This is a genomic window from Deinococcus detaillensis, from assembly GCF_007280555.1.
Lineage (GTDB): Bacteria > Deinococcota > Deinococci > Deinococcales > Deinococcaceae > Deinococcus > Deinococcus detaillensis.
On the sequence record NZ_VKDB01000006.1, the window covers coordinates 113,394 to 168,100 of the forward strand.

Annotated in this window: 58 protein-coding genes, 4 tRNA genes and 2 pseudogenes (2 of these 64 cut by a window edge); 29 read left to right on the forward strand and 35 right to left on the reverse strand. The window is 61.9% G+C overall.

Annotated features, from left to right (window positions below; translation table 11 throughout):
- Positions 1-666, forward strand: the 3' portion of a protein-coding gene (locus FNU79_RS08160; RefSeq protein WP_225429962.1) for an SDR family oxidoreductase. The gene continues 102 nt to the left of window position 1, outside the view; the window shows 666 of its 768 coding nt (coding positions 103-768); its start codon lies beyond the left edge, outside the window; it ends in the stop codon at positions 664-666.
- On the opposite strand, the gene FNU79_RS08165 is transcribed toward FNU79_RS08160, so the two are convergent.
- The 3 genes from FNU79_RS08165 to FNU79_RS08175 form a co-directional block, all read right to left on the reverse strand.
- Positions 647-1,564: a hypothetical protein gene (locus FNU79_RS08165; RefSeq protein WP_143720373.1), complete on the reverse strand. Its 918-nt coding sequence runs from the start codon at positions 1,562-1,564 to the stop codon at positions 647-649. The two genes, FNU79_RS08160 and FNU79_RS08165, sit on opposite strands and share 20 nt — an antisense overlap.
- Positions 1,557-2,750 (reverse strand): O-antigen ligase family protein, encoded by a 1,194-nt coding sequence (locus tag FNU79_RS08170; RefSeq protein ID WP_225429963.1) that lies wholly within the window; start codon positions 2,748-2,750, stop codon positions 1,557-1,559. The genes FNU79_RS08165 and FNU79_RS08170 overlap by 8 nt, the downstream gene beginning before the upstream one ends.
- Positions 2,751-2,853: 103 nt before the next feature.
- Positions 2,854-2,928, reverse strand: a tRNA-Glu gene (locus tag FNU79_RS08175).
- 382 nt (positions 2,929-3,310) lie between these two features.
- Here FNU79_RS08175 and FNU79_RS08180 point away from each other — a divergent pair.
- Positions 3,311-4,291: pseudogene (locus FNU79_RS08180) on the forward strand (phosphoglucomutase/phosphomannomutase family protein); the annotation flags it as partial.
- The gene (locus FNU79_RS19645; protein ID WP_263862367.1) at positions 4,268-4,609 is read left to right on the forward strand and encodes a phosphohexomutase domain-containing protein; all 342 of its coding nucleotides are present in this window, start codon (positions 4,268-4,270) and stop codon (positions 4,607-4,609) included. The pseudogene FNU79_RS08180 and the gene FNU79_RS19645, both read left to right, overlap by 24 nt.
- 153 nt (positions 4,610-4,762) lie before the next feature.
- Here FNU79_RS19645 and FNU79_RS08185 read toward each other — a convergent pair.
- From FNU79_RS08185 to FNU79_RS08205, 5 genes are all read right to left on the reverse strand, one after another.
- A tRNA-Ser gene (locus tag FNU79_RS08185) sits at positions 4,763-4,852 on the reverse strand.
- 58 nt (positions 4,853-4,910) lie between these two features.
- A complete protein-coding gene (locus tag FNU79_RS08190; protein ID WP_225429965.1) occupies positions 4,911-5,465 on the reverse strand; it encodes a DUF402 domain-containing protein in 555 nt (184 codons plus the stop codon).
- Entirely contained in the window at positions 5,459-6,055 is a 597-nt protein-coding gene (locus tag FNU79_RS08195) for a formyltransferase family protein (protein WP_143720374.1), read from the reverse strand. The genes FNU79_RS08190 and FNU79_RS08195 overlap by 7 nt, the downstream gene beginning before the upstream one ends.
- A 48-nt stretch (positions 6,056-6,103) precedes the next feature.
- Positions 6,104-7,468, reverse strand: a complete 1,365-nt coding sequence (locus FNU79_RS08200; RefSeq protein WP_143720375.1) for a dipeptidase — start codon at positions 7,466-7,468, stop codon at positions 6,104-6,106.
- Positions 7,469-7,501: 33 nt separating this feature from the next.
- Positions 7,502-7,738, reverse strand: a complete 237-nt coding sequence (locus FNU79_RS08205) for a hypothetical protein (protein ID WP_143720376.1) — start codon at positions 7,736-7,738, stop codon at positions 7,502-7,504.
- A 47-nt stretch (positions 7,739-7,785) separates the two neighbouring features.
- On the opposite strand from FNU79_RS08205, the gene FNU79_RS08210 reads away from it, so the two are divergent.
- From FNU79_RS08210 to FNU79_RS08220, 3 genes and pseudogenes are all read left to right on the forward strand, one after another.
- Positions 7,786-8,139: an inorganic pyrophosphatase gene (locus FNU79_RS08210; RefSeq protein WP_143720377.1), complete on the forward strand. Its 354-nt coding sequence runs from the start codon at positions 7,786-7,788 to the stop codon at positions 8,137-8,139.
- Positions 8,136-8,819: an SDR family oxidoreductase gene (locus tag FNU79_RS08215; protein WP_143720378.1), complete on the forward strand. Its 684-nt coding sequence runs from the start codon at positions 8,136-8,138 to the stop codon at positions 8,817-8,819. Before FNU79_RS08210 ends, FNU79_RS08215 begins: the two co-directional genes overlap by 4 nt.
- A gap of 14 nt (positions 8,820-8,833) precedes the next feature.
- Positions 8,834-9,466, forward strand: a pseudogene (locus FNU79_RS08220) (HAD family hydrolase).
- A gap of 57 nt (positions 9,467-9,523) precedes the next feature.
- On the opposite strand, the gene FNU79_RS08225 reads toward FNU79_RS08220, so the two are convergent.
- Positions 9,524-10,633 carry a peptidylprolyl isomerase gene (locus FNU79_RS08225; RefSeq protein WP_143720379.1) on the reverse strand — a complete coding sequence of 370 codons (1,110 nt, stop codon included), beginning with the start codon at positions 10,631-10,633 and terminating at the stop codon, positions 9,524-9,526.
- A gap of 139 nt (positions 10,634-10,772) precedes the next feature.
- Here FNU79_RS08225 and FNU79_RS08230 point away from each other — a divergent pair, with 139 nt between their 5' ends.
- Both FNU79_RS08230 and FNU79_RS08235 read left to right on the forward strand, forming a co-directional pair.
- Positions 10,773-11,846: a lipid II:glycine glycyltransferase FemX gene (locus FNU79_RS08230; protein WP_143720380.1), complete on the forward strand. Its 1,074-nt coding sequence runs from the start codon at positions 10,773-10,775 to the stop codon at positions 11,844-11,846.
- Positions 11,846-12,613: a shikimate dehydrogenase gene (locus FNU79_RS08235; protein WP_225429966.1), complete on the forward strand. Its 768-nt coding sequence runs from the start codon at positions 11,846-11,848 to the stop codon at positions 12,611-12,613. The genes FNU79_RS08230 and FNU79_RS08235 overlap by 1 nt, the downstream gene beginning before the upstream one ends.
- Positions 12,614-12,892: 279 nt before the next feature.
- Here FNU79_RS08235 and FNU79_RS08240 read toward each other — a convergent pair whose 3' ends face one another.
- The 4 genes from FNU79_RS08240 to FNU79_RS08255 form a co-directional block, all read right to left on the reverse strand.
- The gene (locus FNU79_RS08240) at positions 12,893-13,363 is read right to left on the reverse strand and encodes a transcription elongation factor GreA (RefSeq protein ID WP_143720381.1); all 471 of its coding nucleotides are present in this window, start codon (positions 13,361-13,363) and stop codon (positions 12,893-12,895) included.
- 239 nt (positions 13,364-13,602) lie between these two features.
- Positions 13,603-14,046, reverse strand: coding sequence for an NADH-quinone oxidoreductase subunit 15 (locus tag FNU79_RS08245; protein ID WP_143720382.1), 444 nt, complete (start codon positions 14,044-14,046; stop codon positions 13,603-13,605).
- A gap of 88 nt (positions 14,047-14,134) precedes the next feature.
- A complete protein-coding gene (locus FNU79_RS08250; protein ID WP_143720383.1) occupies positions 14,135-14,725 on the reverse strand; it encodes a hypothetical protein in 591 nt (196 codons plus the stop codon).
- Positions 14,726-14,776: 51 nt separating this feature from the next.
- On the reverse strand, positions 14,777-15,343 hold the full coding sequence (locus tag FNU79_RS08255; protein ID WP_225429967.1) for a hypothetical protein: 567 nt from the start codon (positions 15,341-15,343) through the stop codon (positions 14,777-14,779).
- 155 nt (positions 15,344-15,498) lie between these two features.
- Between FNU79_RS08255 and FNU79_RS08260 the strand changes: the two genes are divergently transcribed.
- The 6 genes from FNU79_RS08260 (at position 15,499) to FNU79_RS08285 (ending at position 19,679) form a co-directional block, all read left to right on the forward strand.
- Positions 15,499-16,095, forward strand: a complete 597-nt coding sequence (locus FNU79_RS08260) for a sulfite oxidase-like oxidoreductase (RefSeq protein ID WP_143720384.1) — start codon at positions 15,499-15,501, stop codon at positions 16,093-16,095.
- A complete protein-coding gene (locus FNU79_RS08265) occupies positions 16,073-16,666 on the forward strand; it encodes a mismatch-specific DNA-glycosylase (RefSeq protein WP_143720385.1) in 594 nt (197 codons plus the stop codon). The genes FNU79_RS08260 and FNU79_RS08265 overlap by 23 nt, the downstream gene beginning before the upstream one ends.
- A gap of 68 nt (positions 16,667-16,734) precedes the next feature.
- On the forward strand, positions 16,735-17,547 hold the full coding sequence (locus FNU79_RS08270; protein WP_143720386.1) for a hypothetical protein: 813 nt from the start codon (positions 16,735-16,737) through the stop codon (positions 17,545-17,547).
- A gap of 51 nt (positions 17,548-17,598) precedes the next feature.
- On the forward strand, positions 17,599-18,234 hold the full coding sequence (gene rdgB, locus FNU79_RS08275) for an RdgB/HAM1 family non-canonical purine NTP pyrophosphatase (RefSeq protein ID WP_143720387.1): 636 nt from the start codon (positions 17,599-17,601) through the stop codon (positions 18,232-18,234).
- Positions 18,235-18,957 carry a HepT-like ribonuclease domain-containing protein gene (locus FNU79_RS08280; RefSeq protein WP_143720388.1) on the forward strand — a complete coding sequence of 241 codons (723 nt, stop codon included), beginning with the start codon at positions 18,235-18,237 and terminating at the stop codon, positions 18,955-18,957.
- A gap of 47 nt (positions 18,958-19,004) precedes the next feature.
- The gene (locus FNU79_RS08285; RefSeq protein ID WP_143720389.1) at positions 19,005-19,679 is read left to right on the forward strand and encodes a YcjF family protein; all 675 of its coding nucleotides are present in this window, start codon (positions 19,005-19,007) and stop codon (positions 19,677-19,679) included.
- Positions 19,680-19,689: 10 nt separating this feature from the next.
- Here the strand turns inward: FNU79_RS08285 and FNU79_RS08290 are convergent, their stop codons facing one another.
- From FNU79_RS08290 to FNU79_RS08320, 7 genes are all read right to left on the reverse strand, one after another.
- Positions 19,690-20,481, reverse strand: coding sequence for a GNAT family N-acetyltransferase (locus FNU79_RS08290; RefSeq protein WP_225429968.1), 792 nt, complete (start codon positions 20,479-20,481; stop codon positions 19,690-19,692).
- The gene (gene menC, locus FNU79_RS08295) at positions 20,478-21,587 is read right to left on the reverse strand and encodes an o-succinylbenzoate synthase (protein ID WP_143720390.1); all 1,110 of its coding nucleotides are present in this window, start codon (positions 21,585-21,587) and stop codon (positions 20,478-20,480) included. Before menC ends, FNU79_RS08290 begins: the two co-directional genes overlap by 4 nt.
- Positions 21,588-21,676: 89 nt before the next feature.
- The gene (locus tag FNU79_RS08300; protein WP_143720391.1) at positions 21,677-22,978 is read right to left on the reverse strand and encodes an aspartate aminotransferase family protein; all 1,302 of its coding nucleotides are present in this window, start codon (positions 22,976-22,978) and stop codon (positions 21,677-21,679) included.
- Positions 22,979-23,089: 111 nt separating this feature from the next.
- Complete coding sequence (lpdA, locus tag FNU79_RS08305) at positions 23,090-24,496, reverse strand: dihydrolipoyl dehydrogenase (protein WP_143720392.1); 1,407 nt, start codon at positions 24,494-24,496, stop codon at positions 23,090-23,092.
- Positions 24,497-24,586: 90 nt separating this feature from the next.
- On the reverse strand, positions 24,587-25,243 hold the full coding sequence (locus FNU79_RS08310; protein WP_143720393.1) for an LrgB family protein: 657 nt from the start codon (positions 25,241-25,243) through the stop codon (positions 24,587-24,589).
- 46 nt (positions 25,244-25,289) lie between these two features.
- Positions 25,290-25,679 carry a CidA/LrgA family protein gene (locus FNU79_RS08315; protein WP_225429969.1) on the reverse strand — a complete coding sequence of 130 codons (390 nt, stop codon included), beginning with the start codon at positions 25,677-25,679 and terminating at the stop codon, positions 25,290-25,292.
- Positions 25,676-26,377 (reverse strand): 5'-methylthioadenosine/adenosylhomocysteine nucleosidase, encoded by a 702-nt coding sequence (locus FNU79_RS08320; RefSeq protein WP_143720394.1) that lies wholly within the window; start codon positions 26,375-26,377, stop codon positions 25,676-25,678. Before FNU79_RS08320 ends, FNU79_RS08315 begins: the two co-directional genes overlap by 4 nt.
- Positions 26,378-26,716: 339 nt before the next feature.
- Between FNU79_RS08320 and FNU79_RS08325 the strand changes: the two genes are divergently transcribed.
- Entirely contained in the window at positions 26,717-26,905 is a 189-nt protein-coding gene (locus FNU79_RS08325) for a hypothetical protein (protein ID WP_143720395.1), read from the forward strand.
- A gap of 153 nt (positions 26,906-27,058) precedes the next feature.
- Here FNU79_RS08325 and FNU79_RS08330 read toward each other — a convergent pair whose 3' ends face one another.
- The 3 genes from FNU79_RS08330 to FNU79_RS08340 form a co-directional block, all read right to left on the reverse strand.
- Positions 27,059-27,370 carry a hypothetical protein gene (locus FNU79_RS08330; RefSeq protein WP_143720396.1) on the reverse strand — a complete coding sequence of 104 codons (312 nt, stop codon included), beginning with the start codon at positions 27,368-27,370 and terminating at the stop codon, positions 27,059-27,061.
- A gap of 60 nt (positions 27,371-27,430) precedes the next feature.
- Positions 27,431-28,621, reverse strand: coding sequence for a branched-chain amino acid ABC transporter substrate-binding protein (locus FNU79_RS08335; protein ID WP_143720397.1), 1,191 nt, complete (start codon positions 28,619-28,621; stop codon positions 27,431-27,433).
- A gap of 234 nt (positions 28,622-28,855) precedes the next feature.
- A tRNA-Ala gene (locus FNU79_RS08340) sits at positions 28,856-28,930 on the reverse strand.
- Positions 28,931-29,009: 79 nt separating this feature from the next.
- Here FNU79_RS08340 and FNU79_RS08345 point away from each other — a divergent pair.
- Both FNU79_RS08345 and FNU79_RS08350 read left to right on the forward strand, forming a co-directional pair.
- Entirely contained in the window at positions 29,010-30,404 is a 1,395-nt protein-coding gene (locus tag FNU79_RS08345) for an HDIG domain-containing metalloprotein (RefSeq protein ID WP_143720398.1), read from the forward strand.
- Positions 30,405-30,414: 10 nt separating this feature from the next.
- A complete protein-coding gene (locus FNU79_RS08350; RefSeq protein WP_185974649.1) occupies positions 30,415-31,854 on the forward strand; it encodes a glycoside hydrolase family 13 protein in 1,440 nt (479 codons plus the stop codon).
- Positions 31,855-31,907: 53 nt separating this feature from the next.
- Here FNU79_RS08350 and FNU79_RS08355 read toward each other — a convergent pair whose 3' ends face one another.
- From FNU79_RS08355 to rho, 6 genes are all read right to left on the reverse strand, one after another.
- Complete coding sequence (locus tag FNU79_RS08355; RefSeq protein ID WP_143720399.1) at positions 31,908-32,690, reverse strand: alpha/beta fold hydrolase; 783 nt, start codon at positions 32,688-32,690, stop codon at positions 31,908-31,910.
- Positions 32,687-33,418 carry an alpha/beta fold hydrolase gene (locus FNU79_RS08360; RefSeq protein ID WP_225429970.1) on the reverse strand — a complete coding sequence of 244 codons (732 nt, stop codon included), beginning with the start codon at positions 33,416-33,418 and terminating at the stop codon, positions 32,687-32,689. Before FNU79_RS08360 ends, FNU79_RS08355 begins: the two co-directional genes overlap by 4 nt.
- A gap of 84 nt (positions 33,419-33,502) precedes the next feature.
- Positions 33,503-34,120, reverse strand: coding sequence for a pyridoxal 5'-phosphate synthase glutaminase subunit PdxT (gene pdxT, locus FNU79_RS08365; protein WP_143720400.1), 618 nt, complete (start codon positions 34,118-34,120; stop codon positions 33,503-33,505).
- 129 nt (positions 34,121-34,249) lie between these two features.
- Complete coding sequence (gene pdxS, locus FNU79_RS08370) at positions 34,250-35,167, reverse strand: pyridoxal 5'-phosphate synthase lyase subunit PdxS (RefSeq protein ID WP_143720401.1); 918 nt, start codon at positions 35,165-35,167, stop codon at positions 34,250-34,252.
- Between the two features lie 89 nt (positions 35,168-35,256).
- Positions 35,257-36,819, reverse strand: coding sequence for a peptidoglycan DD-metalloendopeptidase family protein (locus FNU79_RS08375; RefSeq protein ID WP_225429971.1), 1,563 nt, complete (start codon positions 36,817-36,819; stop codon positions 35,257-35,259).
- A gap of 85 nt (positions 36,820-36,904) precedes the next feature.
- A complete protein-coding gene (gene rho / locus FNU79_RS08380) occupies positions 36,905-38,185 on the reverse strand; it encodes a transcription termination factor Rho (protein WP_124868142.1) in 1,281 nt (426 codons plus the stop codon).
- Between the two features lie 286 nt (positions 38,186-38,471).
- Between rho and FNU79_RS08385 the strand changes: the two genes are divergently transcribed.
- The 5 genes from FNU79_RS08385 to FNU79_RS08405 all read left to right on the forward strand — a co-directional run bounded on the left by FNU79_RS08385 (position 38,472) and on the right by FNU79_RS08405 (position 41,032).
- Entirely contained in the window at positions 38,472-38,981 is a 510-nt protein-coding gene (locus tag FNU79_RS08385; RefSeq protein ID WP_143720402.1) for an HD domain-containing protein, read from the forward strand.
- A gap of 78 nt (positions 38,982-39,059) precedes the next feature.
- Entirely contained in the window at positions 39,060-39,536 is a 477-nt protein-coding gene (locus tag FNU79_RS08390; protein ID WP_143720403.1) for a universal stress protein, read from the forward strand.
- 78 nt (positions 39,537-39,614) lie between these two features.
- Positions 39,615-39,689: transfer RNA gene (locus FNU79_RS08395), tRNA-Glu, on the forward strand.
- A gap of 78 nt (positions 39,690-39,767) precedes the next feature.
- Positions 39,768-40,445, forward strand: coding sequence for a deoxyribose-phosphate aldolase (gene deoC / locus FNU79_RS08400; protein ID WP_143720404.1), 678 nt, complete (start codon positions 39,768-39,770; stop codon positions 40,443-40,445).
- A gap of 2 nt (positions 40,446-40,447) precedes the next feature.
- Positions 40,448-41,032 (forward strand): Maf family protein, encoded by a 585-nt coding sequence (locus FNU79_RS08405; RefSeq protein WP_225429972.1) that lies wholly within the window; start codon positions 40,448-40,450, stop codon positions 41,030-41,032.
- 185 nt (positions 41,033-41,217) lie between these two features.
- Here FNU79_RS08405 and rpmF read toward each other — a convergent pair whose 3' ends face one another.
- From rpmF to FNU79_RS08425, 4 genes are all read right to left on the reverse strand, one after another.
- Positions 41,218-41,400, reverse strand: coding sequence for a 50S ribosomal protein L32 (gene rpmF / locus FNU79_RS08410; RefSeq protein WP_124868134.1), 183 nt, complete (start codon positions 41,398-41,400; stop codon positions 41,218-41,220).
- Positions 41,401-41,785: 385 nt separating this feature from the next.
- Complete coding sequence (locus FNU79_RS08415; RefSeq protein WP_225429973.1) at positions 41,786-42,382, reverse strand: TetR/AcrR family transcriptional regulator; 597 nt, start codon at positions 42,380-42,382, stop codon at positions 41,786-41,788.
- Between the two features lie 258 nt (positions 42,383-42,640).
- Complete coding sequence (locus FNU79_RS08420; RefSeq protein WP_143720406.1) at positions 42,641-43,096, reverse strand: OsmC family protein; 456 nt, start codon at positions 43,094-43,096, stop codon at positions 42,641-42,643.
- A 28-nt stretch (positions 43,097-43,124) separates the two neighbouring features.
- Positions 43,125-44,444, reverse strand: coding sequence for a hybrid sensor histidine kinase/response regulator (locus FNU79_RS08425; RefSeq protein WP_143720407.1), 1,320 nt, complete (start codon positions 44,442-44,444; stop codon positions 43,125-43,127).
- A gap of 230 nt (positions 44,445-44,674) precedes the next feature.
- Between FNU79_RS08425 and FNU79_RS08430 the strand changes: the two genes are divergently transcribed.
- The 6 genes from FNU79_RS08430 to FNU79_RS08455 all read left to right on the forward strand — a co-directional run bounded on the left by FNU79_RS08430 (position 44,675) and on the right by FNU79_RS08455 (position 51,149).
- Positions 44,675-46,261 carry an ABC transporter substrate-binding protein gene (locus tag FNU79_RS08430; RefSeq protein ID WP_143720408.1) on the forward strand — a complete coding sequence of 529 codons (1,587 nt, stop codon included), beginning with the start codon at positions 44,675-44,677 and terminating at the stop codon, positions 46,259-46,261.
- 300 nt (positions 46,262-46,561) lie between these two features.
- On the forward strand, positions 46,562-47,569 hold the full coding sequence (locus FNU79_RS08435) for an ABC transporter permease (protein ID WP_143720409.1): 1,008 nt from the start codon (positions 46,562-46,564) through the stop codon (positions 47,567-47,569).
- Positions 47,566-48,423 carry a nickel transporter permease gene (gene nikC / locus FNU79_RS08440; RefSeq protein ID WP_143720410.1) on the forward strand — a complete coding sequence of 286 codons (858 nt, stop codon included), beginning with the start codon at positions 47,566-47,568 and terminating at the stop codon, positions 48,421-48,423. The genes FNU79_RS08435 and nikC overlap by 4 nt, the downstream gene beginning before the upstream one ends.
- 181 nt (positions 48,424-48,604) lie before the next feature.
- Entirely contained in the window at positions 48,605-49,114 is a 510-nt protein-coding gene (locus tag FNU79_RS08445) for an SHOCT domain-containing protein (RefSeq protein WP_143720411.1), read from the forward strand.
- Positions 49,115-49,185: 71 nt separating this feature from the next.
- Positions 49,186-49,857, forward strand: a complete 672-nt coding sequence (locus tag FNU79_RS08450) for a response regulator (RefSeq protein ID WP_143720412.1) — start codon at positions 49,186-49,188, stop codon at positions 49,855-49,857.
- A gap of 137 nt (positions 49,858-49,994) precedes the next feature.
- The gene (locus FNU79_RS08455) at positions 49,995-51,149 is read left to right on the forward strand and encodes a sensor histidine kinase (RefSeq protein ID WP_225429974.1); all 1,155 of its coding nucleotides are present in this window, start codon (positions 49,995-49,997) and stop codon (positions 51,147-51,149) included.
- Between the two features lie 12 nt (positions 51,150-51,161).
- On the opposite strand, the gene FNU79_RS08460 is transcribed toward FNU79_RS08455, so the two are convergent.
- Together FNU79_RS08460 and rocF are read right to left on the reverse strand one after the other, a co-directional pair.
- Positions 51,162-52,691: a B12-binding domain-containing radical SAM protein gene (locus FNU79_RS08460; RefSeq protein ID WP_143720414.1), complete on the reverse strand. Its 1,530-nt coding sequence runs from the start codon at positions 52,689-52,691 to the stop codon at positions 51,162-51,164.
- A gap of 453 nt (positions 52,692-53,144) precedes the next feature.
- Positions 53,145-54,029, reverse strand: coding sequence for an arginase (gene rocF / locus FNU79_RS08465; RefSeq protein WP_143720415.1), 885 nt, complete (start codon positions 54,027-54,029; stop codon positions 53,145-53,147).
- Positions 54,030-54,161: 132 nt separating this feature from the next.
- Here rocF and FNU79_RS08470 point away from each other — a divergent pair, with 132 nt between their 5' ends.
- A protein-coding gene (locus FNU79_RS08470; RefSeq protein WP_143720416.1) for a DUF177 domain-containing protein crosses the window boundary here: on the forward strand, positions 54,162-54,707 show its 5' portion. It continues 69 nt past the right edge of the window; only the first 546 of its 615 coding nucleotides appear in the window; its start codon is at positions 54,162-54,164; the stop codon falls past the right edge of the window.

Here is a 54,707-nt window from a genome sequence, read left to right on the forward strand (position 1 = left end):
TTGGTTGCGCCCAGCAGCGCCGAACTCAACTTGACTGACGCTCAGAGTGTGTTGGAAGTGGTTCGCCGCGAACAGCCGGACATCATTGTTCATACGGCGGCCTACACCAATGTGGGCGGCGCAGAGAAAGAGCGGGCCAAGTGCTGGGCGGTGAATGTGGAAGGAACGCGCCATATCGCTCAGGCGGCCAATGAAGTCGGCGCGAAGCTGGTTCATATCAGCACCGATTACGTGTTCGACGGCCAAACCGGGAATTACCAGGAAGACGACACGATGGGGCCAGTCGTCAACTATTATTCGCTGACCAAGCTGGTGGCCGAGGAAGCTGCCCGCGCCGCCGGGTCACACCTCATCATTCGCACCAGCTTCCGCCCCCGCGAGTTCGCTTATCCGGTGGCATTTAGCGACGTCTTTACCGGCCAAGATTACGTGGACATTATCGCCCCGGAGGTCGCCTTGGCCGTCCAGCACGCCCTAGTAATCTCAGATGAGGTGCTGCATATTGCCACCGAACGCAAAAGTGTTTATGAGCTGGCCCGCCGCCGCAAGCCGGATGTGCGTGAAGGAACGCGGGCCGAAGCAGGCGTGACCTTACCCGGAGACGTGAGCTTGAATACGGGGCGGTGGGAAGTCTTAAAAGCCGAGCTTACGAACGCCGAAGCCTGAACAGCAGCAGCCACAGCAAACCGATAAGTAGCGCCGTCACCAGACCGAGCAGCAGGACATTATTTTGAATGCTCGGCGCTGCATCTTTGATCTGTAATTGCTGGACGTAGAACTGGACATCAGGGCCGTCTTTGGCAGTCGTGGGGAATGGTTGGGCAGAAGGGGGAACGATGCTACTCACTCGCAAAACGTGGACCTGATAGCTGTTCAGTTCGAGCCTGGGCAGATTGAAGCTGCCGACCAGCAAGTTGCCTGGTTGCTGGCTCGGAAGTGTGTGTACGGATTTTCCGTCCACTGTGAACGTGAAACCCTGTTTTTCAAACCGGCGCAGCAGCTTGTAACTCACCGTCGATGGGCCGGACTCCGCGAAGATTCTCTCCAATCCCTGTGCGCCTGCCGAGCTGTAAGCGGTGCCGACCGAGCTGGAGGGCTGGGGACCATATAAAACCTGTGCTTGTGTTTGCAGCGGCTGAAAGGAAACCAAGTTTAAACTGATAGATATATCGCTGCTGTCATTCTTGGCGAAGGGTTGTCCCTCACCGCCTAAATTGCTTCGGTTAGTCAGGAATTCGAGTTGATTGGTTCCTTGCTTTGCGTCAATGAGTAACTGGGATTTGAACTCACCGGGCATCTTTGGACGATGCGTGGCACGAAAGATCACGTCGCCATTGAGTATTAACTTGATCCACTGGCCCTCGTAAGGCAACGAAAGTTTGACATCAAGCTCAACTTGCTGCTGGGTGGTCGAGCTGAAGATAAGCTTGGCTTGCTTGCCTAGCAGCCAGCGCCCCCACGGTTCCTGACCACGGAAGTTGATTTGCTTGACTGGGCTGAGTTGCAACGTGCTGTCAAAAGTCGGCACGGTGTTCGCTAGAGTTACGGGGGCAAGGTCAGCCATTGATCTTCACGACCTGCGTGCTGCGCCAAACGCTGATCCCCAGCACCACCCACCACAATTCGGCGAAATGCGGGCTCGGTACGGCGACCACCACGTCCACGAAATTCATGGCGGTGTAACCGAATAGCACGGCGATCAGCAGTGGGTCGCGGCTTTTGGCGGCGGCCCAGAGCCCATAACCGTATACCAGCAGCAAACCGCTCAGGCCGATTACGCCCGTTTCCATCAACCACTGGAGCCAAGCGTTGTGGGCAATCAGCCACATGCCGCTGAAACTGCTGAGCCATTCGGGGCACTGAATTTGATTGGCGGTCAAAATGGGGTTGAGTTGGCAACCGCCCTTGAACAAGTAGGTCAAGTAAGGCCCGCCCTGATAAGCGCCCACGCCGCCGATGGGGGAGGTCTGCCAAGCGGCGTAAGCGTCGTCCCAGACAAAATTGCGTCCGCTGGCTTGATCGTCAAGTAGGCGCAGAATCGGCGTGATCTTGAGTTTTAAGGTGCTGACCGCGAAGATAGCGGCGGCCACGACGCCCAGCGGAATGAGCACCCAGCGGCGCATTCCCCGCTCTCCGGCGAGGAGCAAGGCTGCCATGCTGCCGACCACCAAAGCCAGCGTCGGCCCCCTGCTACCGGCTGCCAGCAGGGTGGCAATGGCCAGCAACCCTGCCGCGACACGCCACCAGATTGCCCCGCCGCGCCAGAACATGATGAGCCACAGGGCGATGACGGCCAGCAAACCCAGCGACACGGTGTAATAGTAAGGATGACTCAGCCGGGCCATGATGCCCGCCACTCCCTGTGTATAAAGGCTGTAACCCCAAGCCGTCAGGAAAATGACCACTTCTCCCCACAGCAGCGGGCGCAGATGGCGGCTGTCTTGTAGATACACCCCCGCCGCGATCATCGCTAAAATTTCGAGGGTGCGGATGCCGGCGAAGCCGAGCGAGAGCAGTGGGTTGGGGGTAAAAAGGGCCGCGACAATTTGCGAGGCAGCAAAGTAAAACAAGATCCAGCGGGCAACAAGTGGCAGACGCCGCAGCGATCCCAGCGCCGCAAAGGCCACCAAGTAAAAGAACGGCACCACCGGAACGGCGGCGATCAGCCAAGGCAGCCAACGCGGAGGAGAAGTGGCCGTGCTGGAGGGAACAGGCCCGGAAGGCGTGGACGAGTGAGCGGGCAAAGACACACCTGACAGTATTTCACGAAGTCGGGAAAGGAGAGCGGCGCGGCGTGAATTCAGCAAGTAAAAAAAGCTCCGCCCTGCACGTGGCAAAGGGCGGAGGCAAAGGTGGTGACCCCAACGGGATTCGAACCCGTATCGCTACCTTGAAAGGGTAGTGTCCTAACCGTTAGACGATGGGGCCACACCTGTCGGATCTAAAAACGCACCTTTGGGAATCGTTTTTTTCGCCGCCCTTTCAAGGGGTGCTTTTCAGCACGGAAGGAATGATAGTGGGGAAAGTCGGTTCTGTCAACTGCGCTGGTTGTGCTTGACGACTTGGGGAGCGAGCTTTGGGCAGCAGCAGCGCGATTTGCTAGGCTATGGACGCGAGATTTGCAGCCGTGCCACTCAGGGTTTTTTGGCGGCGGCAGTGAGTCATCCAAAACAGCACTGGAGAAACAGCTATGTCCATCAAATTTGGAACCGACGGCTGGCGAGACATCATCGCCGAGGATTTTACCTACGCCAATCTGCGAACGGTAGCGCAGGCCCACGCCTAGGCGCTCAGAGCGGCGGGCGGCAGCTCGGTGGTGGTGGGCTTTGATCCGCGTTTTGGGGGCCGCGACTTTGCCCGCGTGGTGGCCGAAACGCTGTCGCAGCAGGGCTTAGGGGTCTGGCTGGCGAGCGAGTATCTGCCCACACCTGCCCTTTCATTCGCGGCGCTGCATTTGGGCGCGGCGGGCGGCGTCATGATTACGGCTTCTCACAACCCGCCGCAGTACAGCGGCTACAAGCTCAAGGGGTCTTACGGTGGCAGCGCCACGCCCGCGATGGTGGCCGAAGTGGAAGCCACCCTCGCGCAGCCTGAGCCTTACAACGGGCCAGCCGGTAACATTCAGCCGCTGGACATCCGTGAAGCGTACTTCGGGCAGCTTGACCGTCAGCTCGATTTGAGCGCTCTCCGGGCTTACCGAGGCGTGGTGTATCACGATGCGATGGGAGGCGCGGCGGCGGGCTGGCTGAGCGCTTACGTGCGGAGTCGGCGGTTTGGCTTTGAGTTGCGCGAGGTGCGTGGCGAGCCGGATCCGCTGTTCGGCGGCGTCAATCCTGAGCCGATTCCGCAGAACCTAACGGCGCTGATGGACACCCTCGGCCGTGAGACGGGCCGAACGTTCGCCGTCATCACCGATGGGGACGCCGACCGGGTGGGAGCGGTCACGGCGGGCGGGCAGTTTTTCAACAGCCACCAGATCTTCGCGGTGTTCATCCAGCACCTCTACGGGCGCGGTCTGCGGGGACGGGTCGTCAAAACGGTGTCGGGTAGCCGGATAATCGAGTTGCTGACCCACAAGCTGGGCCTTGAACTTCTGGAAACGCCAGTGGGATTCAAGTACATCACCGACGCCTTTTTGGAAGGGCAAGCCGACGAAACAAAAGCCGTAATGATCGGCGGCGAGGAGTCCGGCGGCTTGTCGTCACGCGGCCACATTCCTGAGCGTGACGGCCTGCTCAACAGCCTCCTGCTGATCGAAGCGGTGGCCATGAGCGGCAAGAGCCTCGGCGAGCTGTTCGCGGACATCGAAGCGGAAGTCGACTTCAAACACGTGTATGACCGCAACGACCTGCATCTAAGCGTCACCTTCGACAAAGCCCAATTGCTCAGCCGGGCGGCGGCGTACCGCGAAGTGGCGGGCCACGCCGTGGAGAGTGTCAACACCCGCGACGGCGTGAAGCTCACTCTCGCGGGCGGCGCGTCGGCAATGTTCCGGCCTTCCGGCACCGAGCCGGTGGTGCGCGTTTATGTGGAAGCCCAGAGCGCGGGCGACGTGAAAGCCATTTTGGACGAAGCTACGCGGCGGGTGCAGGCGCTGGATAACGGCTGAGCGGCGGCGGCGCAGGCTCGCCGTGTCGAGGGCTCAAAGCGGGCGCGGCTGGCTTCCTCAACCTGTTTGCCGCAGGCACGTTCTGTCAGCGCCAAACAGAAGTGGGCCGCCTTCAACTTGAGGCGGCCCACTTCATTTCCTGTATCTAGCTTTTGGCGGAACGGGAGGGATTCGAACCCTCGATAAGCTTGCACCTATACACGCTTTCCAGGCGTGCTCCTTCAACCACTCGGACACCGTTCCAGCGCCAAGCAAGTTAGCGCTTTATGGGGTGAAGATGCAAGTCCCTGCCTGGCCCGCGCTAGGTGTAAGGGTCTTGGAGGTAGCGGCGCAGCACGTCCAAAGGAGCGAACGTGTGGGCCTTGAGGCCGCTCAGCACGGCGTGTGCCCCGCTCCATGCGGCGGTGTACTGCTTGGGCAAGATGTGGCCCAGCCGCAGGGCTTCATCGAGTTCGTCTTCGTCCAGCACTTCGGTTTTGGTGACGTGCCACTCGCCGCCCGGCTGCACCTCTACCATCCCTACCACGTCCAAATAGAGATCGTCTATCCATGGTAGGCCCTCAGCACCAACGCCACTCGCCTCGCCGATGTCTATGTAGAGCTGCCGAATGTGCCCCGCCTCGTCGAGTTGGAGGGTCAGGGCGTGCTTGGCCGCTGTAGGCGCGTAATGCACCCAGCGGTAGCCGGTGTCCAGAATCCGCAGGGTGCGGTTCTCAAACGGCACCACCAGCGGGCTGTGGACTTCACCTGCCCGGTAATCAACGATCACGCCGCTGGGCACCACCAAAGTGGTTTGCTCGCCCCCGCCCACCACCCGCTGCCAATTGCGGCGGTCAAAGACTTTGCGTTTCAGCATGCTGGCGTTTCGCGGGCGGCCGAAAGTGCTCCGAGCGCCTGAATCATCAGCGGGCCTTCGCTGGCCTGTACGCGGGCACGCAGGCTCGCCACCGTGTCGTCCGGCAGGACCGCCACTCGCGACTGCGCCACGATGGGGCCTTCGTCTATGCCCGCTTCCACCTGATGCACGGTTGCGCCGCTGACACGTTCGCCCGCCGCCAGCACCGCTGCGTGAACCAGGTCGCCGTACATGCCGCGCCCGCCGTACTTGGGCAGCAAGCTGGGATGCACGTTGAGGACGCGCTGCTTATACGCACTGAGCGTGAGTGGGCCGAGTTCGCGCATATAGCCGCTCAGAATGACGGTGTCAATTTGGTGAGCGCGGAGAGATTTCAAGATGGCCGCGTCCAACTCGGCAGCATCGGCATAAGCCGCGCCGCTGAGGTGAAGGCGGGGCAGCTTGATCTCGGCGGCCCACCGCATCACCGCCGACGCGCTGTTGTTGCTGATGAGCAGGGCAGGGGTGGCGTCCAGCTCACCCGCCGCGCAGGCCGCCACCACCGCCCGCGCCGTGCTGCCTCCGTGCGAGGAGAGAAAGCCGATCTTCACGGGGTTTTCCGAACAAACTGGCCCCGCTCCTTAGCTTTTGCTGCTCCCTTACTCAACCTGCGCCAGCTCCTGAAGCAAGTAAGCGCTGGTCAAAATGCCGTTGTGGTAATCCTTCACCGCGAAGCTCTCGTTGGGGCTGTGCGGAGCGTCTTCGTTGAGGCCAAAGTCGACCAAGACCACCGGCGCTTTGAGAATTTCTCTGAAGGCCGCCACAATCGGAATCGAGCCGCCGCCGCGCGTGAAGGCGGGCGCTTTGCCGTAAACCTGCTGGAGCGCTTTGCCCGCCGCCCGCACGTAAGGGTTGTCGAGGTCGATTTTGACCGGTTGGCCGCCGTGCAGCGCCCGCACTTCCACCTTGACGCCTGCGGGGGCAATCTTCGGAACGTAGTCCTGAATGAGTTTGGTGATGTTCTCCGTGTCTTGGCCGGGCACCAGCCGCATGCTGATTTTGGCTCCGGCTTTGGCGGCGATCACGGTTTTGCTGCCCTCGCCCTGATAGCCGCCCCAAATGCCATTGACATCCAGCGTCGGGCGTGCCCAGATTCTTTCCAAAGTTGTGTAGCCCGCTTCGCCGGGAAGTCCTGCGGCGTCGATGCTGGCGGCAAACTCGGCGTCGCTGTGCGGCAAGCTGGCCCACAGGTCGCGTTCTTCTTGGGTGATTTCGTCAATGCCGTCATAAAAGCCCGGAATGGTGATGCGGCCCTGCTCGTCTTTGAGCTTACTGATGATTTCGGCCAGGGCGTTGATCGGGTTGGGTGCAACGCCGCCGTAGCTGCCGCTGTGGAGGTCGCGGTTTGCGCCCTGTACCAGCACTTCCACGTAACTCAGCCCGCGCAGGCCGTAGGTCACGGTCGGCACGTCCGGCGCGAAGCGCGAGCCGTCAGAAATCACGATCACATCGCACTTGAGCTGCTCGGCGTACTGCTGCAAGTACGGCTCCAAATTCTTGCTGCCGACTTCTTCTTCGCCTTCCAGCAAAAATTTGACGTTGAGGGGGAGCTCGCCCGATGCCAGCAGCAACTCCACGCCGCGAATGTGGGCGTAGGCTTGGCCCTTGTCGTCGGTGGAGCCGCGTGCGTAGATACGGCCATTTCGCACGGTGGGTTCAAACGGGGGTGTCAGCCATTCTTCAATCGGGGCTTCGGGCTGCACGTCGTAGTGGCCGTATATCAGTACGGTGGGCTTGGCCGGATCGCTCAGGTGCTCGGCGTAGACCACCGGATGCCCGTCTGTGGCTTCCACACGGGCCGTGAAGCCTAAGGTGGCGAGCTTGGCCTGCAAGTACTCGGCGGCCCGCCGCATATCGCCTACGTGGCTGGGATCGGCGCTGACACTAGGAATACGCAGCAGCTCGAAGAGTTCGTTGTTGGCACTGGTTTGCTCCGCTTCGGAAAGCACAAAAGTTGGATTCATGACTGCGATTCTACGCCGCAGCGAGGGCAGAGGTCAGCTCCCGCCCTGAAGTTTGGCATTGACGATCCGTTCATTGCCGCGCCGGTAATTGCCAGTGGCGCGGGCGAGAAGCTGTTGCTGAGCGTCGATGTCTTCAGCGGCGCTGAGCGCTCGGAGCAGTTTTTCGGCCCGCTGACCGCCCAACACCATCACGACATTCAGGCCGCGCGAAATCCGCAGCCGCCCGTCTTTGGTGGCCTGAAAGGTAAACGGATCGTCGCTGAGGCCCATTGGCTAGACTCTAGCTTAGAGCGCGGCCCAGCTTGTACCCTCTGGCTATGCGTCCCGATCTCACTTCTTACCTCGGCCAAACCGTGCGGGTGGTGGTTGACCGGCCCCTCGGCAGCCGCCACCCGCGCTGGCCCGGTCTCATTTACCCGGTCAACTCTGGCGAACTTCCCCAGACGCTCAGCGGCGACGGGCTGCCCATAGACGCTTACTTGCTGGGCTGGACAACCCCGCTGGCCGAAGCACAGGGCGTGGTGGTGGCCGTCGTGGTGCGCCGGAACGATACCGAAGACAAACTGATCGTGGCCCGCCCCAGCACGGTTTGGACAGACGCGGAGCTGCTGGCAGCCGTGGAGTTCCAAGAGCGCTTTTTTGTCTCGGAGCTGGTTAGACTGCCCTCATGATTGCAACCACACTCATCACCGGAGCCAGCGGCGACATCGGCTCGGCATTGGCCCAGGCTTGCCGCGACCACCGCCTGATCTTGCAAGGCCGTGACGAAGCCAAACTGAGCGCTCTGTGCGCCGAATTGCCCAACGCCCGCCCGCTGCTGCTCGATCTGGCGCGGCCTGAGACGTTTGCGGCGGCGCTCGCAGACTTGCCCCCACTGACCAACTTGATTCACAACGCCGGAACGGTGGAACTCGGCCCAGTTGCCGAGCAAGACCACAGCGTTTGGACCAACACCCTGGCCGTCAACGTGGTGGCTCCCGCCGAGCTGACCCGTTTGCTGCTCCCCAATTTGCGCCAGATGCGCGGCTGCGTGGTCTTTATCAACTCCGGCGCGGGCCTGAGTGCCAGCGCGGGCTGGAGCAGTTACGCCGCCAGCAAGTTCGCGCTGCGGGCGCTGGCTGACGCCCTGCGGGCTGAGGAGAGCGGGGCGGGCCTGCGCGTCACCAGTATTTATCCGGGCCGCACCGCCAGCGCCATGCAGCAAAAAGTGCGGCGGCAAGAAGGCGAAACCTACGACGCTGAAACGTTCATCCAGCCGCAGACGCTGGCCCAAACCGTGCGCTTCGTGCTGGACGCGCCCAGAGACATTCTGCTGAGCGACGTCACGGCCCGCTCTACCGGAGGAGCCTGAGCTTCAGGGCCGTCATTTTTGATCTGGACGGCACCCTGCATGACCGCTCAGCCACTCTTGCCGAGTACCTGCTGGGCCACGTGGAGCGCTTTGACTTGCCGAGCGGGTACGCTGAGCGCTTCACCGAGCTGGACGATTTTGGCTACTACCCCAAGCCGGAGGTGTTCGCGGCGCTGGTGGCCGAGTATCAGCTTGTACACGATCCTGCTGTCCTCTTTGCCGACTTCAGAGAACACAAATTGGGGGCCGTCAAGCTGATGGTGGGCGCTCACGAAGTCTTGGCCGAACTGCGGTGGCGTGGCCTCAAGATTGGGGTGCTGACCAACGGCCGCACCACCATGTAGCACGGCGTGATGGAGCGTCTCGGTTTGCTGCCGCTCGTCGACGACCTGATCATCAGTGGGGCCGCCGGAATTGCCAAGCCCGACCCGCGCATTTATGAGCTGGCCCTTGAGCGGCTGTGCGTCCCGGCAGGCAAGACGTTGTTCGTCGGAGACTCGCCGCGCAACGACATTGCTGGGCCGCAGGCGGCGGGAATGCGGGCCGCGTACCTGCCTACCAGCCACCCGCTGCCCTCAGGTACCGTGCCGGACTTTGTCCTGAGCCGCTTGGCCGATGTGCTGGCGCTGATAGATCCATCAATTTGAAAACTGAAAACCGCCCACCTCGATTTGAAGTGAGCGGCTTGAAATAAAGGAGGGAGTTTAAGGTGCGGAAGGCGCGGTGGTGGGCGCAGCGTCTGTCGGGGCAGCGTCATCCGTCGGCGCGGGGGCGGCGGGCAAGCGGTCGGCGTAAGTCGTCACCTTGAGGCGGTTGACTTGAGCGTCCAAATACTTCTGGGCGGCTTCACCGGCCAATTGGTCGCGGATTTGGCTGTCCACTTCGCTCAGTGGCGCGGTTCCGGCGTCGGTGCGCTTGGTCACGACCAACACGTGATACCCGAACTGTGACTTGACCAGCTGAACCTGGTTGAGCGGCCCCTCGAAGCTGGCCTTGTCGAATTCCGGTACGGTATCGCCCGGTGCGAGGCAGCCGAGGTCGCCGCCCTGCACGGCGCTGCCGGGGTCTTTGGACTGGGCCGCCGCGATTTTGGCGAAGTCGCCGCCCGCCGCGAGGTCTTTGACGATCTGCTGCGCTTCGGCTTCGGTAGGCACCAAAATGTGCTTGACGCAGGCCTCGGCCTTGCGGGTAAAGCTGGCTTTGTTGAGGCTGTAAAATCCGGCGACCAACGAATCGCTGAATTTGAAGCGCGTCTGAATGCTCTTGAGATAAGCGGCCACGATCTGCTGCTCTTGCAGCGACTGGCGGTAATCGGCTTCGTCGGCAAAGCCGCTGCCCTGAAGCGCGGTATCAAATTCCTCTTTGCTGGGAAACTGGCCTTGGTCGGTGGTGAGTTGGGTATCGATGGCCGCGTCGTCACTTTTGAATCCGGCTTTTTTGGCAAGTTGCAAGGTGGCCTGCTGACGGGAAAAAGTGGTCAAAAACTGCGGCTTGAACTGATTGAACGAGCTTTCCATATCGCTGCTGTAGGGCATGCCCTGCGAGTTGGCGCTGCGGGCCACCGCCATGCGGAACGAGCGGTCAAAGTCGGCCATGGTGTAGTCGGTGCCGCCCACCGTCGCCACTACGGTGGTGGGATCGGTTTCCGGCAGAGCGGGCGCGGCAGTGGGAGCGGGCGCAGTGGTGGCAGGCGCGGTGGTAGCGGGCGCGGCAGCAGGTGCGGGCGTTGCGGGCAGAGTAGGCGCAGGCGTGGTGGCCTGAGCCGCCGCCAGCGAGGTGAGAGCCAGCAGGGCAGTCAACAGATATTTTTTCACTTGCTCACTTTAGCGTTCCAAAGACTGCTTTGCTTTGAGCCAGCCTCCATTCTTCGGCGGCTTTGCCGGGTGCTGTTTTGGGCCGCCTGATTTGATCCGGCAAAGTCACCCTTACTGCTTGCCTGCTACAATCCTGACCGTGCCTTTAGAGCTACTTCCTACCCAAGACGCCCGCGCTTACGACGAAGTGGTGGCCCGCCTGCCTGTCACCAGCGCCCTGCAAGGCTGGGGCTACGGTGAGGCCCGCCGCGAACTCGGCCAGGTGCCGACGCGCTACTTCATCCGAGATCAGGGGCAGATCGTCGGAGCGCTCCAACTTATCCGCAAGCGGTTGGTGCCGGGTTTCGATTTGCTCTACGCGCCGCGCGGCCCGGTGCTGAGCAGTATGGCCCAGCTTCCCGACCTCGCGCCTGCCCTGCGCAAACTGGCGCGGCCCACCGACACCCTCATCAAAATCGAGCCGCCGTTTGCCCGCACCCCCGAACTGATTCCCGAACAGATCGGCCCTTGGCGGCGCACCGAAGCCGAGCAGCCCGAGCACACCATTACCGTTAATCTGATGCGCCCGCCCGCTGAGCTGCTCAAGAACCTGCACAGCATGGCGCGGCGCAATGTCAAGACCGCTCAGAAATTTGGGGTGGAAGTGGTGTCGGGCGGCGAGGAACTGTTCGAAGAGTTCTGGACGATCTTCACCGCCACCAACGAACGTGCCCAGCTCGGCGCGTTTCCCAAGAGCTATTACCTGACCATGTTGCGCTCGGGGGCCAGTGGAGGGGGCGACGCTTACATCGTGCTGGCGCGGCACGAGGGGCGGGCGCTGGCGGGGGGCTTTTTTCTGGCGATGGGTGCGGCCACCAATTACCTGTTCGGCGGCAGCATCAAAGATGACCGGCCTGCTGAGGGCAGCGGCGCTGAGGGTGCTGAGCGCAAAGACGCCAAAGCCCCCACTGCCTTTTACTGGGGCGCGATGCAAGACGCCCAGCAGCGCGGCTACCGCAGCTTTGATTTCTGGGGTATTCCGCGCAAACTCGATGAGGGCAAACACAGCTTCGGGGTCTACCGCATGAAAGAAAACTTCGGCGGCGAAAAAGTCTGGTTTCCCGGCTACGAATTGCCGCTCAGCCCGCTGGCTCCGTTGATTGTGCGCGGCCTGCGCTGGCGCAAAACCCAAAACAACCTCCGCAAACGCGGCAGCGCTGAGGACGTGTTGTAATGGCCCTGATGCAAGGCGAGGGCGCTCTGGCACTGATCGGCTATTCCGCTGCCGCTGCCCGCGCCCTGCGCGAATTCGGCCTGGTGACGCTCGGCGTGCCTGCCGCGCCTTTGCCGGAAGTGCTGAGCGCCTGCGAATCGCTGGGCTTTGCCGGAGCGCTGCTGCATCCCAGCTTGCAGGCCCAGGCCGCTGAGCAAGTCCAGCTTGATCCCGACGCCCGCCGCGCCGGACTGACCGACGCGCTGGCCTTTACCGGCGGGCCGCGCGGCACCTACGCCGCTCCCGAAGCGCTGCTGAGCGCCGTGCAGGAAAGCAGTTACGCCGCCAGAGGAGCGCACGCCGTCCTGATCGGCTCGGCTGCCGATTTACGCTTGGGACTGGGGCTGGCCCGTATGGGCTTCAAGGCCATCACGGTGGTTGCCGACTCGCACCGCGAAGCCGAAGCGATGTCGCGTGATCTGCCAGCGGGTCTGGCGGCTTTCGCTCTGACGCGCCAAGACGCTGCTCTGCGCGGCCTTGCTGAAAAGGCCGACTTCTTGGTCATCACGGGCGGCACTTTGCCGAGCCATCTGGTACAGCCTTACCACACCGTCCTTGACTTGAGCGGCAAAGCGGGCCGCGAAGTGCAGCGGGTGGGAGCCACTTTACTGAGCCTTCCAGACTTTCCGGCCCGCGTGCTGGCGCGGCAGCTTGAACATGCCAGCGGTCAGCGCTTCCGGCCTGACCTGCTGGCTGAAGTGGCGGCAACTTTGGCGGCTGAAGCTTAGAACACCGCTCTGCTAGCCCCTTTCGCCGTTTGTCTGGTTTCTAACAGACCTGATTCAAGATGAGCTGTACAATAAAAAACCTAAATGAATCTCATTGTGGTGTTGTTGAGTGTCTGGCTCGCTCTGAACCTCGCTCTGTTGGCTATCGCGGGGGCCGCCGCTTTTTTACGTCGTGACGAACCCTTGCGGATGCGGGCCTAGCCTTGTTTGTCTGCCCACCACCAAAAGCCGCGCCTTTCTCATCTAAGAAGGCGCGGCTTTTGGTGAGTTCAACGGGTTTTATTCGTAAGTCACTTCCAGCAAGGTGAATTTGGCACTGCCTTTGGGAAGCGGTACCGTCACGGTGTCGCCGGGGCGGCAACCGTTCAGGGCTTGCCCAATGGGAGACTGATCGCTGATGCGCCCCTTGAGGACATCCACTTCATACGTGCCGACGATCTCAAAACTGCGTTCAGTGCCCCGCTCGTCCTTGACTTTGATTTTTGCGCCGAGGCCCACGCCGTTTTGGGCGTTTTCTTCAATAATCTGGGCGCGTTCCAACTGGTCTTCCAATTCGATAATCCGCGACTCGTTTTCAGACTGCTGCATTCTGGCTTCGTCGTAAGCGGCACTTTCGCGCAAGTCGCCGTCGGCAAGAGCGCTGCCCATGTACTCGCTGATCTGTTCGCGGCGGGTGGTCTTGAGGTGGTTGAGGGTTTCGGCAAGCTTGTCGTGCCCGCGCTTGGTCATGGGAATCTTGGCTCTGGTCATAAGAACTTCCAGTATAGCGGCCCCACTCTGTTGGGCGCAGGCGTGAGGCGAAGGTCGAAATTGGAGGGCCAACCAAACAACTTGCTCGACTGCTTGGGCCGGAAATATTCTGCTCGCGCGAATTGGCACGGCGACGACTCACGCCACCGCATTGAACTGCTCTACGTCTTTTCCTTCGCTTTCTTCCGATCCTGCGGTGTAGATTTTGAATTTTCCTCTCCGCGTGGGGAGGATCAATTTTAGGCTTCCAGACCTTCTTGCACGCCGTCGAGGATGTTGGAAAGCCGCGCCCGCGTGAAGGGCCGTTTGCCTTCCAGCAGGTGGCCGTCATGGGCGTGAAGGTGCCAGTGCTTGCTGCCGCCCATGACCCTCAGCGATACCCCGCCCAGATCCACGTGCCTTGGGCTGACCGCCGCCAAAAACAGCGCTTGTCCAGTTCCCAGTTGCGCAGTGCCCTGTGACGATTGATCCTGCGGCGAGTGCGTGTCGGGCCGGTTGAGGCTGACACTCATGATGGTGGTGGGCAGATCGTAGGGCCGCTCCATGCGGTAGATGTAATCGGGGAAGTCGGCGACTTTGCTTAGCGTCAGGCCGCGCGGGGCCGCTTCTTGTTCCAGCCACGACAGCAAAGTGAGCCACGAAGAGTAGAGCGCGTCTTTGGAGGCGGTATTTGAGTTGGACATCTTAAGGTGCAGTGTAGCGTGCGGCGGCGGTGGGGGAGCGGCACGAAAAAACCGCCCACGATGGGGCGGCAGATGAAATGTTGAGGGTTTAGAGTTTGTCCACAGTTACAGCAGTCACGGTGCAGTTGGCATAGACCGGAATAGAGGGCAGCAAGGCCGAAACGCTGTTGGTGCTGACCGTCTTACCATCGCCCGTAAGTGTCAGCTTGGCATAGAAGCTGCCTTTGCCGTTGGCCACTTGGTTGCTGGCCGTGACTGTTTTGATGTTGACGTTGGCATTCGGCTTGACCACAATCGCTTGAGGCAAGAAACCGTTAGATGAATCTGCCGTGAAAATCGTTTTGAAGTCATTACCGCCGAGATTCTGTAAGTTGCTACCCTGAACAGTTGCGCCGTAGTTGCTGTCGTACTGGCTGTCCGTATTTCCCAGCAAGTTGATGCCTATGCTGGAAACTGTGCCCGAAGCGTTGTAGTACACGCCCACGTTGGTAATAGTGGTGGTGCTGCCATCTTGATTGATGGTGTTGTCGCAGGCCACGTACTTACCATTTGCGTCTCTGTACTCAGTTTTCAAGTCGTTAAATTTGACCGTGCCGGAGCCGGTGCTGGCGCTCCCGCAGGCGGCGAGGAGGAGGGGCAAGGCGAGGGCGGGCAAGAGCATTTTGGCGTTGAGTTTCATGGTGTTCTCCTTGAAAAGTTGAGCTTGAGAAAGGCGGAGTGCCGATAAAGTTTACGAGCAGTTGACAACTGGAATGGCTGTTACGCTTTCGACGACGTTGCTGACGTTTCCATTCTGGTCTTCGCCAATGGCCTGAACGTAGGTGTACCCTCTGACATAAGTGGTGTTAATCGGCGTGGGAATGATGCTCTGTGCGCTCAGGCCACTGCTGACTTTGAGCGGAGCGACTTCAGAACCGATGGTAATGGTGGCCAGTCCATTGCCTGAGTAATCGGGAGAGCTGTAGCGGTCACCAAAAATACGTTGTTTGGTGGTTTGGCCGGTCTGCACGCCTTTAAATGAAATCCCGATGCGCTGTAGGCCACCTGTCCAACTGACGCCGACTTGCAGTTGCGTATTCCGGTCATCGCAAATGACATTCGTTCCCGCTGCTAACGTCTTGTTGTTCTGATCCTTAACACTTGTTCTCAGGGTGTATTCGCTGTTGTACGAAGTGACGGCGTTCAGAGTTACCGAACTGCCGCCCCCATTGGGCGCTGGGGTCACGGTAATGTTACAGGCCGAGAGCAGCATAGCCGCGCCGATCAGTCCCAAAAGTCCCTTATTGATCTGCTTCATCTCCTTCACTTTGCCGCCTCAAGCTGACTTGAACGTGATAGCGCCTTAAGCAGACATGAAGAAGGCATGAAATGAACTTGAGATTAATCTTGTCTGGCACGGCGAAGGCGAGGCGGCTTACCAAAGGGCGGCGCGGCGGGCGCTCAAATAACGCTATGCTTGGCAAATTTTTCAAGAAACCCGCCGACGATATGAACGGGCGTGTGCCTCCCGGTCAAAGCCTGACCAGCCGGTTCCCAGTGCTGACCTACGGCCCCGCGCCGCGCTACAAGCTGGAAGACGTCACCCTCAAAATATCCGGTTTGGCCGAGGCAAGGGAGTTCTCGTGGCCGCAACTGCGTGCCCTGACGCAAACCACCCTGACCTACGACATCCACTGCGTCACCCACTGGAGCAAACTCGATACCACCTGGACGGGCATCCGCGTAACTGACCTCATGCCGCTGCTGAGCTTGAAGCCGGAAGCCAGTCATGTGATGATTCATTCGGTGGGCGGCTACACCACCAACCTGAGCTTGGGCGACTTCGTGCGTCCCGAAAACCTGCTGGCCTACCGCTTTGACGACAAGCCGTTGGAAACCGAACACGGTGGCCCGCTGAGATTGGTGGTGCCGCACCTGTATTTTTGGAAGAGTGCCAAATGGATCAGCGGCCTGGAATTTATCAGCGCCGACGCCCCCGGCTTTTGGGAGCGCAATGGCTATCATATGCGCGGAGATCCTTTCAAAGATGAGCGCTACAGCGACGACTGAGCCGGAGCACGGGCCTGAGCCGTCCGGCGCGGGCCATCTGGTGCCTGACTTACTCGCGCACGGCCTCAAGCTGGTTCTGATCGGCACCGCGCCCAGCCGCATCAGCGCCGCAGCGGGGGCTTACTACGCCAATCCGCAAAACAAGTTCTGGCGGGTGCTGTTTGAAGTGGGCCTGACCCCGCACCTCTTTAAGCCGCAGGAGTTTCCGGCTTTGCTGGCGCTGGGTATCGGTCTGACCGACGTGGCCAAAAAGCACAGTGGCGTGGACGCCAGCTTGCCCTCAGAGGCGTGGGAACCCACCGAGTTGCGTGCCCGGATTGCCTATTACCGCCCCGAAGTGGTGGCCTTTACCAGCAAGCGCGGAGCCAGTCAGGTGCTGGGCCTGCCCACCGGCAAGCTGCCGTATGGCCCGCGAGCCGAGCGCCTGGAGGGAGCCGAAGTCTGGGTGCTGCCGAGTACCAGCCCGCTGGGCCACACTTATTTTCAGCTTGAACCTTGGCAGGCTTTGGCCGAGCAGCTCAAGAAAGATGCAGGAAGCGGGAACTCTCCTCAGGTTGGGGGCGTACTCTGAACATGGATTTGAGCGGTTCTCGGCAGTTAAGCAAATTTTCTTCTCTCACTTCTCAGCGGAGCGTTTACATGTCACTTCCTCCTTCACCGCGCCCAACTTCAGACGATCAGCAGTGGCCCGACCAGCAGTGGCTCAGCGGCGGCAAGCCCACTTCCATCGCTGGCCAAGCCGCGTACTTGGCAGGCCGCGCCGGAGACACGCTGGGACTGATCGTGGTGGGAGCGCTGAGCCTCGGACTGATTGCCGTGCTGCTGATCTGCTTAATTCTTGCTGGCATCAAAGGCAGCTTGGTGGCCACGCTGTTGATGCTCCTGGCCATCGCAGGTGTGGTGCTGGCCTTTGGCAAGTTTCGGCGGCAAACCCGGCAAGCGGCGGTGCTGCGGAGTGGCGGCGCGGCATTGCCCCGCAGTGATGTGGGCACCGAATTTGCCACCTTGGAAGCCGAGCGCATTCAAAAGCTGGCTCACCTGACCCTCAAAGCGGGCGCAAGCCTGAGTGCGCCGCTACGCCAAAAGCTCAACGCCTCGGCCACCGCCATCCGCGACGCGCTGCGGGCCACGGCGGCGGGCGGGGTGCTGACCCGCGAGGCCCATGACGCCCGCCAAGCGGCCGACGATGATTTGCCCACCGCGCTCTCGGCTTACCAAGACCTGCGGGTGACGGGTTCGGGCCTGGCTTACGGCGAAGTGCTTCTCTCCGAGCAACTGACCCTGATTGAGCGCCGGATGCGGTCTATCAGCGACGCGCAGGCCCAGCAGCACACCCGCAAGCTGGAAGCTGGACGCCGTTACCTCAGCGTCAAGTACGGCGAGGCCGACGACTTGCAACCAGCCGAGGTGCGGGTGAGTGGGCAGAAGGTCAAGGGCGAAGCTGAGCGGTAGATGTGAGAAACTTGGCCCTTGTAGATCAGCGGTGGGCCGTACACTAAGCGCATGAGTCCATCCAACCCGGAACCGTCCAGCCCCCCCTTGCGCGTGGTGGTGGCCACCAGCAATCTCGGCAAAGTCATTGAATTTGAAGAAGCGCTTTCTGGCCTCGGCTGGCAGCTTGAGCCGCTGGGCGATTACAGCTTGCCCGAAGAAACCGGCAGCACCTACGCCGAAAACGCCATGATCAAAGCGGCTGCCGCTTCTCTGCACACTGGACTGCCGGCGCTGGCCGACGATTCGGGCCTGGAAGTGGCCGCTCTGGGCGGTGAACCGGGCCTGTACAGCGCCCGTTTCGGCAACCGCAAAGACGACCACGAGCGCAATTTGTATTTGCTGGAGCGCACCCGCAACGTCCAAGACCGCCGCGCCAAATTTATCAGCGTGCTGGTGCTGGCTTACCCGGACGGCCACATCGAGGAGTACCGGGGCGAAGTGGACGGCCAACTTTTGGAAGGCCCGCGCGGGGTGGGCGGCTTCGGCTACGACCCGCTGTTTGGGCTGCCGGATGGCCGCAGCATGGCTCAGCTCAGCTTGGAAGAAAAACGCGCCGTGGGCCATAGAGGTAAGGCCTTTGACGCCCTCAAAAAAGCCCACGTGGACGGCCCGCCGCCGCGTCCGACCGGCAGCAAGGTCAACTGAGTGACACACTCACGACTGCTGCGCCCCGAGTTGCCCGAAGTGGTGGCCCTCATCCGTGAGCGCAGGAGTGAGTGGCAGGACTTGGGTGTTGAGCGGGTGCGGGTTTTTGGCTCGGTGGCGCGGCAAGAAGCCGGGGCCGAGTCGGACGTGGACGTGCTGCTTGACCTTGAAGCGGGCGCAGGACTCCTGACGCTGGCCCGCGCCCGCGACTTTTTTGAGCACCTGCTGGGCTACCGCACCGACGCCGTGACCGAAGCGGCCCTCAAGCCCCCCTTGAGCCGAGAAGTGCTGCTGGACGCGGTGGACGCCCTCGATCCCAAGCTGCATCCGCCGAGACGGGGCCACAAGCGCTGGAAGTGGCGCGTCTACGAACTGCTCAGTGACATAGACGCCCTGCGGGAGTACACGGCGGCCCACACCTTTGAAAGCTTCAGCGCTGATTCGCTGACCCGAGACGCCGTGCTGCTGCGGCTGCTGCGAATAGGGGAGGCCACCAAATACTTGCCGCAGCGCCTGCAAGACACCCACCCGGAGATTCCTTGGGCCACTTTGCGCGACGTGAGAAATTTGGTGGCCCACGATTATTTCGGCCTCGACGTTTCGTTGGTGTGGGTGAGTGTGACGCGGGAAATGCAGTCGCTGCGCCCCCTGTTTCAGGCGCTAGCGCAGGAACCGGAAGACGGGAGCTCAGCGGGCGCGGCGCAGCACCACAAGCCCAGCTAAAGGCCGCCGCCCATTCTTTCTGAGGATGCGGGCGCTAGCATGCGCTTATGTTGCCGCTTCTCAAGCAAGTACTCGATAATTTCAACTTTGACATTGACGCGGACAAGTCCCGTGAGGAAAACGCCGAAGGTGTGATCCGCAACGCCGCCCTGCTGGCGGGCGCGGTGGCCGTCGAGCCGCTGCCGTTTGCCGATTTGCTGCTGATTACCCCGCTGCAAATCAAGATGGTGCTGCACGTGGGCAAGGTCTACGGCTTCGAGATCACCGCCGAGCGTGCCCGCGAGATTATTCAGGAACTCGGCGTCACGGTGGCCTACGGGATGGTGGCCCGTCAGGTCATGCGCAGCCTCGCCAAGCTGGCCCTGCCGATTGTGGGCGGCCTGATCACCGCGCCCGCCGTCTACGGCTGGACATACGCGCTGGGGCGGCTCTCCGAGCAGTATTTCGAGCAAAAGCGCCTCGGCCTGCCGTTTGACAAAGATCAGCGCACTCAGGTGGTACAGGAAGCCAAGCAGAAGACCAAGAACATTTTACCGAGTGCCAGCGATTTTACCGATCTGGCCTCCGAGCTGCGCCGCCGCGCTGAGGAACGCAGCAAAAATGCAGGTGGCCCAGATAAAGCCAAGCCAGCAGACAAAACGGTGGACGCCGCCCCGGTGGATTTGACCAAAGACGCCGTGAAAGCTGAACAGCCCAAGGCAGAGCAAACCAAGTTGAATTGAGCGCCCTCTTTTACTCCACCCGCTCCAGCACATAAAACGCCCGTTCGCCTTCCCGCGCCAGATCGGTGACGGCGTAGCCCGAGGCGAGGTAATGCCCCAGCACGTCTCGCAGCGCCAGCCGCCACGCCAGCGTCAGGGGAGAGGGCAGCTCAAAAGCATTCAGCGGCACCTCGGCCAGCAACTTGGGCGCGTCGGCGCTGAGCTCAGGCGCACTGGGCGTCTGGCCCTGCGCTTCCAATACCCGGACGCCTTCCGGCTTCGGCGGGGGCCGCTCCGAATGCTCCGTGCTGACATCCCACTCCATCATCAAGCGGTCAGCGGGCAGATCCTCGGCCACGTACCACTCGGGGTGATACGACACCGCCCTCGCGCCCAGCTTGCCCAGATTGAAGCGGGCGTTGCGGGCCACTAGCGGGTCGAACGTCCACGTCACTTTGGTCAGGCCCATCTCGCGCACTCGGCGGGCTTGGTGGTGCTTGAGTGCAGCCGCCGCGCCGTGTCCGCGCCAGTCGGGTCGCAGCGCCAGCAGGTGCGAGTGGTGCCAGATGCGCCCGTCCTGATAAGCCGGAAAGCCGTAGACAAAACCGAAGGCCGGGCCGCACTCCTCATCCGTCTCGTCGACCGGAAAAGCCGCCGCCACCACTCCGCCGAGGTGGGCGTGAATGCGGAAGATGTTGCGGGGATGCACGGCGGTTTCGGAGTATCCCCAGGCCGCTCGCTGAAGGTCTTCCAACACCACCATCTCCCGCGCGGTGTGCAAGTCGCGGATGGTGAAAGCTGGCCGAGTAATCGGCTCCTTCAAAGACCGAACTCCTCGTGGTAATCGGCCCGCTCTTCCACGAAGTCGCGGTTGAGACTTACCCCGATGCCCGCGCCTGCCGGGACTGGCATCAGGCCGTTCTCGGCTTCCAGCGGTTCGTTGATGGTGTCGGCGGCGTAGTAACGGCTGGCACTGGCGGTGTCGCCGGGTTTGGTGAAGTTGGGCAGCGTGGACAGGTGGATGTTGTGCGCCCGCCCGATACCGCTTTCCAGCATCCCGCCGCACCACACCGGCACGCCGAAGCTCTGGGCCACGTCATGCACCCGCCTCGCCTCGCTGTGGCCGCCAACCCGCCCCACCTTCAGATTGATCACCCGTCCCGCGTCAGTCGTGAGGGCTTTGCGGGTATCGGCGGCGCTGGCGATGCTCTCGTCGAGGCAAATCGGCGTCTTGAGGCGCGACTGCAAGGTGGCGTGGTCGTGGAGATCGTCCCAGGCCAGCGGCTGCTCGATGTAGTCGAGCTTAAACTCGTCGAGTGCCTGCAACTGGGCGCTGTCGGCCAGCGTGTAAGCGCTGTTGGCGTCCACGGTCAGGTGCAAGTCGGGGAACGCCTCACGCACCGCCCGCACCGGCTCCACGTCCCAGCCCGGCTTGATTTTGAGCTTGATGCGGCGGTAGCCCTGCGCGTTGTGCTTGGCCACGCTATCTACAGTGGCTGCCGCATCGGCCTGGATGCCCAGCGACACGCCGACTTCCACCGCCGTTTTGTTACCGCCCAGCAGTTGCCACAGTGGGGTTTCAAGTTGCCGCGCCCACAGGTCCCAGGCGGCCATTTCTAGCATGGCTTTGGCCATCCGGTTGCCTCGCCAAGCTGAAAGTGCCGCGCCCACCGCTTCGGGGTTGGCAAAGGAGCGGCCCAGCACGGCGGGCAAAGCGCCCTGGGTCAGAAAATTGAGTGCGCCCACGGTGGTTTCCTCGCGGTACATCGGCAAAGGTTCGCTGACGCCCTCAGAGAGTCCGGTCAGCCCGCCGCCGTGCAGCACCAGCAGCGGCACCTGCTTTTCGGTCTGCACCCCGAAACTGGTTTCGAAGCGGAATTTGAGCGGCAACCTCAGCAGATAAATCTCGGCGCGTTCGATGATGAGCATACCCAAAGCATAAGCCAAATAAAGTTGCCCCCAGCGCCGCGTGAAGGCGGGACTGGGGGCAAGCTCAAAAAACGGATGGAGCGCCGCGTTTACTCGCTCTGCTTGGTTTCCTTGACTTCCGCCTTGGAAACTTCACGCGGATTGACATTCTTCAGCACTTTCTCGACGGCGGCCACCACTTGATCGATCTGCTCTTTGCTGATCGTCACGGGCGGCAAAAAGCGGATCACCAGCGGCGTGGCGGCCAAAGTCAGTACGCCTTCATCATGCTCAAGCGCGGCGATGTAAGGCCCGCTCTTTTCCTTGAGCTCCATGCCGATCATCAGGCCCATGCCGCGCACTTCACGGATTTTGCTCGAATCAATGGCCCGCAGCTTGTCCATGAAATACTCGCCCTTCTCGCGGGCCTGCTCGACCATGCCTTCGTTTTTCATGGCGCGAATGGCGGCGACTCCGGCGGCCATCGCCAGCGGGTTGCCGCCGAAGGTGGTGCCGTGTCCGCCGGAAGGCATTTTGTCGGCCACTGCGCCGGTCATGGCAAACGCGCCAATCGGCACCCCGCCTGCCATCGCTTTGGCCAGCGTCATGCCGTCGGGCACCACCTGACACTGGCTGTCCACCTTGCAGCCGCAGCGAATACCATCGGCGTCCTGACATTCCTGAGCGCAGAAGTGCTCGACGGCGAACATCTTCCCAGTGCGGCAAAAGCCGGTCTGAATCTCGTCGAGAATGAGCAGCGCTCCTTTCTCACGGGTCAGTTCACGGGCGGCCCGCAAGAACTCTATGTTGCTCGGCCTCACCCCGCCTTCGCCCTGCACGGGTTCCATGATGACGGCGGCCACGTCCTCGGTAATGGCAGCCCGCAGTTCGTCGATGTTGCCGTAGGTGACAAAGGAAACGTGCTCGTTGTCCACCGCCGCGCCGAACGGCTCACGGTATTTGGGTTCCCAGGTAAAGGCCAGTGCGCCCAGCGTGCGGCCCGCGAAGCCGCGCTTCATGCTCACAAAGCGGGTGCGACCAGTGGCGGTGATGGCAAACTTTTTGGCCGCTTCCACCGCTTCGGTGCCGGAGTTACAAAGGAAAATGCGGTCTAGACCCTTGGGCAGCACGCTGACGAGTTCTTGCAAAAATTCGGCGCGTTTGTCGTTGGGAATGCTCTGGGGCATCACCATCAGCTTGCCGGCCTGCTCCTGAATGGCCCGCACCACGTCGGGGTGGCTGTGGCCGATGTTGGCGACGCCGTAGCCCGCCACGCAGTCGATGTAGCTGCGCCCCGACTCGTCCCAAACGGTTGCGCCCTCAGCGCGAACCATCACCACTTGGTGCTTGTTGTAGACGCCGCTGTCATAGCGTGTTTCGGTATCCAGCCATTTGCTTTCGGTCGCAGTCATTGTGGGCCTCCCTGCGCCTCGCGGCGCGTTGGAATGAGTTTACGGGTTCAGAGGGAGCTTGCCCACCCCCTTGACAGGAAGTGTGCGGAGCAAGTCTCTTTGCCCCTCAGCTCACAGGTGAATGGCCATTTTGCCCACGCCCATCGCCGCTTCCTTGAGCGCTTCGCTCAGCGTCGGGTGGGCGTGAACGGTGCGGCCCAAGTCCTCGGCGCTGCCGCCGAACTCCATCAAGGTGACGGCTTCGGCAATCAGCTCGGAGACGTTGGGGCCGACCATGTGAACGCCCAGTACCTTGTCGGTGTTGGCGTCGGCCACCACTTTGACAAAGCCGCGAGGATCGCCGTGACCCAGCGCCCGCCCGTTGGCGCTAAACGGAAACTGACCGGTTTTGACCGCGATGCCCTTGTCTTTGGCGGCCTGCTCGGTGAGGCCCGCCCAGGCGATTTCCGGCGAGGTGTAAATCACCCAGGGGATCACGTCATAGTTGACGTGCCCGGCCTGCCCGGCGATAATCTCGGCCACCGCCACGCCCTCGTCCTCGGCTTTGTGGGCCAGCATCGCGCCGCCCACCACGTCGCCGATGGCGTAGACGCTTGGCAAATTGGTGTGGTAATGCTCGTCAATCTTGACGAAGCCGCGCTCATCGAGCTCCAGGCCCACCTGCGCCGCGCCCAGCCCCTCGGTGTTCGGCACCCGCCCGATGCTGACGATCAATTTGTCGAATTCGGCGGTGACACTCTGCTCTTTTTCGGTGTAAGTCACGCTGACCGAGCCGCCGTTGTCCCTGACTTCAGTAATGTTGACGCTGAAATGGAAATCCAGGCCCTGCTTCTGGAACTGCTTGAGCGCTTCTCGGCTCACGGCCGCGTCGGCAGGCAGTAAGAATCCGGGCAAGGCTTCCAGCACTGTGACCTGAGCGCCGAGCCTGCGCCAGACGCTGCCCAGCTCCACGCCGATGACGCCCGCGCCGATCACGCCGAGGCGCTTGGGAACTTCGCTAAACTCCAGCGCTCCGCTGTTTTCCACGATGTTGCCGCCAAACGGCGCGAGCGGCAGGGCGCGGGGATTGCTGCCGGTGGCCACAATCACATTTTTGGCTTTGACTTCGGTGCCTGCAGCGTCAACAATCCAACCGCCCTCGTCTTGACGCATCAGTTTGCCGTACCCGTGATAGCTCTTGATTTTATTTTTCTTGAACAAATACGCCACGCCGCCGGTCAGTTTGTCCACCACACCGTTTTTGCGGCCCAGCATCTTGGCCACGTCCATCTTCGCGCCTTCGACCGTGATGCCGTGGTCTTGAACGTCGTGCGAGATCATCTCGAACTTTTCTGAGCTGTCGAGCAGCGCTTTGCTGGGAATGCAGCCGATGTTGAGGCAGGTACCGCCCAGCGAGGGTTTGCCGTCACGGGTAAAGGCGTCCACGCAGGCCACACTGAAACCGAGTTGTGCGGCGCGAATAGCTGCCACGTAGCCGCCGGGGCCGCCGCCGATCACCAAAACGTCGTAAGTATCCATATCGTTTCAGTCTACCGTGTGGGGCGGGGGTCAAAAGGAACTCGCTGAGAGACGCCCGCACAGCGTCTACGCTCACTGCCGATCAGGTGCTCAGCCGATCAGTGCCACGATCAAGGTGACCAACAGCACGGCCAGCCCCATCCCCACGCTGCTGGCCACGCCGGTCTGCTCGCCTTCCTCGCGGGCGCGGGCGGTGCCGATGCCGTGCGCCACGCTGCCCAGCGCCAGTCCGCGTGCCAGTGGGCGGCGCACCCCGATGAAGGTCAAAAACGGCGGCAACACCACCGCGCCGATCAGGCCCGAGAGTACCGCCAACGTCGCGGCCAGTGCGGGCGGCGCGTGGGTGTAATCGGCCAGCACCACCGCCACCGCACTGGTCGCGGGCGCGGTCAGCAGGGCTTGTTGAGCCTCGGGAGCGAGGTGCAACCAGCGCGGCAAAAAGAGGTCGATGGCAACGGCGACCAGCGTTCCGCTCAAGCTGCCGACGATCAGCGGTAAGCCCCGGCGTGCCAAGAGTGCACGTTGGCGGTACAGCGGCACAGCCAGCGCCACCACTGCCGGAGACAGCAGCAGCGAAATCGGCTGCACCTGCGCTTTGTATTCAGCGTAAGGGATGCGGGTCAGCAGCAGTGCGGCGGCCACCAGCAGCGTGGCGATCAAGGTGGGATTGACCAGAGGGTGATGGGTGCGGCGCTGGGCCCACAAGCCCAACACAAAAGTCAGCAAGGTCAGCGCCAGCCAGAGCATTTGGCCCTCCTCAGTCTCATCAACAGGGTTATCAAAACCGCCCGCTTCACTGGTCTTCTCCCAGCCAGCGTGAAGTCAGCAGGCCAGTGACGCCCGCGCCGCACAACAGGCCGGTCAGCATCACCAGCAGCCACCAACCCCACGCCGCGCCCGCGCTGAGGTAATTCACGAAGCCCACCGTCGCCGGAACGAACAGCAGGCCCAGTACGCCCAGCAAATCGTCGGCCGCCGCTTCCAGCCAGCTCAGGCGCACCGCTCCTACGCTGAGGGCCAGCCACAGCAGCACCAAGCCCAGCACCGAGCCGGGCACCGGCAAGTGCAGCAGCTTTCCTGCGCTTTCGCCCAGCACCGTAAAACCCATCAGGATGCCCAGCCCCAGCAACCAAGCGGCCAGGGGTGGGGGCTGACCTGAACGGGCGGCGGCAGGCGTCTTCAAGCTCCGGTTTGGGCGCTCAGGCGCACCAGCATGCCGCGCACCACCTGCTTGGCATGCTGGGCCACCAGCGGCATGAAAGCGCGGTAATCCACGTTGGCATCGTGATCGGCGGTGTCGCTGACCGAGCGGATCACCACGAAAGGCACGCCATGTTTGGCGCAGACTTGAGCCACCGCCGCGCCTTCCATCTCGGCGCAGGCCGCTCCGAAGGTTTCCCACAGCCACAGCACTTTTTCGCGGGAAGCCACGAATTGGTCGCCGCTGGTGATCCGGCCCTCTACCACCCGCACGCCTTCAAGTTCGCGGGCAGATTCGAGGGCGGCGCTGCGCAGCGCTTCGTCGGCGTTCCAGCTCAGCGCTTCGCCCGGCACCACGCCCAGTTCGTAGCCCAGCGCAGTCACGTCGACATCGTGCTGGAGGCAATCGGTACTCACCACGATGTCGCCCACCCGCAGTTCGGGGTGAACGCCGCCCGCCACGCCGGTAAAAATGACTTGTGTGGCTCCCGCAGCAATGAGCGCCGCCGTCGTCATGGCCGCGTTGACTTTGCCGATGCCGCCTTCGGTGACGATGACCTGCTGGCCGTCCAGAAGGCCCGAATGCAGCGTCACGCCGGGCGAGATCTGCTGGCTGTGGTCGCGGAGTTCGCTGATCAGCAGCGAAACTTCTTCTTGCATGGCCCCAATAATTCCGATCATGTCGGCAGTCTAGCGGGCCGGATAGAGGGCGGGGTGTTGGCTGAAGGGGTTTCGCGGCCCAGAGCTACCGTGAAGTCAGCGCCAAGTTAGGCAGCGTCTGAATCCTGTGGAATCGCAGAACGTCCGCCTCATATCAAATACAGCAACACTTATTTCTAAAGCGTTCGTCACCACAGCTCTGTGGATATCGCAGGAATACGTTTGTAGAGCTTGGCGTTACGAACAACACCTGACTTTGGCATGACGCTTTATTAACGGCACGGGATTAGACTCATTGATATGACACGGCGCGAGTATATGTTGGCTTGTTTCTCAAAGAGTTTGCGCAGGCGTCTGTGGATGATCGTTTTGCCCACCCTCGCTCTGGGTCTGCTGTTGGTGCTGCTTCAGGTGCCGTGGAGGTGGAGCGCTGGCCTCGAGGTGCTGACCCTGCTGGGGCTGATCGCAGGCATTGTCCACTCTTCTTACCAGCGGCACCGCAACGAATTTGATGATGGGCCGCTCCGCACCGACCATTCCTCAACCTAGTCGGTCAGGTGAGCGGTGACGCTCCTCGCCTTCTGGGGCGTGTCCCTGTGACCATGCTGAGCCATGCACGTGTGGACAAAGCCGCAAACCAAATTCAAACCCACCTGCATCCGCTTCGGCGGCTATGCAGGTGGCTTGTTTTGTTGAGTGTTTTCAGTCGCTCAGGTAATCTTCCGGCTCGATCCCTTCCAGCACCAAGCTGATTTGCTCGCCGATCTCGGCCCGCAGCTCCTCAGCTTCTGTCTTGTCCGGCTTCCAGTTCACAAAGCGGATTTCGGCTTGGCGCGAGACGGCCACCTTCATCTCGAAGTCCGGATACTTGTCGCCTGCCCAGATCTCCAGACCTTCTTGCAAAAACGCGGCCAGCTTCTCGCCGTCCCACTCGCGGGTTCGGGACTCTGTTTTGCTGGTTTTGACCTTGATGGGAGTGGGCGGAACAAAACGGATCAGCACATTTCTGGACATGGCGTAAGAGTAGCAGGCCCGTCGCGGCAAATCAGGAGAGAACCGCTGTTGACCCGGCTGTTATTTCAAGCTTTCGGCACTGACGGTTTGAATCTTGGCCATCTTGGCCTGATACATCTCGTCGTACTTCATGATCAGCAAGCGCGAGGTCGATCGCTCGCCCTGCGCGTCAAAGGACAACGCTCCGGTGATGGTGATGCAGTCCTTCTTGTCGCCTGAAAAGCAGGCGGGCAACTCCACTTTCCGCAGGGCCGCACTCATTTGAGGCCGGGTGACTGTCGCTCCCGACTTGGCTTTGCTTTCGAGGGCGGAGAGCAGCGCGTTGGTGGCGTCATAAGCGTAGACCGCCACGCCACTGGGTAGGGCTTTATAATCGGCCCGGTACTGCGCAGTAAAATCCACGGAGTTGGAAAAGGTGTTGACGGGGCCAAAGACGGTGGTGTAAATCACGCCGACCGCCGCTTTGCCTGCCCGCTGCAAAAAGCTGGGTGAATCTAGGCCGTCGCCGCCCATAAAGTCGGCCTGCACGCCTGCATTGCGCAGGCCCTGAATGAGCTGCCCGCCGGTGTCGTCGGTGCCGCCGAAATAAACGATGGTGGCGTTGCTGGCTTTGACCTGCTTGATCACGCTTGCAATCTGAGCCGGAGTTGAAGCCCCTGCATACGCGGCCACCGCGACGTTGCGGGTCTTGAGATTGCCGATCAGGCTTTTGGTCAGCCCGTTCCCGTAGGCGGTGTTGTCGGAGATGACAAACACGGACTTGGCTCCCAACGTATCGGCGATGTAGGCGGCGGCGGCTACGCTCTGCGCCCGGTCAGGAGCCACCACGCGGCTGAAGTTGCTCCAACGGTGGCTGGTCAGGGCGTCGTTGGTACTCGATGGAGTCACGACCGCCAGCTTGTCTGCGGCAAAGCTCTGCCCCAGCACATTGGACACACTGGAATTGAGCGCTCCGACCACACCGATAATGGCTTTGTCCGCCAAGACGCTCTGGGCGATCTGTTCGCCTTTGGTGGCCGAGGCTTCGTCGTCAAACGACACCAGACTGACATCGATGCCTGCCGCCTTGAGTTCTGCGGCGCGGTTTTTGAACGCGAGTTCAGCGCCGCGTTTGACTTCGCTGCCGATGGCGGTGAGACTGCCGCTCAGTGGACTGATGGTGGCGATCTTATAGCTGGCTGCCTGGGCGGTGCTGAGAGCAAGAAGTAGGACGAAGGTCGCGGCCGGAGCCAGACGTGAAGTTAAGGTCATGCCCGAAGATAGTTAGACCTGGATAACGATGTTCTTACAGACCGCTTATTCCTCACCAAACGCGGCAAAGTTTGTTATTCCTGACTTGACTAAACAGGCGCTGTGGCGCTCACTCTCAGCGACTGCTGGACGGTCTATTAAGGCGAGCGGGCAGACTGGGCGCTGGGTAGAATCAAGTGTCCAAACGATAAGCGATAAAAATAAAAAAAGGCCGTACTAGACGGCCCTTTCGGCTGGTGGAGGCACACGGATTTGAACCGTGGACATCCTGCTTGCAAAGCAGGCGCTCTCCCGCTGAGCTATGCCCCCAGCGCAAAGCAGCCTAGCATCCGCTTTGCGCTTTGTCTAGCTTTGGCTGATTGGGTATAAGCATTATGCTGAGGATCAGATGCTGCGCCGCCACAAATTCTCTGTTCTTCACTGGCCCGTTTTCCCGCCCGCTGCCGTGCTGGTCGGCGGCGCGGCCCGCGACTTACTGCGCGGCGCAGTGCCAAAAGACTACGACTGGGCCGCGCCCGATCCGGCAGCAGCGGCCCGCCTGATTGCTGCAAACCCATTCGTTGAAAGCTCAATCGCCGCAAATCCAGCTGATACGAACTCAGCCGCTACAAATTCAGTCGCTTCAAAGCGCGGCGCGGCCTTTGCCCTCGATGAACAGCGCCAATACTGGCGGGCTGTCGTTGACGGCGTGCAGCACGACTTTGTGCCGCTGCCTGCTGATCTGGAAAGCGAGCTGTTGCGGCGCGATTTCACCGTCAATGCGCTGGCGATTTACGAGAATGGGCAAGTCAGCGATCCCACAGGCGGACTGCGCGATCTGGGGCGGCGCAGCTTAAGGATGGTCAGCGAGCAGAACTTGCGCGGAGACCCTCTGCGGCTGCTGCGGGCGGCGCGGCTGGCCACCACGCTGGGCTTTGGCTTGGAGGCGCAGACCAAAGCCGCCGTGCAGCGCCTCGCCCGAGACCCGGCTCTGCCACTGCCCGCCGCTGAGCGAATCGGTGCCGAACTCAACGCCTTGATGCTCAGCGCTGAGGCCGCCGCCGGGATGCTGCTGCTGCGCGAACTTGGCTTGCTGGAGCTGTACCTGCCGGAGCTGCTGGAGGGCGCGGGCCTCATCCAAGGCGGCTTTCACCATCTCGACGTGCTCGATCACAACATCGAAGCGCTGCACCAACTTCTCGCCCGCTTCCCCGGCGCTGATTTGGCGCTGCGCTGGGCCACCCTGCTTCACGACATCGGCAAGCCGCGCACCAAAGGCGTTCACCCAGAAACCGGACGAAGCACTTACTACGGCCACGCCGAGCTAGGCGCGAACTTGGCGGCACGACGCTTGGAGCGCCTCAAACAGCCCCGCGCCCTTGTCGAGCGGGTCAGGGCGCTGATTCACGCCCACATGGTTCACCTGCCTGCCAACGAGCGCGAGGCGAGGCGCTTCGTTCACCGCCGCCGAGACGTGCTGCCCGATTTGCTTTGGCTGATGCTGGCCGACCGCGAAGCTTCACGTGGGCCGCAGAGTACGCCCGCCACCCGCCACGCTTACCAACTCGGCTTTGAGCGCATACTGGCCGCCCTCGAAGAGCAGCCGCCCGCCCCCGCGCCGCTGCTGACCGGGCGCGAGATCATGAAGCTGCTGAACTTGGAAGCGGGGCCAGTTGTGGGCCGGGCCGTGCGGACGCTGGCCGAGGCCGCCGCGCTGGGCGATGTAGCAACGCCGGATGAAGCGCGGGCCTTTTTGCTGGCTCATCTAGCCGCCTGTGCGCCCGCCGACGTTCCAAACGGGTAAACTCACCTCCGTGAGTATCCGCACGCCCGATTGGGTCAAAGACGCCGTGTTTTACCAAATCTTCCCCGACCGCTTTGCCCGCAGTGGCCGCCAAAACCTGAATCTGCACCTGCAAGACTGGGGTGCGCCGCCCACCTTGCACGACTACATGGGCGGCGATCTGTGGGGCGTCATCGAGCGCCTCGACCACATCCAGAGCCTGGGCATCAACGCCCTGTATTTTTGTCCGGTCTTTCAATCGGCCAGCAACCACCGCTATCACACCCACGACTATTTCAAAGTCGATCCGATGCTGGGCGGTGATGAAGCGCTTCGCAGCTTGATCGACGCCGCCCACGCACGCGGCATGAAAGTGGTGCTGGACGGCGTGTTCAACCACGCTTCACGCGGATTTTTCCAGTTCAACGATCTGCTTGAGCAAGGAGAGCACAGCGCTTACCGGGACTGGTTTCACGTCAGCGCTTGGCCGCTGTTTCCCTACGAGCATCAGCACCCCGCCAACTATGAAGCGTGGTGGGGCAACCGGGCGCTGCCCAAATTCAACACCGATGACCGCTCGGTGCGCGAGTTTTTGTGGAGCGTGGCCGAATACTGGATGCGCTGGGGCATCGACGGCTGGCGTTTGGACGTACCCAATGAGATCAACGACGATTCGTTTTGGCAAGAATTTCGCCGCCGGGTCAAGGCGATTAACCCCGAAGCCTACATCGTGGGCGAAATCTGGGGCGACGCCCAGCGCTGGCTCGGCGGCGACCAGTTCGACGCGGTGATGAACTACAACTTCACCCGCCCCTGTTTGGCGTATTTCGGCGCTCAGACGCTCGATAACGCCATGAACGAAGCGTCCGGCACCGGGTACGTGTCCCCGATGGACGCTGCCGCCTTCGCGGGCCGGATGAGCGAAGTCACCCGGATGTACGACTCGGAAGTGGTGCAGGCCCAGCTCAATTTGCTCGACAGCCACGACACCGCGAGGTTTCTGAGCGTGGTCAGCGGCGACGTGAGCGCCCTGACGCTGGCGACCACCTTTCAGATGACTTATGTGGGCGCTCCCTCGGTGTATTACGGCGACGAGATCGGCTTGGCAGGCGGCCCTGACCCGGATTGCCGCCGCGCTTTTCCTTGGTCGGAGCCGCAGACCTGGAACCGCGAGATCATGCACCATCTTCAGATGCTGACAGCGGCCCGCCATCACAGTAAAGCCCTTCGGCGCGGCTCTTTTGACGTGCTGCACGCAGAGGGCGAGTTGCTGGCTTACCGGCGCGAGTGCGGCGGCGAGTGCGCTTATGTGCTGCTCAACACCGGCCAGCAGGCCAGCGATATAGCGCTGGACAACCTCGCAGCGGGTCAGTACCGCGACGCGCTGAGCGGGCGCAGTTACGGCGTGGGCCAGCAGCAGCGTTTCAGCGTGCCGGGGCGCGGGGCGTTGGTGTTGGTGCAGGGGCTGTAGGAAGCCGAGTTTGGGGACGGCTGTTGGCCTCCAACGGCTCCCCCCACCTCAACCTAGCGTCCTGCCAAGTCTTCCAAAAAGTCGAGCGTGTGCATGGCCACTTCAATCGGGCGCGAGTCGGTCAGGGCGTGAGTCCCGCCCGCGACTTCCACCGTGCGGGCACCGGGAATGCTGCGGGCCATTTCGAGGAGCGTCCACAGCCGAATCACCGGGTCGGCGGTGCCATTGATCACCAAAACAGGCGACTTGACCAGCGGCAACAGTGGGCCGGTGTCGTGGTTGTACTGATCTTGGGCCAATTGATAAAAGCGCAGCGGGCCGGTGCGGAAATAAGAGGCCAAGCCGTAAGGCCACAGGCCCACCCGCTCACGCGGCAAGTCCAAAGTCAGCCGAATAATCTGCGCCGCCACGTTGGGGTTTTCAGGAATGCCGGTCGGAGCACAGGCGATCAGCGGGCCGGCCAACTGCGGATAGCGCACCGCCAGATCAATGATGACCTCGCCGCCCAGCGAGTGCCCCAACAGCGGCGAACCCGCCAGCCGGTTGGCCTGCATCCACAGCGCCAGATGATCGGTGAGCTGCCCGATATGTGCCGGATAAGCCAGCGTCCCCGCCGAGAAACCGTGCCCCGGCGGGTCATACACCCAGACCTGCCGCCAGCGCGACAAGGTGCGGGCGATGCGGCGGTACATCCACGCCGCGCAGCCGAGTCCGGGAATCACCAAGATGGCTTCTTTGTGGCTCTCTCCGTACACGCGGGCGTGGGTGCGCAGACCGCGAATGGTGGTGAAATGAGAACGGCCTTTTTGGGTGGGGGCCTGAGCCGTATCGTTCATGCCTCTCCGGCCAGTGGCTGAGCCAGGAAGCCGATCACGGCGCGGTTAAAGGCGGCAGGCTGATCGACCATCACCACATGTCCGGCGTGGGCAATTTCGGTGTACCGGGCATTAGGCAGGCGTTGGGCCAGCAATTGGCCGAGGTGCGGCGGCACCAGCGGATCACGCGAGCCCCAGATGACCAAGGTGGGCACCTGAATGGTTGGCAGCAGCGCTTCCACATCGTCGCGCAGCAAATCGCGGGCTGAGCGGTAAAGATTGGGCAGGCCGGTTCTGAGTGAATCGCGCAGCACCACCGGCATAAAGCGGGGACGACCTGAAAAGCCCGCACGCGGCAAATTGAGCGCCACTTTCCACCAAGCCGCGTGAAGTAAGCCGCTGGCACAGGCCAAAATCAGGCGGCTGACCCGCTGGGGCGAGGCTGCCGCCACGTACAGCGCGATTTGGCCGCCCATGCTATGTCCCAGTACGGCACACGGCGGCAAATCGAGCTGCTCCATCCATGCGCCGATCAGCCGAGCCGCTTCCTGCACGCCGACTCCGCCGAGCAGTTCTAAAGTCAGGACTTCGTGGGAGGCGGCCAGCGCGGGCGCATTGAAGCGCCACCAGCGCCCCGAACCGCTCAGACCATGAATGAGAATGATCGGCGGCCCCGCGCCCTGACGGGTGTAGCGGAGAGTGCGCGTCCCTGAGCTGAACGTTTCGGTGATGATACGAGGCGGGCGCACACCCAGGAAGATAGCGCAGCGGCGAGGCGCGAATACCGCTTGTATGCCCGCTCCCCCAGTTCTTGAATGTTGCGTGTAGGTGCTCTAAAGTCCGCTCCCCACCGCTTGAGCGCTCCGGTTCATGTTCAAAAACAGTTCATGGATGCGGGCGTCTCCGGTCAGTTCGGGGTGGAAGCTTCCGGCCAGCACATTGCCTTGGCGGGCCAGCACGATCTGGTCTTGGTGACGGGCCAGCACTTCGACGCCCTCTCCCACTGCCGCAATGACAGGAGCGCGGATAAAGACGGCGGGAAACGGCGTTTCAAACCCCGAGACGTCCAGAGGAGTGCGGAATGAGTCCACCTGACGGCCAAAGGCGTTGCGCTGCACGGTGATGTCCATCAAATCGAGGCTGGGCTGCTCTCCGAACTGCGGCGGTGTGCCGTGAATAGTGCGGGCCAGCAAAATGGCTCCCGCGCAGGTGCCGAAGATGGCTCCGCCCGCCGCGTGAAACTCCTGAATAGCGCTGATGAGGCCGTATTCCACCATTAAATTGCCGATGGTGGTGCTTTCGCCGCCCGGCAAAATTAGGCCGGACAGCCCTCCGAGTTGATGCGGCAGTCGGACTTCGATGACGTGTGCGCCGAGGGTCTGGAGCAGGCGCTTGTGTTCGCGGAACGCTCCCTGAAGGGCCAAGACGCCGATGGTGGGTGGTGAGTTCATTCTGGCTCCAGAGTAATTGCTGCTCGGGTGTGGCTGCTGATTCGTAACTGAGATCAAGCTCAATGAAGAAAGGTGGGAGCAAGGCGCGGCGGCCTGCCCCCAACAGTCATACTCGGTAGAAACGAGGTCTTACCAACCCCGGCTGGCCAGTCTTTCTTCGGGAATCAGCGAATCGATATTGATACCGGTCATTGGCAAGCCCAGATTCTCGCTGACCTCGGCCAGAATATCGGGGTTGTCGAAGTGGGTCACGGCCTTGACGATGGCGCGGGCACGCTTTTCAATTTGGGCGAGGTCTCCGCCGCCGCTCTTGAAGATGCCGCTGCCGACGAATACCCCGTCTAAGCCGAGCTGCATCATCAGCGCCGCGTCCGCAGGCGTAGCGATGCCGCCCGCCGCGAAGTTGACCACCGGCAGCTTGCCGTACTGGTGGACATACTGCACCAAGTGGTAAGGCGCTTGGAGGTCGCGGGCCACCGACATCAGTTCCTCGCTGGGGCGGGCCTGAATGCTGCGAATTTCGCCCAGGATATTTCGGGCGTGCCGCACCGCTTCCACCACATCGCCGGTACCGGCTTCGCCTTTGGTGCGGATCATGCTGGCTCCCTCACCGATTCGCCTGAGCGCTTCGCCCAAGTTTTTGGCTCCGCAGACAAACGGCACGTTGAATTTACTTTTTTCAATGTGGTAGCTCTCGTCGGCGGGGGTCAGCACTTCGGATTCGTCAATGAAATCCACCCCGAGCGACTGCAAAATCTGGGCTTCCACAAAGTGCCCGATGCGGGCTTTGGCCATCACCGGAATGGTCACGGCGGCGATGATCTCTTTGATCATGCTGGGATCGCTCATGCGGGCCACGCCACCGTCCTTGCGGATGTCGGCGGGCACGCGCTCGAGGGCCATCACGGCGGTGGCTCCGGCAGCTTCGGCGATTCGGGCGTGCTCGGGCGTCACCACGTCCATGATCACGCCGCCTTTGAACATCTCGGCGAAGCCGAACTTGATTTCAGGGGTGCCTTGCTGGGTCTGGGAATGTTGGTCAGTCATGGCACGAGCATAGTCTCAAACTGGCTCCCTCGCTAGAGCCAGAAGGCGGGGGATGATGGAGCCAGTTTGAGGAGTGTTTGAGCGGCACGCTAAGGCAAAAAAGCCAGCGGATCAACCGGCGTGCCGCCCAGTCGCAGCTCGAAATGCAGGTGCGGCCCGGTGCATTCGCCGGTGCAGCCCACGTAGCCGATGAGGTCGCCCTGCTTGACGCTCTGCCCGGTCTCCACCGCTGTCTGGCTCAGGTGGCCGTAGACGACGGCGAGGTTGAGATCAGCGTCAACGGTATAGACATTGATGCCGTAAGCGCCCTCGCCACTTTTGGTGACTTCACCGGCTTGGGCAGCGTAAATCGGCGTGCCGGTGGGTTCGACCATATCGAGGCCGCCGTGAAACTGCTCGACGTGAAACTCAATGTCTTCTTCGCCAAATCGGCTGGTCAGGCGTGGGTGTTCGAGCGGCCAGCGAAGATGCAAATCGGGGGCATTTTGCTCGGCACTCAGCGCGGCCTGCATCTGCGGGCGCGGATCGCTGCTGGCCAAGTCAAGCATCTGGGTTTTGATCTGCTGCGTTCTGGTCGCGTCCTCGGCGGCTTGCTGAGTAAGGAAGGCTTGGTACTCGGCTTCCTTGGCCGCCGCTTCAGCGGCTTGCTGGGCCGTCCAAGCGTCGTACTGGGCTTGGCGCTGGTACTTGGCAATCAACGCGAGGCGCTCAGGACTTTTCAGCCACGTTTGGTAAGCGTCAAATCGGCGCTGGCGCTCGGCCAAGCGGGCGGCCTTCCACGCTTCGAACTGCTGATACTGGGCCAGCAGTACGGCGGCTTTGGCCTGCTGAATGGCCCTCAGGCGGCGGGCGAGCAGCTCTTCGTGCAGTGAGTCGGCGTAAATGCCCGGCAGCAGCAGTTCGTCACCGACGCTGAGTTCGGTGGGCAGTTTGATGGCGTTGGCGCGGGCCACGGCCAAAGGTGCGGCGTGGTAAGCCGCAATCAAATCCGCCGCCGTCTGGCCGGGCTTGATGCGGATCAGCAGGCCCGTCTCGGCGGTGGGAATGTTGAGCCGGGTACCGACAGCCAGTTTATCGAGGCTGCCGAGTTCAAGGTTGGCGCTGATCAGTTCGCGTTCCGAGAGATTGGAGCGCTGCATCAAATGGCTGAGGGTATCGCCGTAAGCCACCGTCACGGTTTTGATGCTGCTGGGCCGGCGGCTCACGGGCAAGGTGAGCCGCAAGGCCACCCGCACCACCTGACCGGCACGGAGCGGCAGGCCCGAGGGCGTTTGCTCAGCGCCGCCTCTGAGCACCTTGAGGGCGCTCAGGCCCACGCCGTAGCGCTCAGCGATCTGCCCAGGCCGCTCACGAGACTGGGCGATCACCAGGGCGCTGCTGGGGCCAGTGGGCAGGGCGGCCCGTTTTGGGATCAAGAACGCCGCTGGCACCTGCACCCCTTTGAGCCGCGTCAAATTCAGCGGATCGGCCAGCGGCGCAGCAGCAAGAAAGGGAAACGGCGGTTTGGCCGCTTGAGCCGCTCCCAACAAAGCCAAGCCCAAGATCGCCGCCTTGAGCTGGGTTTTGGTTTGTCGAACTGGAACGGCGTGCCGCAATGCGCCCCCGAAGCCTTTGACGTGAGCAAAACATTTGAAATAACCGAACAAAACCAAGATGCAGCCAGTTTAACAGCAACCGCTTAAATCATTCAAGATCAAAGGAGTTAAAGTTCACACTTAGCTGAGTGGACTAAATAACTCAGCCGCCGCCCAACGTCGCCAAGAATTCCTGATTGTTGCGGGTCTTGCCCATCCGTGAGAGCAGCATTTCCATGGCGTCGGCGGGGTCCATGTCCGAGATGACTTTTCGCAGCAGCCACATTTTGTTGAGCACGGCGGGGTCGAGCAGCAGCTCATCGCGGCGGGTAGACGACTTGGTGATGTCCATGGCTGGAAAAATGCGGCGCTCTTCCAAACGGCGGCTGAGCACCAGTTCAGCGTTGCCGGTGCCTTTAAATTCTTCAAAAATCACGTCGTCCATGCGTGAGCCGGTTTCGACCAAAGCCGTGGCCAAAATGGTGAGGCTGCCGCCCTCCCGGATGTTGCGGGCCGCGCCCAGAAAGCGCTTAGGCCAGTGCAGGGCGTTGGAGTCTAGGCCACCCGAGAGCGTGCGTCCGGTGGGCGGCGTGACCAGGTTGTTGGCGCGGGCGAGGCGGGTAATCGAGTCGAGCAAGATCACCACGTGGCCGCCGTCTTCCACCAAGCGGCGGGCGCGTTCATGCACGAACTCGGCCACCCGGATGTGGTGCTGCGGCGGCTCATCAAACGTCGAGGCGATCACCTGTGCGCCCTGCACGCTCTCGCGGAAGTCGGTGACTTCTTCGGGGCGCTCGTCGACCAGCAGCACAATCACTGTAACGTCGGGGTAATTGCGGGTGATCGAGTTGGCGATTTTTTTGAGCAGGGTGGTCTTGCCGGCTTTGGGCGGCGCGACGATAAGCGCCCGCTGGCCGCGCCCAATCGGCACCAGCAAATCCACCACCCGCAAGCTGACGCTGTCGGCCACGCCGGGTTCTTCCAAGACCAGTTGCTGATCGGGAAATGTCGGGGTCAAGTCGTCAAAACGCGGGCGCAGCTTGGCGGTTTCGGGCGAGAGGTTGTTCACGGCCTCAACCTGAATCAGCGAGCCGTAGCGCTCGTTTTCGCGGGGGCGGCGGGCGCGGCCAATCACCTCGTCACCGCTGCGCAGCAGAAACTGCTTGATGATGCCCGCCGTAATCAGCACCGTGCGCGAGGAAGGATCGAGCAAGTCGCCCTGCAAAAAGCCGTAGCCGTCGGGACTGATCTCGAGGTAGCCGCGTGCCAGCGTCTGCCCTTCGCGCTCGGCTTGGCGCTCCATGATGGCCAGCGACAGCGCGTCTTTTTTGAGCTTGCGGTAATTTTCGATGCCCGCCTGAGCAGCAATCAGGTGCAGCTCTGGCAAGATCTTTTGTTGAAGTTCGTGGAAGGGCAAAGTTTCGGTGCCCAGATGGTCATTCACAGTGTGGCCTCGGCGCGCAGGTCGCCCGCAAGGGGGCGGAAGAATAAAGAGCAGGGAAAGTAGGCTTAGTTCTTAGTTTAGCTGGACAGAAGCTGAGCAAGCAAAGGGGCGGCTCAACACTGCTTAAAAGTATTCCGTGATGGCCTGAAGAATTTGAGGTAAACCGGGTGGAGCGGGCAGGCCCGGTAGGTGGCGTTCTGCCCAAGAAGCGGGCAGGCTCGGCAGCCACTCACCACTTGGGTTGCTGGACAAAATAGGGAGTGGCAAAGCCGCTAAACTGCTCGGCGTGCCCACGCGTTTTTTCGGCAAAATCAGCAGTAAGCTCCGCAAACTGCCCGGCAAAGTCAAGCGGCTCTCACGCAGCGTGACCGCCAGCCAGGCCCAGCCAAACGACGCTTGGGCGCTGGGCTTGCTGACCCCGCCTGAAGCGCGGCTGTACCTCAGCATGGACGCCCGTGACCGCGAACATGCTTGCCGCGTCACGGCGGCGTTGCTGGCCGCCTACCCTGACAGCAGTCCCGAACTCAGCGCGGCGGCCCTGCTGCACGACAGCGGCAAATCGCTGCGGCCCTACCGTGTGCATGAGCGCGTTCTGGTGGGGTTGGTGCCGGGACGGGCCGCCCAGCAGTTGCCGTTTGGAGCACTTTATCTGCGCGGTCAGCATCCGGCCATCGGAGCCGAGTTGCTGCGCCGCACCGGGGGCCGTGAGCGGGTGGCCGAACTGGTCGAGCGTCACCACGCTCCCAAAGGCGACGCCGAAGCCGCGCTACTCCACCAATTTGATGACCTAGAGTGAACCCGGACCAGCTGAATCTTTTCTTCATCTTTGGACCTACTTCACGCTGCACTCTGTAAGGCCAGTTACGCTTAAGCCATGACCACTCCGACGCCAGCTTCCACGCCCACGCCGCAACCGTTTGCCCGCGTCGCCATCGGCATTGACTTTTCAGCGAGCTCAGACGGCGCACTGCTGCTGGCCCGCTCCCGCTTTCCCGGCGCTGAGCGGCTGCTGATTCATGTGGTGGACGTCCGCGCCGCCGCCACGCCTGACATTTCGGGCGCGGGCTTGATACCGATGGTAACCTCGCCTGATTTGATCAACACCCTGACCCAAGTGGACAAGTCGCGCCTCGACAAGCTGACCGAAGTCGGCGAGTCGCACGAGATCGTCAGCGGAGACCCTGCCTCGGCATTGGTGGAAGCCGCGCAGGCGTGGGGAGCGGACTTGATCGTGGTGGGCAGCCATCAGCAGGGCACCATCGAGCATTTCTTTGTCGGTTCGGTGGCCGAACAAGTCCTGAAAAAATCGCGGGTGCCGGTGTTGGTCATCAAAGTAGGTAACCACGCTTGACGGCCATTCTTGACTGCTGGTAGCGCCGCAGATTGACAAGCCCGGCCCCCTGACTTAGACTGAGCGGCCTTCCTCTGTGGCCCCATCGTCTAGTGGTCAGGATGGTACCCTCTCACGGTATAGACACGGGTTCGAGTCCCGTTGGGGTCACCACAACAAAAGCCGCCACTTGCCAGTCCGGGAGTGGCGGCTTTTGTTTCGCCTTTCGGGGCCAGCCGCTATGCTCAGGGCATGACTGACGCTCCGCTCGATCTCGCGCCTTACATCGACCACACCTTGCTCAAGGCTACTGCCGCGCCTGCCGATCTCATTCAGCTCTGCGCCGAGGCGCGGCAGCACCACTTCAAAGCCGTCTGCGTCAATCCTCAGCACATTGCGCTGTGCGCGGGAGAACTCAGGGACAGCGGCGTGAAGATCGCCACCGTCTGCGGATTTCCGCTGGGAGCCACCACCAGCCAGCAAAAGGCCGAGGAAGCCCGCCTGAGTGTGGCGGCCGGGGCCGACGAAGTGGATATGGTCATCAGCATCGGCTCGGCCATCGCGGGCGACTGGGAGTATGTGCAGGCTGACATCGCCGCCGTGCGGGCGGCCACCGGCGGCAAGGTGCTGAAAGTCATTATCGAGACGTGTTACCTCAGTGACGAGCAAAAGGAAAGAGCCACCGAAGCCGCCGTGCAAGCTGGAGCCGATTTCGTCAAGACCAGCACCGGTTTTGGCACCGGCGGGGCCACGCTCGACGACGTGCGCTTAATGGCCCGCGTGATCGCTGGGCGGGCGCAGATCAAAGCGGCGGGAGGCGTCCGCAGCCCCGCCGACGCAGCGGCCATGATTGAAGCCGGAGCCACGCGGCTGGGCACCTCGGGCGGAGTGGGTTTGGTGTCGGGCGAGCAAAACAAAGCGGGGTACTGAGCGTGGCTCATCGTCAACCAAGCATTATTTTGGCGTCCGGCAGCCCGCGCCGCCGTGAACTGCTGACCTCGCTGGGGGTGAGTTTCACGGTGGAGGCCGCCGACTTGGATGAACACAGCGACCACACCGACCCGCTGGAAGTCGCCCGCGATCTGGCGCTACAAAAGGGCCGGGCCGTCTTTGCCCTGCGCCCGGACGCACTGGTGATCGCCTCGGATACGGTGGTGGCGCTGGGCTCAAAGCAACTGGCCAAGCCCGGCACCACCGCCGAAAATGCTGAATTTATCGCTGAGCTGAGCGGGCAGGTTCACCACGTCTATACCGGCGTGGCCGTGCTGTCGCCGCTGGGCGAAGACGCTGAAGTGTCGGACACCCGCGTGTTCTTTCGGACACTGACCCTCTCGGAAGTGCAGTGGTACGCCCAAACTGGCGAAGGCTTGGACAAAGCGGGCGGCTACGGCATTCAGGGTCTGGGCGCGGCGCTGATAGAGCGCATTGAGGGCGAATACAGCGGCGTGGTGGGTTTTCCACTGAGTGTGGTGATTGGCCTGCTGCGGCGACATGAGGTGAAGGTTCTGGGGGACTGAGCGGTGAAGGGTGAGAAAAACGAGAGACAGCTGAGGTGTACTTTTATGAACGGCTGCTTCATCTCACCCCCGCCCAACCTCTCGGCTTGAGGGGCCAGAAACTCAACCCACTCACGTCCTTTCCCCTTACTTCTAAAAACAAAAACAGCGCCCCGCAGGACGCCGCTTTCAGTCTAAAGATGAGTTCAGACGCTGATGATCTGGCGACCTGCGTAAAAACCGCAGCTCGGGCAGACGTGGTGCTGCAACTTCTTGTTGTGGCAGTTGGGGCAGGGCACCAAGTTGGGCACTGTGAGGGCGTGGTGGCTGCGGCGCATATCGCGCTTGCTCTTGCTGGTTTTCTTCTTGGGAACGGGGTGCTTGGCCATGGTAATTTCTCCTGAGTCTTCGCCTGCGCCTGAGCACACTCGCTTTCGGCGGCGGAGTGCAAGTTGCGGCTGGTTGCAGTTTCTCGCCTGCTTTTTCACCCTTCGGGTCGGGCGAGCTTAAAAGCAAGGCAACAGGGGGGAGTATAGCACGTCGGTGCTGGGTTGGGGAATGTCCGAACCTCATCAAATCACGCAACATTCGCAGCGTCTAAATGAGCATCCAGATTCCTTGAGAGCACTTGTCAAAAGGCTGGTCATGCCGAGCGGTGTGGTACGTGGTCAGCCGCGTCCGTTCATGACAATACGTCCTTGAAGACGCTTCCTGACGACAAATACTCTATTTCGTGAGCCCGCTTCCAAACGTCAGGACGCTCAAAATTCAAATTCATTTCCCTGCGCCGTCCAAAAACAAACTCACCAGCGCCTGCGCTGTGCCTTCGGGATCAGGGCTGGGCGCTCCACTGACCAGCGGGTAGAGCAGGCCCAGCAGCGCCCGCGTCAGTACCGCGCTGGGCAAGTCGGCCCGTACCTCGCCGCGCTCGGCGGCGGTACTCATCAGCTCACTCAGGCCGCCCATCCACAACTTGCGGTAACGCTGCTCAAAGTCGGCTCGGCGCTCGGCGGAGACGTGTTTGAGTTCGCCGGCCAGTTGCAGGCCCACCCGCTGCTGCGGAGCGCTGATGAGTAAGGCGTGGATCAGCGCGTAAAGCTGGGCACGCAGCCCGATTTGCTGCTTTGAGATCTCAGTGACGCCCGCCAATCCTGCCAAAGCGCCGTTGAGAATCGCCAAAAATAGCCCTTCCTTGTCGGCGTAGTGGTGGTAGAGGGCCGGTTTAGTCACGCCCACCGCCGCCGCCACCTCGCGCATACTGACGCCGTGATAGCCCCGCGCCACAAAAAGCTGCGCTCCTTCAGAGAGGATGCGCTCACGGGTACTGGCAGGCAAGGCGGCGCTGCTGGCGACACTCTCCAGCGTGCTCAAGCGCAAGCCGCCAGCGGAGAGGCTCTGAAACGCAGCGCAGGACTTTTCAGCGCTGCGCCAAAACCAACTTTGAAGAGCACTTGTGTGATTGGGCCGACCACGCATATCAGTAGACTCAGCAGCCGTTGGAGGTTCGTTAGCGATGCGAAAACGCGACCAGCAGTGGTGTGGGTGGCTGAGAGCAGTGCCAGCCGGCGGGTGAGGGTGTGAAGGGTCAGCAGTTCCATTGCAACAGAGTTTAGCTCAGCTGGAGCAAACTCAGGTTGTTTCGCTGCTTTCCAGCCGAGTTTCCACCACGATCTCACTGTTTAAGCTGGCGGCCACCGAGCAGTATTTTTCGTGGCTGAGCTTGGCAGCGCGTTCGAACTGCTCGGCGCTTACGCCTTTGCCAGCGGCAATGTGGCGCAGGGTAATGGTGGTGTAGCGCTTGGGATCGCTCTGCGCCCGCTCACCCTCCACTTCGATGCGGTAGCGCGACAGAGGGGTGCGGCGCTTGTTCATCACTTCCACCACGTCGTAGGCGGTGCAGGTAGCCAGCGCTCCCAACAGCGCTTCCATCGGGCTGACGCCGATTTTGGTGGCGCTGTTGTCGATCAGCAGTTGGTGGCCCGACGCCGAGACGCCGAGGTAGCGCTGCTCACCGAGCCAAGTCACCTGCATGGTTTTTGTGCTGACGGGTTGGACGTCTGAGGCGGCAGAATCGGCTAAGGTCATGCGAGTAGCTTACCCCGCTGGCGGCTTTTTAATCAGGCGCTGAATTGCCGTCTAGAGACAGCACCTGGTCTTCGGCTTCGTCCCACGTCACGTCGGCGCTCACCTCGGCCCAGGTGCCGTCCCATTCCTCTTCGTCGTCGAGCGAAGGCAAACACACTTCAAAAGTGGCCCCGCCGCCGGGAGTGTCCATCACCTTGATCTGGCCGCTGTGCGCGGTGATGACCTGCTGCGCGATGGTCAGTCCCAGGCCCGCCGACCCCGCTTCCTTGCCCCGGTAAAATTTATCGAAGATGCGCGGCTTGACGTCATCGGGGATGCCGGGGCCGTGATCGATGACGCAGATTTTGACTTGCCCGCCTTCTTCAAAAGCTTGCAGCTCGACGTGGTCGGCTCCGCCGCTGACCCGCACGGCATTGCTCACCAGATTGACGAAGACCTGGGTCAGCCGCCCCGGATCGCCCACGATTTCGAGTTCGGGCGTGCGGACGCTGACGCCGTAATCGCGCCCCACCGCCCGCAGGAGTTCGGCGAGTTGCACAAAATGCGGCTCGATGCTCTGCACCAATTCGCCGCGTGAAAGCTGCAGGAGGTCGTTGACCAAGCGGGTCATGTTCTCGGCCACCCGCTGAGCGTCGTGCAGGGTCTGACTCGGCGCAGCGCCCGCCGCCGCGAATTCGCGCTCGACCCGGCGCAGGTAGCCGAGGAGGGCGGTGAGCGGGGTGCGGAGTTCGTGGCTGGTTTCGGCCAGAAACGTCTTTTGGAGGTTGAGCGATTCTTCGAGCTGCTGGGCAGTTTGTTCGAGTTTGAGGCGGCCTTCCTCGGCAACTTTGCCCAGCCGCTCCACCTCACCCAGCCGCACCTGCAAAGCGGCGTTGAGTGCCCGGATTTCGCCCTCGGCCAGTTCGCGCCGTGAGCGCTCGGCCGCTTCGGCAATGGCGCGGCGCACCGCCGGCGCGAGGCGCTCTAAGCGCTGCTTGAGGACATAATCGGTGACGCCGCGCCGCAGGGTATCGACGGCCACTTCCTCGCCCATCGCGCCGGTCACGATGATAAAGGGGAGGTAGGGTTTGGCCTGCCGGGCCGCTTCAAAAGCCGACAAGCCGTCGTAGCCCGGCAGCGAGAAATCCGAGAGCACCAGATGCGGCGAGAACTCCTTGAGGGCCTCCAGGTAGCTCTCGGCGCTCTCGACTTGCCGCAGCACCGGAATCCACGGCAGATCAGCACCTTCTAAGGTGATGGCGACGAGTTCTTGATCCAGCACATTGTCTTCGAGGTGCAGTACGCGCAGCTCACCGCCGGGCAGCGGGAAACTCAGCGCGGGTGGGTAAGTGTGGGCAGGCTGAGACATTGCCGTGCATTTTACGCTGGCAAACTGACCGGCAAGTGTAGTGCCGGTCTGTGCCGCCAAACCAGCCGGGTCAAGTCGGTGAGGTCAAACCGGCGCGTTCAAGTCAGCGCAGTGAAGCGTTTACGGCGGCGCGGTCGTTGTGTCACACTAACTGCTATCCGGGCCCCCTTGGTCGGGTGCATTTTGTTTTTGGGTCATTGTTCAAGGTTTTTGTTCAAGGAGGACACCCCATGCACCGAACCACACACCGCCTGAGAAGTACCCTCGCGCTCGCCCTCGCTCTGAGTTCGCCGCTGGCCGCCGCGCAGTCGGGCCGCGAAAGTACGCTGGTGCTGGGCGGCGACTTTTCCGATCTGATCACGCTCGATCCGGGCGTTTCGTATGAGTTTACCGGCTCGCTGCTGGCGGGCAACCTCTACGACACCCTGGTGGCCTACGAAGGCAACAACCTGACCACCCTGCGCCCGCGTCTGGCCAGTAGTTGGAAGGTTGCGCCCACCGCCACCGGCTCCCGCATCACCTTCACGCTGCGCGACGCCAAGTTCAGCACGGGCAGGCCCGTCACGGCGGCCGACGTGGTGTACTCGCTCAACCGCGTCATCTCGCTCAAAACGCCGTCGAGCTTTTTGCTGACGGATGTGGCCAACATCAAAATCGGTTCGGTGACGGCCCCCGACGCCAAGACGCTGGTGATGGACATTCCCAAAACCGCCAATCCCAACATCGTGCTAGCTCTCCTGACTTTTAATGTGGGCGGCGTGATCGACAGCGCGGAGGCCAAAGCCCACGAGCAAAACGGCGACTTCGGCACGGCTTGGCTCAAAGACCACTCGGCAGGCTCGGGGCCGTTTGCCCTCAACCGCTGGGACAGAAGCGCTCAGGTGGCGCTGGACATCAACCCCAACGCCTTTCGCAAGTCGCCCAACATCAAGCGGGTGATTTTGCGCTACATGCAGGAATCCGCCGTGCAGCAGTCGGCGCTCAACTCCGGCGAAATTGACGTGGCCTGGGACTACACCCCCGACGCCTTTAATGCCGCGCTGAAAAATTCCAAGCTGAAGGCCCTGAAAACCGACACCTTTCAGCTTCAGTATCTGGGCATGAATTCCGGCAAGGGCGCAGCGTTTGAGGACGCCCGCGTGCGCCAAGCGGTGCGCTACGCCACCGACCAGGACGGCATTATCAAGAGCTTGTTGCAGGGGCTGGGCCGCAAAACCCAGACCATCATCCCGATTGGACTGGCCGGGTCCAACAGCGCTTTGCCGTACACCTACAACGTGACCAAAGCCAAAGAACTGATGGCGGCGGCGGGCAAGAGCGGCGGCTTCAGTGTGGACTTCTCGATTCCTACCGGCTCGTGCGCGGGTGGCGTCCCGTGCCAAGACCTCGCCGCCAAGGTGCAGTCGGACTTGGCCAAAATCGGCATCAAGGCCAACATCAAGCAGATGGTGAGTGCTGACCTCTACACCATGTACCGCGCCCAAAAAGCCGAACTGATCTTGGCTCCGTGGAGTCCCGATTACGCTGACGCCGACGGCAACGGCACGCCGCTGGCCGACTTCAACGCCAAGTCGCTGGCTTGGCGCAACGTATGGCAAAACGACCAAGCCAGCAAACTGGCCCAAGCCGCCGCCATTGAAACCGACGCGACCAAACGGGTGGCGCTCTACAAGCAGCTCACCGAGCTGGTGGCCAAAGACGGCCCTTACGCCATCTTGTATCAGCCGTACAAGCCGGTCGTCACCAGCGTCAACGTGGTGGGGTTTGACCGCAATGCCAACGGTGACGTGCGCTTTGAGAAAGTAAGCAAGAAGTAGCAGGGACGTTCGCTTTGCTTATTCCCCTCTGCTGCCGAGCTTGCCGAGTCAGCGGAAGGCGTGAATGGGCAAAGCGAACTTCTTTTTCACATCATACGGATTCCGGCCATTCTGTTCTCTTTCGGAAAAGTACCGAAAGCCAACTCCATTCTGGAATCCGTACTTTTTCCTACTCCCGCTGTCTTGGGCAGAGCGGCACCCGTATGGGGCCTGCCCGCTGGTCGGGTTTCGCAGTTATTACCTAACTGTTCAACCGGAATCTGTATCACTCGCGGCTCACCGCCTTCTGAGGAGACTCCCTTGCTGATCTACATTCTCCGGCGGCTGGCGCTGATGGTCTTCGTGCTGTGGGGCGTCACGCTGGCGGCTTTTCTTATTTCACACGCCCTGCCCGCTGATCCGGCGGCGGCGGCGCTGGGCAACAATGCCCGCGAAGAGCAGCTTCAAGAGTTCCGCGTCAAAAACGGACTCGACAGACCGCTGGCCGTGCAGTACGGCGTGTACATGGGCAAGCTGCTTCAGGGCGACCTCGGCACTTCGCTGCGAACCCAAAACAGCATCACGGCGGATTTGAAACAGTTTTTTCCGGCCACGCTGGAGCTGACCCTCGGCGCAGTCGTTTTCGCGGTGCTGATCGGCTTGCCGCTGGGCATTTTGGCGGCGCTGCAACACGGCAAAGCGCTCGATTTGCTGGCCCGTATTTTTGCGCTGTTGGGCGGAGCGACCCCGGTGTACTGGCTGGCGATCTTGGCGCTCAATATTTTCCATGAGCGCCTCGGCTGGCTGCCGGGGCCGGGCCGGATCGACGCCTACAGCCTCGCCCCGCCGATTCACACCGGCCTAGTGACCGTAGACGCCATTCTCGCCCGTGACCCGCAAGTGCTGGTGGATAGCCTGCGCCACCTGATTTTGCCGGGGCTGGTGCTGGGCGCGTTCTCGGCGGCGCTGCTGACCCGCATGACCCGGAGTGCGCTGCTGGAAGTGCTCTCACAGGACTACATCCGCACCGCCCGCGCCAAAGGTCTCAAGCGGGGCCGGGTGATCTGGCGGCACGCTCTCAAAAACGCTGCTCTGCCGCTGCTGACGGTCTTCGGCAGCTTGTTCGGCAGCTTGTTGACCGGGGCAGTGCTGACCGAAACCATCTTTTCGTGGCCGGGTATCGGCAGCTACGCCACCACCTCGGCCATCAGCCTCGACTTTCCGGCGGTCATGGGTGTGACGTTGGTGGCAGGCTTGGCTTACTCAGTGGTCAATTTGCTGGTTGACCTCGCCTACGCCACCTTCGACCCGAGGATCAGCTTTTCATGACCACCACTTCACTCAAACCCCGGCGCACAGAAAATGCGGCTCTGCGCAAACTCCGGCGCAACAGCGGGGCTATGCTCGGCTTCGTGTTGTTGGTGATCTTGGTGGTGTCGGCCCTGCTCGGCCCGCTGTTCTTGGGCAGTCCGGGAGCGCAGGACTTGGCCGCCCGGCTCTCGGTTCCTTCGGCGGCACACTGGCTGGGCACCGATCAGCTGGGCCGCGACGTGCTGACCCGCGTGCTCAGCGGTGCCCGCATTTCGCTGGGGCTGGGCGTCGGGGTGATGCTCTCGGCGCTGATCGTCGGTTCGCTGATCGGCCTACTGGCAGGCTTGTTGGGCGGCTGGTGGGACGAGGCCCTCATGCGCCTCACCGACATCTTTTTGGCGTTTCCGAGCTTGATTTTGGCGATGGCCATTTCGGCGGCGCTGGGGCCGAACCTGACCAACGTGATGATAGCAGTGGCGCTGGTGTCTTGGCCGACTTACGCCCGCTTGATCCGTGCTCAAGTGCTGGCCCTGCGCGAGCGCGAGTTCGTGGAAGCCGCCCGCGCTCTGGGCGGCTCGCAAACTCGGGTGGCTCTGCGCCACTTGCTGCCCAATTCATTTGCGCCTTTGCTGGTGCAGGGCAGTTTCGATGTTGGCAGCGCCATTCTGACGGCGGCGGGCCTGGGCTTTATCGGCTTCGGCGCTCAGCCGCCCACCCCCGAATGGGGAGCGATGGTGTCCGAGACGCGCAATTACATTGCCCAAGCGCCATGGGCATCGAGCGCCCCCGCCGTGGCTATTTTGCTGACGGTGCTGGCCTTTAACCTGATCGGCGACGGCCTGCGCGACGTGTTTGATCCACGCGGGCGCTGAAAAGCAGGACGAGAAATCCCCCACTACCCAAGGTGGGAAATTTGTCTTGGGGCAAGCTCCTGCACAGTCAGCCGCGTTCACACCACGTTCACACTGCCTCCCCGCGCTGTTCACGCGCCCCGAACTACCTTCTGTGTAGGCAAGGCAGACACCACAGCCCCACTGCCACAGGAGAACTTTCATGGACGTCATCATCAACAACCCCGCGACCTCGGCCCAACCTCAAGTTCAGTACGCTCCCCTCACCCAGACGCCCTACGGCTACGGCCCAGGCTACGGCGAGTACAAGGACAATCATGGTCATGGCGGCCCCGGCTTCTTGTTGCCCTTCTTGCTCATCGGTGGTTTTTTGTTCTGGCGCGGCAAAACCAAGCGCCGCCGCATGACGCAGCGCTGGAAAATGGCGGGTGGCCTCAGCAGCCAAGGCCCCGCTGTGCAGGAACATGGCGACGCTGGGAACACAGGCCCCGACTTCGTGGACGACATCCGCGAGAACTTCAGGCGCGGCAGAGAGCGTTTCATGAGTGACGGAGCGCTCGGCATTGCCCGCGAACGTTACGCCAAAGGTGAAATCAACGCCGATGAATATCAGGCCATCGTTCGGGCGCTCGGTGGCGACTCCGGCAATCCATCTGGTAATCAAAGCCGCACGAATATGAACAAGGGTACCCCACCCGATAGCATCATCTGATTCAAACTGAACGCGCCCCATTCACCCTGGGCGCGTTTTCCTTTTCCTCCTCCCCCATACTGAGGCCCAAGATGTCCGCCACCATTTTGATCGTAGAAGATGAAACCCGCCTCGCCGATATTCTGGAACAGTATCTGCGGCTGGGCGGCTTTCACACCGAACGGGCCGCCACCGGGCCGCGTGCGCTGGAATTGTGGCGGGCGGGGCGTCCGGCGCTGATCTTGCTTGATCTGATGCTGCCCGAAATGGACGGCCTTGAGGTGGCGCGGCGGGTGCGGGCCGAGTCGGAGGTGCCGATCATTATGCTGACCGCCCGTGACGAGGAAGTTGACCGCTTGGTGGGATTGGGCATCGGGGCCGACGATTACGTAATCAAGCCGTACAGCCCGCGTGAAGTGGTGGCGCGGGTGCGGGCGGTGCTGCGGCGTGCCCAGAATGCTGCTCCGGTGCCCAGCACGCTGCACGCCGGGCAACTCACGCTCGACACCGCCGCTTTTGAAGCCCGCTGCGGCGAGGAGATTCTGGACGTGACAGTGGCCGAACTGCGCCTGCTCACCGCGCTGGCTCAGGCGGCGGGCGCAGTCAAATCGCGCTCCGAACTGCTCTCGGCGCTGGGCGGCCTAGACCGGGGCACCGATGAGCGCACGGTGGATGCCCACGTCAAGAATCTGCGCCGCAAAATGGGCGCGTGCGGCGAGGGTCTAGAAACGGTGCGCGGCGTCGGCTACCGCTTGAGGAGCTGATGGCAAGGCGCTTTGCTCGCCCGCCGCACTTTGATTCCCGGCCAGTTGAACAGTTTTTGAGCGGTGAGTGGGCGGCGCGGCGGCAGCAACACCGGCTCACAAAGAGACAACGCCGGAGCGCCGGGCTGCGGCGGCGCTTGACCCGCACCTTTGCGCTCTTGGCCCTGTTCGCGGTGGCCCTGACATCTTTTTTGACGGTGAACGCTGCCTTCCGCGCCCTCAACACCGTCGCGCCGGAGTTGGGGCTGAGCAGCCTCAATTGGAAGAACTCGCCGTATTCGCCCCAGTCTCCCGATGCTCCAGTCCGGACGGCCCAGCAGCGTGCCGACACTCAACGCTGGCAGGAGTTGGGCCGCGCGGCGGGCAAAGCCTTGTGGCGCAGTTCACTCACGGCAGCCTTTTTCAGCTTCTTGCTGGCGGTGGTGCTGGCGGCCATCGTCACCAGCCAGATTACCCGCCCCCTCTCGCGGCTGGCCGACGCGGCGCGGCGCTTGGAAGCTGGCGAACGCAATTTGCAGCTGCCCATTCCGCCCCGCCAGGACGAGGTACGTGATTTGACCCTGACCTTCAATTCGCTGACCACCAGCTTGGGCCGCCAAGAAGCCTGGCGGCGCGGCCTCATGGCCGATATCGCCCACGATCTCCGCACGCCGTTGTCGGTGCTGCGCTCAGAAATTGAAGCCATGCAAGATGGGGTAAATCCCACCGATGACGCCGGACTGTTGCGCCTGCACGGCGAAGTCCTGCTGCTGGCCCGCCTCGTCACCGACCTTCGCACCTTGAGTTTGGCCGAAAGCGGCGCGATGGATTTTCATGTGCAAGTGCTGGACGCTGCCGAGGTGCTGCGCGGTTTGCTGCCGGGTTATCAGCGTCAGGCCGCAGAAGTCGGCGTGACGCTCACTTTGTCTGCGCCCGTCCCCGTTGCGCTCTCCGCTGACCCCGACCGCTTGATGCAGGTGCTTCACAACCTGCTGAGCAACGCCCTGCGCTACGCCGCGCCCGGCCCGGTTGAGCTGAGCGCTTACTCAGAAGGCCAATGGGCTTGCCTGCGGGTGCGTGATCACGGCCCCGGCTTCAGGCCCGACGATCTCTCCCGCGCCTTCGAGCGTTTTTACCGCGCTGACGCCTCACGCACCCGCGATCCCGGCGGCCTGCGCAGCAGCGGCCTGGGCCTGGCGATTGCCCGCGCCCTCACCGAAGCGCAGGGCGGGCAGATCGAAGCAAAAAACCACCCGGCAGGCGGAGCGGAATTTACCGTTCGGCTGCCGGGTGGGGAAGTGGAGCCTGGGTAGGAGGCGGGAAAATTAGATCGCCAATCCCTCGTGTTGGCCGCTCGCGCCGCGCACGATCTGGCCCGCCGGAAGCTCGATGCGGCTCTCGTTGGCTTCAAATTCGTCGCTCCAGCCGACTTCTTCCAGCGCTTTTTTCCACGCGCCGATGCTCTCGTTGCGGTAAATCTGATACGCCGCCATGCCGATCTCCGGCCCGCCACGGGCGATCACGCTTTCGACCCAGGCCCATTTGGCCGAAACATTGCGGAGCTCGGCAGTAGTGCGGAGTTCCTTCTGAATGCGCTTGAGACGCCCCTCAATCAGCTTGACGCCCGCAAAGCTGTCCTGAAAGTGTGGCGTGTGGCGCTTGGGCACGAACGGTGAGATGCCCAGCGCGATTCGGTTGATCTGGGCCAGCTCTTTGGTAAAGGAAATCAGTTCGCTGATATCGTCGTCGTTCTCCGGCCCCAGCCCGATCATCATGTAGACCTTGAGGCCCGAGAACTTGAGGTCACGGCTGATCTGAGCCGTTTTAAGCAAATCTTCGGTGGTGATGCCCTTTTTCAGCCAGCGGCGCAGTCTTTCGCTCGGCGCGTCGGAGGCCACCGTGAAGGTTCGCAGGCCGCCCGCTTTCAAAATCTCAGCCAGTTCCTCGTCCACCGTGTCGGCGCGGATGCTGCTGACGCCCAATTTCACGCCGCGCTGGGTCAGGGTGCGGCCCACGTACTTGGTGTGCGGAAAATCGGAGAGCGCCGCGCCGACCAGCCCGACCTTGGTGGCCCAGTCGGGAATGTGTTCGAGCAGTTCGTCGCCGCCGTTGTTGCGGTTGGGGCCGTACATGGTGCGGGCCAGACAAAAGGTGCAGGGGCGTGGGCAGCCGCGCTGCGCTTCAATCAAAAACATGTTCGACAGCTCGCTGTTCGGCGTCACGATCTGCGAGTAGGCGGGCAGCAGTTCTTTGGGCGCGGTGGCCCAGTTCGGCTCGGTGGTGTGACGGGCGGGCAAGAAGATGCCGGGCATCCCGTCCACCAGGTCGTAAAACTCCTCACGGGTACTCGACGCCCGTAGCGCCTCGCTCACCATCGGCACGATCTGTTCGCCGTCACCGATCACGATCAAATCGGCGAAAGGCGTCAGCGGGTAAGGGTTGGAACTGGTCAGTGGCCCGCCGATCATGATCACCGGGTCGGTGTCGTCTCGCTCGGTTCTGAGGGGGCGCAGACCTGCCAAGTCCAGTGTGCGGATGATGTTGGTCAAATCGAGCTCAAAGCTCACACTCATGGCAAACAATTCGCAGTCGCCTGCATCCTTGCCTGTTTCCACCGTCGGCAGAGACTGGCTCTGCTTTTCGAACAGTTCGACATCGTCGGGCAAAAAGGCCCGCTCGCAGGCGACGCCGTCTTCGAGATTGAACATCCGGTAGATGACCTGAAATCCCAAAGAGGCCATGCCCACCGAGTAGCGGTTGGGGAACACCAGGGATACGCGGATGGGGGCCTGCTTGAAGATGGTGCCGATTTCCGCGTCCAGCAGCGGTTTGATATGGGTACGCCAGTAGCTCAAAACTCCTCCGGGGGGTGAAGCGCGGCGGAGTCTTTAATCTCACTCTGAGCGCGTCACAGCTTTTTATCTTAGCGGGTGGGGGCGGGGGAGAGTGAGGGCCAGCTTGGGTTTTGCGTCTGGGTAATTCAGCGTTTTGAGCTGAGGCTTGGGGTTTTTGCATTGGCCCCACCCCCCAGCCCCCGCCCCAGTGGGGCGAGGGAGCGAGTCGCTGCGCTCGGCATGGAGCTTCCGGCATTCCGGCAGTCCGCTAGCGCCGACATTCCAAACTGTGGGGCGGTCATGGAGTGGGCACTGTAGCAAATGGGTTGTCCAGCCAGCGGAACTGGAAAGTGGTATTCGTCTCAGGTTTTTGCTCCGCCCTTGAGGGGAGAGGTTGGGACTGATCCAGCTCGCAGAGAGGGGGAGTTAGCGCAGCGATTGACATTTCACATGTGTCCCAGCGCCCAACAGATCCTACAAAATCCGCTGCCCCAGCAAACTCGCCGCCATCCCCACCATCACTTCGGCGGTTTTGTTGCGGGTGTCCAAAATCGGGTTGACTTCCACGATGTCTAAGCTGGTCACGCGGCCCGACTCGGCGAACAACTCCATCAGCAGGTGGCCCTCGCGGTAGCTGAGGCCGCCGGGAACGGGGGTGCCGACGCCGGGGCAAACAGTGGGGTCGAGCGCGTCGGCGTCAAAGGAAATGTGCAGCCGCTCCAGGTGGCTCAGGCGCTCCAAGGTTTCCTGAGCAATCCGGGTAATGCCGAGCTGATCCACGTCCTTCATGGTGTAGGTCTTGATGCCCGCCTCGGCCACCAATTCACGCTCGCGCTGATCCACGCTCCGCAGGCCGATCATCACGATGTCTTCGGGCCTCACGTGCCAGCCGCCCGCGATGCTGCTCAGGCGGTCGTCACCGAGGCCGACCAAATGCGCCACCGGCATTCCGTGAATGTTGCCGCTGGGGCTGCTGCTGGGCGTATTGAAATCGGCGTGGGCGTCGACCCAAATGACCCCGGTGCGCCGTCCCCGCGCCGCGCCCGGCACTGTGCCCATGCTGACGGAATGGTCGCCGCCGAGGCTGATTGGAAAAGTGCCCACGTCGAGGTCGCGCAGCCGCTGATACGTTCCGCTGCACGCGCTGAGGATTTCGTCCAAAAAGACAAGACCCTGATCTTGAAATTTATCGGTGGTTTCCGGCACGGTGACCGGCACGTCGCCCAGATCGGTGACGGTGTGACCGAGGCCGCGCAGAGTAGAAGCCAGATGCGCGTTCCTGAGGGCCGACGCGCCCATGTCGACGCCGCGCCGTCCTGCGCCCAAATCCATCGGAATGCCCAAAATTGAAATATCCATCCGTTGATGGTAAGGCTCAGTGGGCAGTATGCCTTGACGCTGCATCAATACTCAGTCTTTGCTGGGCAGAGGCGCGGCTGAACTGAATATTCACTCGCCGTATTTTTGGCGGCGCGGCTTTATTATGCGTGGATGACTTCTTCACTTTCTCCCCGCGTTCACCTCGGTACTCTGCTGCGCCAAATGGGCGATGTCAGCGCCAGCGGCGAACTCGCTGAACTCCATTATGAGCAGGGCGGCGACCAGCAGAGTATGCGCTTTGCCAAACCCGCACCTTACCGCGTCAGTGTCAACGCCCTGCAAGGCAATGAATTTTGGTTGCAAGGCCAGTTCGAGCCGACGCTGGAAATGGAATGCGCCCGTTGCCTGCGCCCGGTGGCCGTGCCGCTGAGCCTCAAGCTCGGCACCTTGATGCGCTACGACCCCGCTGCCCAAACGCCTTATTTGGAAGAAGCCGACACCGGCGAGGAAATTCTGGTGTTTGGCGAACCCGATCTCAACTTGAGCAACTACCTCGCCGAAACCACCTTGCTCGAAGCGCCGCTGAGCGTGCTGCACGACGCGGCCTGCAAGGGGCTGTGCCAGGTCTGCGGCCACGACCTCAACGAAGGCCCCTGCGAACACAGCGCGGGCGTGCCGATCGAAGAAAGCAGCGAGCGATTCTTAGAGGCCGAGCAC

Excerpts from the sequence above, each read along its gene's own strand:
- FNU79_RS08325 (WP_143720395.1), top strand. The coding sequence starts at position 26,717 with ATGATCGTTTTGCCCACCCTCGCTCTGGGTCTGCTGTTGGTGCTGCTT.
- FNU79_RS08355 (WP_143720399.1), bottom strand. The coding sequence starts at position 32,690 with ATGAACGATACGGCTCAGGCCCCCACCCAAAAAGGCCGTTCTCATTTC.
- FNU79_RS19645 (WP_263862367.1), top strand. The coding sequence starts at position 4,268 with ATGAGCGGCAAGAGCCTCGGCGAGCTGTTCGCGGACATCGAAGCGGAA.
- FNU79_RS08300 (WP_143720391.1), bottom strand. The coding sequence starts at position 22,978 with ATGACTGCGACCGAAAGCAAATGGCTGGATACCGAAACACGCTATGAC.
- FNU79_RS08420 (WP_143720406.1), bottom strand. The coding sequence starts at position 43,096 with ATGACCTTAGCCGATTCTGCCGCCTCAGACGTCCAACCCGTCAGCACA.
- deoC (WP_143720404.1), top strand. The coding sequence starts at position 39,768 with ATGACTGACGCTCCGCTCGATCTCGCGCCTTACATCGACCACACCTTG.
- FNU79_RS08445 (WP_143720411.1), top strand. The coding sequence starts at position 48,605 with ATGGACGTCATCATCAACAACCCCGCGACCTCGGCCCAACCTCAAGTT.
- FNU79_RS08240 (WP_143720381.1), bottom strand. The coding sequence starts at position 13,363 with ATGACCAGAGCCAAGATTCCCATGACCAAGCGCGGGCACGACAAGCTT.
- pdxS (WP_143720401.1), bottom strand. The coding sequence starts at position 35,167 with ATGACTGACCAACATTCCCAGACCCAGCAAGGCACCCCTGAAATCAAG.
- FNU79_RS08285 (WP_143720389.1), top strand. The coding sequence starts at position 19,005 with ATGTTGCCGCTTCTCAAGCAAGTACTCGATAATTTCAACTTTGACATT.
- FNU79_RS08310 (WP_143720393.1), bottom strand. The coding sequence starts at position 25,243 with ATGCTCTGGCTGGCGCTGACCTTGCTGACTTTTGTGTTGGGCTTGTGG.
- FNU79_RS08260 (WP_143720384.1), top strand. The coding sequence starts at position 15,499 with ATGCTTGGCAAATTTTTCAAGAAACCCGCCGACGATATGAACGGGCGT.
- FNU79_RS08190 (WP_225429965.1), bottom strand. The coding sequence starts at position 5,465 with ATGCTGAAACGCAAAGTCTTTGACCGCCGCAATTGGCAGCGGGTGGTG.
- FNU79_RS08215 (WP_143720378.1), top strand. The coding sequence starts at position 8,136 with ATGATTGCAACCACACTCATCACCGGAGCCAGCGGCGACATCGGCTCG.
- FNU79_RS08235 (WP_225429966.1), top strand. The coding sequence starts at position 11,846 with ATGGCCCTGATGCAAGGCGAGGGCGCTCTGGCACTGATCGGCTATTCC.
- FNU79_RS08335 (WP_143720397.1), bottom strand. The coding sequence starts at position 28,621 with ATGACCTTAACTTCACGTCTGGCTCCGGCCGCGACCTTCGTCCTACTT.
- FNU79_RS08330 (WP_143720396.1), bottom strand. The coding sequence starts at position 27,370 with ATGTCCAGAAATGTGCTGATCCGTTTTGTTCCGCCCACTCCCATCAAG.
- FNU79_RS08245 (WP_143720382.1), bottom strand. The coding sequence starts at position 14,046 with ATGTCCAACTCAAATACCGCCTCCAAAGACGCGCTCTACTCTTCGTGG.
- rdgB (WP_143720387.1), top strand. The coding sequence starts at position 17,599 with ATGAGTCCATCCAACCCGGAACCGTCCAGCCCCCCCTTGCGCGTGGTG.
- FNU79_RS08255 (WP_225429967.1), bottom strand. The coding sequence starts at position 15,343 with ATGAAGCAGATCAATAAGGGACTTTTGGGACTGATCGGCGCGGCTATG.
- FNU79_RS08390 (WP_143720403.1), top strand. The coding sequence starts at position 39,060 with ATGACCACTCCGACGCCAGCTTCCACGCCCACGCCGCAACCGTTTGCC.
- rocF (WP_143720415.1), bottom strand. The coding sequence starts at position 54,029 with ATGGATATTTCAATTTTGGGCATTCCGATGGATTTGGGCGCAGGACGG.
- FNU79_RS08165 (WP_143720373.1), bottom strand. The coding sequence starts at position 1,564 with ATGGCTGACCTTGCCCCCGTAACTCTAGCGAACACCGTGCCGACTTTT.
- pdxT (WP_143720400.1), bottom strand. The coding sequence starts at position 34,120 with ATGAACTCACCACCCACCATCGGCGTCTTGGCCCTTCAGGGAGCGTTC.
- FNU79_RS08270 (WP_143720386.1), top strand. The coding sequence starts at position 16,735 with ATGTCACTTCCTCCTTCACCGCGCCCAACTTCAGACGATCAGCAGTGG.
- FNU79_RS08450 (WP_143720412.1), top strand. The coding sequence starts at position 49,186 with ATGTCCGCCACCATTTTGATCGTAGAAGATGAAACCCGCCTCGCCGAT.
- FNU79_RS08205 (WP_143720376.1), bottom strand. The coding sequence starts at position 7,738 with ATGGGCCTCAGCGACGATCCGTTTACCTTTCAGGCCACCAAAGACGGG.
- FNU79_RS08210 (WP_143720377.1), top strand. The coding sequence starts at position 7,786 with ATGCGTCCCGATCTCACTTCTTACCTCGGCCAAACCGTGCGGGTGGTG.
- FNU79_RS08200 (WP_143720375.1), bottom strand. The coding sequence starts at position 7,468 with ATGAATCCAACTTTTGTGCTTTCCGAAGCGGAGCAAACCAGTGCCAAC.
- FNU79_RS08425 (WP_143720407.1), bottom strand. The coding sequence starts at position 44,444 with ATGTCTCAGCCTGCCCACACTTACCCACCCGCGCTGAGTTTCCCGCTG.
- FNU79_RS08320 (WP_143720394.1), bottom strand. The coding sequence starts at position 26,377 with ATGATCGGAATTATTGGGGCCATGCAAGAAGAAGTTTCGCTGCTGATC.
- lpdA (WP_143720392.1), bottom strand. The coding sequence starts at position 24,496 with ATGGATACTTACGACGTTTTGGTGATCGGCGGCGGCCCCGGCGGCTAC.
- menC (WP_143720390.1), bottom strand. The coding sequence starts at position 21,587 with ATGCTCATCATCGAACGCGCCGAGATTTATCTGCTGAGGTTGCCGCTC.
- FNU79_RS08250 (WP_143720383.1), bottom strand. The coding sequence starts at position 14,725 with ATGAAACTCAACGCCAAAATGCTCTTGCCCGCCCTCGCCTTGCCCCTC.
- FNU79_RS08430 (WP_143720408.1), top strand. The coding sequence starts at position 44,675 with ATGCACCGAACCACACACCGCCTGAGAAGTACCCTCGCGCTCGCCCTC.
- FNU79_RS08265 (WP_143720385.1), top strand. The coding sequence starts at position 16,073 with ATGAGCGCTACAGCGACGACTGAGCCGGAGCACGGGCCTGAGCCGTCC.
- nikC (WP_143720410.1), top strand. The coding sequence starts at position 47,566 with ATGACCACCACTTCACTCAAACCCCGGCGCACAGAAAATGCGGCTCTG.
- rpmF (WP_124868134.1), bottom strand. The coding sequence starts at position 41,400 with ATGGCCAAGCACCCCGTTCCCAAGAAGAAAACCAGCAAGAGCAAGCGC.
- FNU79_RS08345 (WP_143720398.1), top strand. The coding sequence starts at position 29,010 with ATGCTGCGCCGCCACAAATTCTCTGTTCTTCACTGGCCCGTTTTCCCG.